Source organism: Methylobacterium sp. ARG-1 (assembly GCF_001262595.1).
Taxonomy (GTDB): domain Bacteria; phylum Pseudomonadota; class Alphaproteobacteria; order Rhizobiales; family Beijerinckiaceae; genus Methylobacterium; species Methylobacterium brachiatum.
The window spans coordinates 55,374-110,546 of sequence record NZ_LHCD01000005.1 but is presented as its reverse complement, the minus strand read 5'-3'; the positions used below and the strand labels follow the sequence as shown (position 1 = coordinate 110,546).

Sequence of the window (55,173 nt, the reverse complement as noted above, 5' to 3'; positions counted from 1 at the left end):
GCCTGAGTCGGACATTGTGTGGCGCTAGGCTGCTTCGCGGCGAACGGAGTCACAGCGGGACTTCGGCCGACGCGATGACTTCACGCCCGACGCTCGAGCGCGATCAGATCAACGTCGAGAGCATCGCCAGCAGGCCGAGAGTCGGCATCGCGCCGGCCACGAGGACCCAGTACCACGAGGGGATGCCGCCGGGACGGCGGTTATCGTTGCTGGCGCGCGGCGCCTTGGCACCGCGGCGAACATAACGTCGAAGCTCGATCCGGCTGCGCGGATGCGATGTCGACGATTCGGTATCGAGTTTACGGCATCCGGGCATGGCAGCGATGTAACGGCCGAGACCCGGCAACGTTCCCGGCCCGCTGAAGTCTATACAGACCGCAAATGACGAAATGGTCGAATTGTCTTTCGCGGCTCAAAGGGCCATGGCGGCGCGGTACAGGTCGGGCCTGAAGACGGCCGCCGCCTCCGCCTCCGGGCGACTGTCCTGCGGGATCTGTCGCGAGGCGCGCATCTGCGCCACGAGCCAGCGGACGGCCTCGGCGCGCGGCTCCTGAACCCGCGCGCTGACGTCGAGAGGTCGCGGCATCGGCCGCGTCGCGCCCGCCGCGTCCAGGACCGCGACGCTTCGGAACGCCCGGTCGATCAGGTCGACATCCAGGTTGAGATAGGTCCGGTGCGCGAGGCGGTGGACGAGGTCGGCGCGGTTATCCGGGTCGGCGCACCAGTGCCCCGCGCGCGCCACCGCTCGGACCAGGGGCAGCGTCGCGCCGTCGAGGCGGGCCGACACGGCCAGAACCTTCTCGGGGGCGTCCGGTGCGAGATCGCAGCCGAGCGCCGCGATCCGCCCGTGGCCCGCCGCCACGGCGACGGCGTTCCAAGGCGCGCCGGCGCAGTAGCCGTCGACCAAGCCGCGGGCCAAAGCCTCGACGCTGTGCTGGGGCGGAACCACGACGGTCCGGAAGGCTGCGGGATCGAGACCGCCGGCCTCCGCGAACAGCCGCAGCTGGTAGCTGTGGCAGGAGAAGGGATGCACGGTCCCGAGCGTCAGCGGCCGGCCCGCGTCCCGGCGCTCGGTCGCGACCCGGGCGAAGGCCCGGGCGACGTCGGCCAGGTCCTCGCTCGCCGGTGCCATGGCCGCCCAGAGGTCGCGCGAGACCGTGATGGCGTTGCCGTTGGCGCTGAGCTGCAGCGGCACGATGAGGTCGGAGGGCGGCCCGGACAGAGCCAGCCGGCTCGCCAGGGCGAGCGGCGCCAGCATGTGCGCGCCGTCGAGATGCCCGAGGGCAAGGCGGTCCCGCAGGGTCGCCCAGGACGGTTCGGCGGACAAGTCGAGCTCCAGCCCCTCGGACCGGGCGAAACCGAATTCGTGGGCCGCGATCAGCGGCGCGGCATCGCAGAGCGGGACGTAGCCGAGCTGGAGCCTCATCCGAGCAGATCCGCCGTGGTGACGATGGCCCGGGCGATGTCGGCGATCTTGCGCTTCTCATTCATGGCCTTGCGCCGGAGCTGCTTGTAGGCCTCATCCTCGGTGAGCCCCTTCAGGTTCATGAGGATGCCCTTGGCCCGCTCGATCAGCTTGCGGTCGGCGAGCTCGCCGCGCGCCTCCGACAGTTCCCGCTGCAGACGTGCGAAGGCGTTGAAGCGCAGGATCGCGATGTCGAGGATCGACTTGATCCGCTCGGCCCGCAGCCCGTCGACCACGTAGGCCGAGATCCCGGCATCGACCGCCGCCTGCATCATGGTCGTGTCCGACCGGTCGACGAACATCGCCACCGGCCTCTCGACCTGCCGGGAGACCCCCGACATCTGTTCCAGGATATCGCGGCTCGGGCTTTCCAGGTGGATCACCACCACGTCCGGCTTGAGGGCGGTGATCCGCTCCAGCAGGTCCGCCGTGTCGGGGATCACCACGATCCGGCCGATGCCGGCCGCGCGCAGGCCCTCCTCCAGGATCGCCGCGCGGGCGCGGCTCGGGTCGATCACGGCGACGGTGAGGTTGGATTCGGTCATCGTGGCCCGGTCGGGCGGGTCTTCTCGCGGGGCGGCCCGGCTCGGGCCTCGTCGGCCAAGCAAGGTGTATGCCCTGCAACCGGCCCCATCGTTACCGCCGCGCAAACAAACGGTCTAGCTTCCGCCGCAATGCTGGGGACATCCTGGCGCTCACGGAACGACGTTGGGGATCGGTGACACGGATGCGCAGGCCAGACCCGCTTGCCCTGACGGACGCTGTCGCCGGACGCGTGTCGATGCCGTTCCTGCCGACGCTGGTGGTCGTGGCGATTCTGGGTGTCGCCTCGATCTACTGCCCCTCGTCGCAGCCGGCGAACCCCGAGGCCCGCGCCGCCCTGAGCGCCCCCGCCGCCCCCTCGGCCACCGCCTTCGCCAAGGCCGCGCCCATCTCCGTACCGGTCCGCCGTCCGGCTTCCCTCGCCTTCGCCGAGGCCTATCCGCTGGCCGCGCCGTCGGCCGCCCACCCCGTCCCGTCAGCGGCCCGGCCGGCGCTCGCCGGGCGGCCGAATCCGCACGTCGCGGTCGCGGGGCGGCACCCCTGCCCTGGTCGCCGCTGCCCCGAGACGCCGCTGCGCGTGACCGATCCGCTCGCCGCCGGCCGTGCCGAGGCCGCCGAGTCGGACGAGGCCGGGCTGCTTCCGCCCTCCGCCTTGCCCTTCGCGGCGTCGGTGGTCGGACAGCTGATGCCCGCTGCCCGCGCGGTGGGCGATGCCGCCAGCCTGATGCGGGATGGCGCGGCGGCCATGCAGGGCTCCGTCGCCCTGGCGGTGGCCGAGTGCCTGCGCTGAGGCGCGACCGGCAATCCGAGGGCGCATAACGTCAGGCTTGGCCGTCCGCACGAAGCCTCTGGACCTCGCAACCGGGCGTCCTAGGTGCGTTGCAGCGGATGGCCGGGGCGCCTGGCTCCGCGCTGGAGCCGGGGCCGGATGGCTGCACGCATCGAGGATTACGCACTGGTCGGCGATGGCCGCAGCGCCGCGCTGATCAGCCGGCAGGGCAGCGTCGATTGGCTGTGCTGGCCGCGCTTCGATGCCGCCGCCCTGTTCACGAGCCTGCTCGGCACCGAGGCGCACGGCTTCTGGAAGATCTTCCCCGAGGCCGAGAATGTCGAGACCAGCTGGGCCTACCGGCCGGGGAGCCTTGTGCTGGAGACCCGGCACAAGACCCGGCTCGGCGAAGTCCTGGTCACCGATTTCATGCCGGTCGGCGACGGCGCCCACCTCGTGCGCCTGGTCGAGGGCGTGCACGGGCGCGTCGCCATGCGCATGGAGATGGCGGTGCGGTTCGATTACGGCTCCGCGGTGCCCTGGGTTTCGCGCTCGGAGCTGGGCGACCTGCGCGCGGTCTCGGGCCCGCACAAGGTCGTGCTGCGCACCGATGTCCACCTGAAGGGGTCGGACGCGCAGACCACCGTCTCCGAGTTCACCGTCCATGCCGGCGAGCGGCACCGCTTCGTCCTGAGCTACGGCGCCTCGCACGAGGACGACCCGCACCCGATCGAGCCGCGCAAGACGCTCGAGGCGACCGACCAGGCCTGGCGCGAATGGTCGGCGCGCTGCGCCGGCGGCACGGCCTGGGACCGGATGCTGCAGCGCTCGCTTCTCACCCTGAAGGCGCTGATCTACGAACCCACCGGCGGCATCGTCGCGGCGCCGACCGCGTCCCTGCCCGAGGGGCTCGGCGGCGAGCGCAACTGGGATTACCGGTTCTGCTGGCTGCGCGACTCGACCCTGACGCTGATCGCCCTGATGGACGGTGGCTACATCGACGAGGCGCGCGACTGGCTGGGCTGGCTGTTGCGGGCGGTGGCCGGCAACCCGGAACAGGCGCACATCCTCTACGGCATCGCCGGCGAGCGGCTGCTGCCGGAGATCGAGCTCGACTGGTTGCCCGGCTACGAGAACTCGCGGCCGGTCCGGATCGGCAACGCCGCCGCCTCGCAATTCCAGATCGACGTCTACGGTGAGCTGTTCGACGCGCTCTACCAAGCCCATGCCCGGGACCTTCCGATCAGCAAGGACGGGTTGCGGGTCGGTTTGGCGATCCTCGGCCATCTCGAGAAGGCCTGGCGGGATCCGGATGAAGGCATCTGGGAGGTCCGCGGCGGGCGGCGCCACTTCACCCATTCGAAGGTGATGGCCTGGGTCGCGTTCGACCGGGCGCTGCGCATGCACGAGATGCACGAATCCGGCGCCACCGAGGAACAGGCCGCGCACTGGCGCGCCGTCCGGGACGAGATCCACGCCGAGGTCTGCGCGAAGGGCTTCGATCCCGCGCTCAACAGCTTCGTCCAATCCTACGGGTCGAAGGCGCTGGACGCGAGCCTGCTGCTCATCGCCCATACCGGCTTCCTGCCGCAGGACGATCCCCGGGTGGTCGGCACCGTCGAGGCGATCGGCAAAGGCTTGATGCGCGACGGCTTCATCCTCCGCTACGAGACCGAGGGCCAGACCACCGACGGCCTGTCCGGCAACGAGGGGGCGTTCCTGCCCTGCACGTTCTGGTATGCGGACAACCTGATCGGCCTCGGCCGGCGGGACGAGGCGCGGGCGCTCATCGAGCGCTTGCTCGGCATTTGCACCGATCTCGGCCTGGTCAGCGAGGAATACGACGTGCAAGCCAAGCGCCTTGTGGGTAACTTCCCCCAGGCGTTCACCCATGTCGCGCTCGTCAACACGCTGCTCAGCTATACGCGCGGCGAAGGGCCGGCGGATCGGCAGGGTGGTAAGGCCAACGGAGCCCCTCCCGCCGTCCTTCGGCAGCGTGAAGCCGACAAGCGGCACGCAAGAGGCGAACTGGAAGACGCGACATCATGAGCGGCGCAGATACCCCCACCAAGGCGGATTTCGCTGAGATCGACACGCTCAGCATCAACACCATCCGGACGCTCGCGATCGACGCGGTGCAGAAGGCCAATTCCGGCCATGCCGGCGCGCCGATGGGCCTCGCCCCGGTCGCCTACACGTTGTGGAACCACTACCTCCGCTACGATCCGGCCCATCCGCACTGGCCGAACCGCGACCGCTTCGTGCTGTCCTGCGGCCACGCCTCGATGCTGCTCTACGCGCTCCTGCACCTCGCGAATGTAGCCGAGAGCGACGGCGGCAACGCGCCCGCGGTGACCCTGGAGGAGATCAAGAAGTTCCGGCAGCTCGACAGCCGGACCCCGGGCCATCCGGAATATCATTTCACCACCGGCGTCGAGACCACCACGGGCCCGCTGGGCCAGGGCGTGGCGAACTCGGTCGGCATGGCGATCGGCGGCCGCTTCCTCGGCTCGCGCCTCAACCGGCCCGAGCTGCCGCTGTTCGACTACAACGTCTACGCGATCTGCTCGGACGGCGACCTGATGGAAGGCGTGGCCTCCGAGGCCGCCTCGCTCGCCGGCCACCTGCGGCTCGCCAACCTCTGCTGGATCTACGACGACAACACCATCACGATCGAGGGGCATACCGAGTTGGCCTTCGGTGAGGAGGTCGCGACCCGGTTCCTGGCCTATGGCTGGCAGGTGCTGCGGGTGGCCGACGCCAACGACCTGCACGCGATCTCGGGCGCCCTCGAGACGTTCCTGGCCACCAACGACCGGCCGACCCTGATCGTCGTCAAGTCGGTGATCGGCTACGGCGCCCCGAAGAAGCAGGGGACCCCGAAGGCGCATTCGGACGCGCTGGGCGAGGACGAGGTCAAGGGCGCCAAGCGCGCCTATGGCTGGCCCGAGGACGCGCAGTTCCTGGTGCCGGACGGCGTGCACGAGAACTTCCGCGACGGGATCGGCAAGCGCGGTGCCGCCCTCTACGATGCCTGGCAGGATCTGCTCGCCAAGGCGCGGGCGGCCGATGCCGACCACGCCGAGGATCTCGCCGCCCTGCTGGAAGGCCGCCTGCCCGACGGCTGGGACAAGGACATCCCGTTCTTCGAGCCCGACGCCAAGGGCATGGCCACCCGGGAATCCTCCGGCAAGGTGCTTAACGCCATCGCGCAGCACGTGCCGTTCATGCTCGGCGGCTCGGCCGATCTGGCGCCGTCCAACAAGTCGAACCTCACCTTCGAGGGCGCCGGCTCGTTCGGGCCGTTCTCGCCGGGCGGGCGCAACCTGCATTTCGGCGTGCGCGAGCACGCGATGGGCTCGATCGTGAACGGGCTCGGCCTCTCCGGCCTGCGGGCCTACGGCGCCACCTTCCTGGTGTTTGCCGACTACATGCGACCGCCGATCCGGCTGGCCTCGCTGATGGAGCTGCCGATCTTCCACATCTTCACCCACGACTCGATCGGCGTGGGTGAGGATGGGCCGACCCACCAGCCGGTGGAGCAGCTCCTGTCGCTGCGTTGCATCCCGGGCCTGGTCACCCTGCGCCCGGCCGACGCCAACGAGGTCGCCGAGGCCTACCGGGTGATCTTCTCGCTGAAGAACCAGCCGGCGGTGCTGGCGCTGTCCCGCCAGCCGCTGCCGACGCTGGACCGCACCAAGTACGGCGCCGCCGCCGGCACCGCCAAGGGCGGGTACATCCTGGGCGATTGCGACGGCACCCCGGAGGTGATCCTGATCGGCACCGGCTCGGAGGTGCAGCTCTGCGTCAGCGCCTACGAGGCTCTGAAGGCCGAGGGCGTCAAGGCGCGCGTCGTCTCGATGCCGTCCTGGGACCTGTTCGAGCGTCAGGACGAGGCCTACCGGCATTCCGTCCTGCCCCCCGCCGTCAAGGCGCGGGTCACCGTCGAGCAGGGCAGCATGATCGGCTGGGACCGCTACGCCGGCACCGAGGGGACGGTCATCGGCATGAACACGTTCGGGGCCTCCGCGCCGATCAAGGACCTCCAGACCAAGTTCGGCTTTACCCCCGACAAGGTTCTGGAAGCCGCCCGGGCACAGCTGGCCAAGCATAAGGCATAACGGGCCGTGCGCGGCGCCATCTGCTTGCCCCGATCGGGGCTTGGACGGTGATCGTCGCACCAGGCGCGGGTCCCCTCTCCCGGACGGAGGGGGACAGGGTGAGGATGGGACTTCTGCGGAAAGGTCTCGACCCTCACCCAACCCTCTCCCACACGGGAGGGAGCATGTCGCGGCCGGTACTGCCGGCCGTGGCCCTGATCGGTAGGAACCAAGGCCTGCCTATCGGCGAAGCAGAGCGTTCCGGACGAGAGAACGCGGTACGGGACAACGAGGAACCGACATGGACGCGCTCAAGGCCCTGCACGACGAACAGGATCAGGCGGTTTGGCTGGACTTCGTGGCCCGGGGCTTCATCCAGAAGGGTGAGCTGAAGCGCCTCGTCGAGGAGGACGGCCTCCGCGGGGTGACGTCCAACCCGTCGATCTTCGAGAAGGCGATCGGCCACTCGGACGAGTACGATGCCAGCCTGAAGGCCGTGCAGGAGACCGGCGACAGCCGTGTCATCGACCTCTACGAAGGCCTGGCGATCGCCGACATCCAGGCCGCCGCCGACGTGCTCCGCCCGGTCTACGAGGCGAGCGACGGGGCGGACGGCTATGTCAGCCTCGAAGTGTCGCCCTACCTGGCGCTCGACACCGAGGCGACCCTCGTTGAGGCGCGGCGCCTGCACAAGGCGGTCGCCCGCGACAACCTGATGGTGAAGGTGCCCGCCACCCCCGAGGGCATCCCGGCGATCCGCCAGCTGACCAGCGAGGGCATCTCGATCAACGTGACGCTCCTGTTCTCGCAGGAGGCCTACGAGGCGGTCGCCCGCGCCTTCATCGACGGGCTCGACGAACGGGCGAAGGCCGGCCACGACGTATCGACGGTGGCGAGCGTCGCGAGCTTCTTCATCAGCCGGATCGACGTGCTGGTCGACAAGCTTCTCGACGAGAAGATCGCCCAGGCCAACGACCCCGATGAGAAGGCGGCGCTCGGCCAGCTCAAGGGCAAGGTGGCGATCGCCAACGCCAAGCTCGCCTACCAGCGCTACCGGAAGATTTTTTCCGAGGCGAAGTGGACGTCGCTATCGGAGAAGGGCGCCAAGGCGCAGCGGCTGCTCTGGGCCTCGACGGGCGTGAAGAACAAGGCCTATTCCGACGTGCTCTATGTCGAGGAGCTGATCGGGCCGAACACCGTCAACACCATGCCGCCCGCCACCATGGACGCGTTCCGCGACCACGGCACCGTGCGGGCGACGATCGAGGAGGACGTGCCGGGGGCAGAAGCCGTCATGGCCCGGCTGGCCCGCGCCGGCATCGACATTGAGGCAGTGGCCGAGCAGCTGGTGAAGGAGGGCGTGCAGCTCTTCATCGACGCCGCCGACAACCTGCTCGGTGCGGTTGCCGGCAAGCGCGCCGCGCTCCTCGGCCAGCGCCTCGACGGCCAGAGCCTGGTCATGGACGACACACTCGCGGCCGAGGCGAAGAAGACCGTCGAAGCCTGGCGGTCGAGCGGCGCGATCCGCCGGCTCTGGGCCGGCGATGCCACGGTCTGGTCCGGCCACGACGAGGCGAACTGGCTCGGCTGGCTGCACATCGTCGAAGACGAACTCAAGAAGGCCGCGGACTACGCCGCCTTCTCCGACTGGGTGAAGCAGGAAGGCTTCACCGATGCCGTCGTGCTGGGCATGGGCGGCTCCAGCCTCGGCCCCGAAGTGCTGAGCCTGACCTACGGCCAGCGCGAGGGCTTCCCGAAGCTCCAGATCCTGGACTCGACCCATCCGGATCAGGTGCGCGCCCTGGAGGCGAGCATCGATCTCGGCCGGACCTTGTTCATCGTCTCGTCCAAGTCCGGCTCGACGCTGGAGCCCAACGTGTTCCGCGACTACTTCCTGGGGCGCGTGAAGGACAAACTGGGCGATCGGGCGGGCGATCACTTCGTCGCCGTGACCGACCCGGGCTCCGACATGGAGCGCGCCGCGCAGAGCGATAAGTTCAAAAAGATCTTTTACGGCGTCAAGCAGATCGGCGGCCGCTACTCGGTGCTGTCGGCTTTCGGCCTGGTCCCGGCCGCGGCGCTCGGCCTCGACGTGAAGGCGTTCTTGGAGACGGCGCGCATCATGGTCCGCTCCTGCGGGCCGGTGGTGCCGCCGGCCCAGAACCCGGGCGTGCTGCTCGGCACCGCGATGGGCGCGGCCGGTCTCGCCGGCCGTGACAAGGTGACGGTCATCGCCTCGCCGGGCATCGACAGCTTCGGCGCCTGGGCGGAGCAGCTCATCGCCGAGTCGACCGGCAAGCAGGGCAAGGGCCTCGTGCCCGTGGATGGCGAGCCGGCGAGCGTCCCGGCGGTCTACGGCCGCGACCGGTTCTTCATCTATCTGCGCCTCGACGGCCAGGCGCAGGAGGCACAGGACGAGGCCCTGCGCGCCCTGGAGCGCGACGGCCATCCGATCGCCCGCATCACCCTCGACTCGATCGAGCAGCTGCCGCAGGAATTCTACCGCCTGGAAATGGCCACCGCGGTGGCCGGGGCGGTGCTCGGCATCAACCCGTTCGACCAGCCCGATGTCGAGGCCAGCAAGATCGAGACGAAGAAGCTGTTCTCGGAGGCCGAACGCAACGGCGCCCTCCCCGCCGAGACGCCGCTGTTCGAGGACGACGCCATCGCGCTGTTCGCCGACCCGAAGAACGCCGAGGCGATGCCTCAGGCTTCTGACGGCTTGGAAGCGGCGCTGAAGGCGCAGGTCGCCCGCCTGAAGGACGGCGACTATCTCGGGCTCCTCGCCTACGTCCCCCGCGACCCGAAGGCGGCCGGCATTCTCCAGGAGGCCCGGCTTGCGGTGCGCGATGCTCGCAAGGTCGCGACCTGCCTGGAATTCGGTCCGCGGTTCCTCCACTCGACCGGGCAGGCCTACAAGGGCGGCCCGAACACCGGCGTGTTCCTTCAGATCACCTCGGCGCCGTCCGAGGACCTGCCGATCCCCGGCCGGGCTCTGGGCTTCAGCACCGTGGTGGCCGCGCAGGCGCGGGGCGACTTCGCGGTGCTGGCCGAGCGCGGCCGCCGGGCGCTGCGGGTCCATATCAAGGGTGATCTCGACACCGGGCTGAAGCGCATCGCGGCGGCGCTCACGGCCGCAGTCGCCTAGGCGGCGGCAAGCGCCCCTCGCCGCGACGGCGAGGGGCAATCCTGAGGAGATCAAAGATGCAACTCGGCATGATCGGCCTCGGCCGGATGGGCGGCAATATCGTCCGGCGCCTCCTGCGCGACGGGCACACGGCCGTGGTGTTCGATCAGAACCCAGCGGCCGTGGCCGCACTGGTCGAGGCAGGGGCGGTCGGCGCGTCGAGCCTGGAGGATCTCGTCTCCAAGCTCGAAGCCCCCCGCACCGCCTGGGTGATGCTGCCGGCGGGCGCGATCACCGAGGAGGCGGTCACCACCCTGGGCGGCCTGATGCAGTCGGGCGATTGCATCATCGACGGCGGCAATTCCTTCTACGGCGACGACGTGCGCCGGGGGATCGCGCTGAAGGCCAAGGGCCTGCACTACGTCGATGTCGGCACCTCGGGCGGCGTCTGGGGGCTGGAGCGCGGCTATTGCATGATGATCGGCGGCGACACCGAGACCGTCGACCGCCTCGACCCGATCTTCAAGACCCTGGCGCCGGGCATCGGCGACATCCCGAAGACGCCGGGCCGCGAGGGCCGCGACCCACGGGCCGAGCAGGGCTACATCCATGCCGGGCCGACCGGGGCCGGCCACTTCGTCAAGATGGTCCATAACGGCATCGAGTACGGCCTGATGCAGGCCTATGCCGAGGGCTTCGACATCCTGAAGCACGCCAATTCGGAGGCGCTCCCGGCCGAGCGCCGGTTCGACCTGAACATGGGTGACATCGCGGAGGTCTGGCGGCGCGGCAGCGTCGTCTCCTCCTGGCTCCTCGACCTGACCGCCCAGTCCCTGGCCGGCGACGAGAGCCTCCACGATTTCTCCGGCTACGTGGAGGATTCCGGCGAGGGCCGCTGGACCATCAACGCCGCCATCGAGGAGAGCGTCCCGGCGACGGTGCTGTCCGCCGCCCTGTACCGGCGCTTCCGCTCCCGCGAGCAGGAGAGCTACGCCGACAAGTTGCTTTCAGCCATGCGCAAGGGCTTCGGCGGCCACCAGGAACCGAAGAAGTCGTGAGGCCGGGAAACGCAGAGATTCGCCGATGAGCCTTCCCACCGGAACCCATGTCCTGCCCGATCCGCAGGCGGTCGCCCGCGAGGCGGCCGAGCGGCTGATCGTGGCCTGCAGCGAGACCGAATCCGAGCGGATCGCGATCTGCCTGGCCGGCGGTTCGACCCCGAAGGTGCTCTACGGCCTGCTCGCCGGGCCGGACTACGCCGCCCGGGTGCCGTGGGAGCGGATCCACTGGTTCTTCGGCGACGACCGGGTGGTCCCCTGGGACGACGAGCGCAGCAATGTCCGGATGGTCCGCGAGGCGTTCGGCCACGGATCCCGGATCCCCGCCACCCACCTGCATTTCATCCCCTCCGACGCGGGCGCCGAAGCCGGGGCGCGGGCCTACGAGCGGATCCTGCTCGACTTCTACGGGGCCGACAGGCTCGATCCCGCCCGACCGCTGTTCGATCTCGTTCTGCTCGGCATCGGCGAGGACGGGCACACCGCGTCGCTGTTCCCGGGCAAGCCGGCGCTCGGCGAGACGGAACGCCTGGTCGCTCCGGTGCCCGAGGCCGGCCTGGAGCCATTCGTGCCGCGCATCACCCTGACCTTCCCGGCCCTGGCCTCCTCCCGGCACGTGCTGATCCTGGTGACCGGCGCAGGCAAGCGCCGCGCCTTAGCCCGGCTTGCCGCGGGCGAGGAATTGCCCGCCGGCCGGGTCACCAGCCAGGGCGACGTGGCCTGGCTGCTTGACGAGGCCGCCGCCGATTGAGCTCCCGACCGCACATTCCGGTCTGATCCGGCGACGCTGCCCCGGGGCGCGGCGACGGATCGATCGCGCTGCGCGCGCGGCGACGCTGCGACGGGCCGCAAACGGATCGGCCGGTCAAACCACCGAATCGTGGGCGGCGTTGTTGCGCCGGTAAGCCCCCTCGCGCCGGCGAACGGCGGGTTTTTCGACCATCGGGAAACGGCCTTCGGCCCTCCAGAGATTTGACGAAATGTCATTGCTCGCCCGACCGATCCGAGCCTGAACTTCGCAATCCGTCTCCGGCCCCGCCGCGTTAGGCTTCGCCCAGCCTGACGGAAGGCATTTGAGGAGGCCGCGCATGACCCCGCTGACCCAGCCGGCTGACGTCGAAGCCATGATGGCGGATCTCGCTCTCTCGGCTGAAAGCTCCGCGGACGCCTATCTGGCCTCGGCCCGGGCGACCCTGCTGAAGATCCTGGCGCGGCCCGATCTGCTGGACCGGACGCGACTGGTCGCGCCGCCGGAAGGGCTCGGCCGCAACCTGTTGTTCGGCACGCGGGCGATCAGCGTCTGGGCCATGGTGTGGAGCCCGGGAGCGGTCACGCCGGTCCACGACCACCATTGCTCCTGCTGCTTCGGCCTGCTCAGCGGCAGCCTGCGGGAAACGTGGTATCGCCCGATCAGCGACACCCACGCGGTCGCGACCCTGGATGTGGTCCGGGTCCCCGGCTACGTGGCCTGCATGATGCCCACCGGCCCGAACCTGCACCGGATCGCCAACGCGGGTCCGGACACGGCGATCTCGATCCACGTCTACGGCTACGACCACCGGGAGCAGGCCTCGTCGATCCACCGGACCTATGAGGTCGCGCCGGGGTGATGTGAGACCTGCGCCGTCATGGCCGGCGCAGCGCGCGGTTTCAGATCGCCGGGGTGCCTCGTCGCGCTTGCGATGGCGCCGATGCTCCAGGTCGAAACCGTCAATCCATGTAGATCGTCGGCACGGCGGTCGTGTACTTCATCTCCTCCATGGCGATGGACGAGGACAGGTTCGAGAATTCGAGCTTGGCGATGAGCCGCTGGTAGACGGCGTCGTAGGCCTCGATATCGGGCACGACGATGCGCAGCAGGTAGTCGATCTCGCCGGTCAGGCGCCAGGCCTCGACGATTTCCGGGAAGCCCGCGACGACCCGGCGGAACGCGTCGGACCAGTCGGCCGCGTGGCGCGGTGCCTTCACCGCCACGAACACTGTCGTCGGGACGTTGACCTTCCGGCGATCCACCAGCGCGACCCGGCTCCGGATCACCCCCGACGCCTCCAGCTTCTTGACCCGGCGCCAGCACGGGGCGGCGCTCACCCCGACCCGCTCGGCCAGCTCGGCGACCGGCAGCGTCGCGTCCTGCTGAAGGACGTCGAGAATTTTTCGGTCCACCGCGTCCATGCGAAAGCTGCTCCCGCGCGGGGTTCAAGCTGCCGGGGCTACAGGAAGAAGTGCTTCGAGAGCTTCAGCCCCTGGGCCTGGTAGTTCGAGCCGGCCCCGGCGCCGTAGAGCGTGCCGGGGATGGCCAGCATGCGCTCGTAGACGAGCCGGCCGACGATCTGGCCGTCTTCCAGCAGGAACGGCACGTCGCGCGATCGGACCTCGAGCACCGCGCGGGCGCCCGCGCCGCCAGCCCCGGCATGGCCGAAGCCGGGATCGAAGAAGCCGGCGTAATGGACCCGGAACTCGCCGACCAGGGGATCGAACGGCACCATCTCGGCAGCGTGGTCCGGGGGGACCTGCACCGATTCCTTCGAGGCCAGGATGTAGAACTGGCCGGGATCGAGGATCAGGGCGCCCGAGCCGTCGGCCGGCAGCGGCTCCCAGAAATCCACGGCCCGGTGGCGACCCGGGGCGTCGACATCGACCAGCCCGGTATGGCGCTTGGCCCGGTAGCCGATCAGGCCGTCGAACCCGGACAGGTCCACCGAGACCGCGACGCCGCCCTGGAAGGACGGGGCGTCGGCATCGACCAGCGGCGAGCGCAGATGCAGCTGGCCGAGTTCCGCCTCCGTGAGCCGCGGCGAACCCTGGCGGAACCGAATCTGCGACAGGCGCGAGCCGGTCCGGACCAGGACCGGGAAGGTGCGCGGCGAGATCTCGGCGTAGAGCGGCCCGGTATAGCCGGGCTCGACCTGATCGAACGCCTCGCCGCGGTCGGTGATCACCCGGGTGAACACGTCGATGCGTCCGGTGGAGCTCTTCGGGTTCGCGGCCGCGGCCAGGTCGCCCGGCAGCGCCAGGCCTTCCTGCAACTCGGCGATGTAGACGCAGCCCGTCTCCAGCACCGCGCCCGGCCGCAGGTCGATCCGGTGCAGCGACAGGCGCTCGACGCAGGCCTGGACCGTGCGGGCGGCGCCGGGAAGGAAGCTGGTCCGGACCCGGTAGGCCGTGGCGCCGAGGCGCAGGTCGAGACTGGCCGGCTGGATCTGGTCGCCCGCGAAGGGCTCGGCCACGCGGATGCCGCCCGTCCGGGCCAGGGCCGCGATCGCCTCGGCCGGCAGGATGCCGGAGCGGGTCTCTACGCCCGAATCGGCGGCCTGCGAATCGGCGGCATCCATGCCTGCGCCCGCGTTCATCGCGCCTCGACTCCTTCGCGCGCCTCCGGGTGGATCCGCGTCCCCGTACGTTCTCCGACGGGACTGGCTAATGCCGGCTTAATCCTATCGGCGCAGACCCGGGTCGGCGACCGCGATGCCCGTCCGGCGCGCCTGCGGCATCATCCGCGCGAGGTAGTCCGCCGCAATTGACGGCGATTTCACCGCCCACTACCACCGCCAGTGAAGCGTGTTCAATCCGTGTTCAGCGGATCGCACCGTTCGAAGAAGGGCCTTATAGGGCGATGTACAAGGCCGAGACGCGAGGAATTCGAGTGACCGTTCAGCCTCGCTTCGTCGAGGAGGAATCCTCGCCGAATGAGAGCCGGTATTTCTTTGCCTACACGGTCGAGATCGTGAACACCGGCAGCGAGCAGGTCCAGCTGCGCTCCCGCCATTGGCGCATCATCGACGGGCACGGAGCCTGCCAGGAAGTGCGCGGGACCGGCGTGGTCGGCAAGCAGCCCGTGCTGGAGCCAGGCGAGTCCTTCTGCTACACCAGCGGTTGCCCGCTCAACACGCCCGATGGCCTGATGGCCGGCAGCTACACCATGGCGACGGTGGCCGGCGAAAGCTTCGAGGCCGAGATTCCCGCCTTCTCCCTCGACAGTCCGCACGTCCGCCGCAGCCTGCACTGAGGTCCCGAGCCCGGGGCTTCGCTCCGGAGGGATTTATGTCTGGGATCGGCGAGCGGCTCAGCCCGCTCGACATGCTCGCCCGCCTCGTGTCGTTCGATACCGAGAGCGACAAGTCGAACCTCGCCCTGATCGATTCTGTCTGCGCCTATCTCGACGGCTGGGGTGTCCCGTATCTCCGCCTGCCGAACGCCGCCGGCGACAAGGCGGCCCTATTCGCCACGATCGGCCCGATGGTCGAGGGCGGCGTCGTCCTCTCCGGCCATACCGACGTGGTGCCGGTGGCGGGCCAGGCCTGGACCAGCGACCCCTTCACCCTGCGCGTCGCCGACGGCCGGGCCTATGGGCGCGGCGCCGTCGACATGAAGGCGTTCGACGCCCTGGCGCTGGCCCTGGTACCCGACATGCTGGCCGGCGATCTCAAGCGGCCGATCCACATCCTGCTCTCCTACGACGAGGAGACCACCTGCCTCGGCTCGATGGATGCGATCACGCGGTTCGGCGCCGACCTGCCGCGGCCTAACGCGGTGATCGTCGGCGAGCCGACGGGAATGGAGGTTGCCGACGCGCACAAGAGCATCGTCACCTGCCTGACCATCGTGCACGGCCACGAAGCCCATTCGGCCCGGCCAGCGCTCGGGGCGAACGCGGTGGCGGCGGCCTGCGAGCTGGTCGCCGGCCTCAGCCGGATCGCCGACCGGATGATCGAGCGCGGCGACGCTTCGGGGCGGTTCGATCCGGCCGCCACCACAATTCATGTCGGCACGATCCAGGGCGGCACGGCGCGCAACATCCTCGCCAAGGAGTGCCGCTTCCACTGGGAGTATCGCGGCCTGCCCGATCTCGACCCGGGTGAGATCCCGCGCCTGTTCGCCGAGGCGGTCGAACGGGTGACGCGGGAGCGCCTGAACCGGTACGGTGATTACGGGCGAATCGAGACGATCGAGGAGGTCGACATTCCCGGGCTCGCACCCGAACCCGGCTCCGAGGCCGAGCGGCTGTGCCTGCGGCTCGCGGGGCGCAACCGCACCATCGCGGTGCCCTACGCCACCGAGGCCGGGCGGTTCCAGCGGGCCGGGATCCCGACGGTCGTGTGCGGACCCGGCGACATCGCCCAGGCCCATCAACCCGACGAATTCATCACCCTCGACGCGCTCGGCAAAGGCGAGCGGTTCCTGAGGGCCCTGATCGAGGCTTCCGCGTCATGAACGCGCTTACCGGCATCACCATCAAGCTGCGACCGCTGGAACGTGAGGATCTGCGCTTCGTCCACCAGCTCAACAACAACGACAGCATCATGCGCTACTGGTTCGAGGAGGCCTACGAGTCCTTCGCAGAACTGCAGCAGCTCTACGAACGCAACATTCACAACCAGACCGAGCGCCGCTTCATCGTGGCCGATCCGACCGGCGAGCCCGCGGGGCTGATCGAGTTGGTCGAGATCAATCACCTGCACCGGCGCTGCGAGTTCCAGATCGCGATCCACCCGAGCTTCCAGGGTCGGGGCTACGCCTGGCAGGCGACTCGGATCGCCATGGATTACGCGTTCAGCGTACTCAACATCCACAAGCTGTACCTGCACGTCGACCGGGACAATGCCCGGGCGGTGCGCATCTACGAGCGCTGCGGCTTCCGGCCAGAGGGCGTCCTGAAGGACGAGTTCTTCGTGAACGGCCGCTATCGCGACGCCGTGCGGATGTGCCTGTTCCAGCCGGATTATCTCAAGGCCCGCGGCGGCGGCGATATCGCCGAGCCGGTGCTGAAGGTCTGACCCGCTGATGCGGGAGGGGCCACCGAGGCCCCTCCCCAATCGTGCTCAGTTGCGGCCGGTGCCGGACTCGCGGCCGGCCTTGCCGGCGCCCTGTGCGGCGCCGCCCTGACCAGGGGCGGCATTCATGCCGCCGCGCTCGGCGCCGCCCATCCGGCCGCTGTCGGTGCCGGCCGGCCGCGCGCCGCCCTGCGGGTCACCGCGCTCCGAAGCGTTGCGGATGCCGTCCTGCTGGCCGCCCCGCATGTCGCTGTTGCGGGTACCGTCGTTCCGACCCTCGCGATTGGCGGCCCGGTCCGTATCGCGCCCCTCATTGCGCACCGCGTTGCGGGTGCCGTCGCGCGCGTCGCGGCGGTCGCTGCGGACGCCGGCGCGGGTCTCGGTCCGGAAGCTGGCATTGACCGTGCCGCCGCCGCTGAGCCGGCGATACTCGTCGGAACCGTAGCGCACCCGCTGGCCGCGGATCGTTACGAACCGCTCCTCGCGCACCGATACCAGGCGGCGGTATTCGGGCGAGCCGTAGACGACGCGCTGGCCCCGAATGGTCACGAAGCGCTCGCGCGGTCGGCTCTCACGGGTGCTGACAAGGCGGCGGTACTCGGGCGAGCCATAGAGGACGCGCTGGCCGCGGATCACGACGTAGCGGACCCGGGGGCCGCGATTCTCGGTGACGACGAGGCGCCGGTACTCGGGCGAGCCGTACACGACCCGGCGACCGCCGATGAACACGAACCGGCCCTCGCGGCGGAGGCCGCCTTCGACCCGATCCGACCGGACATCGGTCCGGCGCTCCGTACGGCTCTCCGTCCGACCACGGATATCGGCGCGGTCGCTCCGTTCGGCGCGCGTGCCATCCCGGTCGCCGCGCGCATCCCGCTCGGCGCGGTCGCCGCCGCGCTCGCCGGCTTCCGGGCCGGCACGGCCGCGATCCTGGGCCATCCGGTCGCCGGAGTCCCGCCCGCCATCCCGGCCCTGCGCGGCACGTCCGGCTTCGGTGCCGGAGCGACCCGAGGCAGCCTGGTCGCCATTCTGCGATCCGCTCCGGTCGGCCCCGCTCCGCATGCTCGATTCAGGGCCGCCCGCCCCGGCCCGGCCGGCCATCCCGCCACCGCGATCGGCTCCCGCCGATTGCTGCGCATAGGCCGAGGTGCTGATCAGCAGCGCGGCCAACCCGATCGACAACGTTCGCATGGCGTCTCCTCCGATATTGAAGCAGCCACGCAACGTCGAAGGTCCGGAAACGGTTCGGTTCGCAATCCTCAAAAATTCACGCAACGAATACTGATGCATCCGCGTTTCGCGTGCAGAAGCTTGGCCGTTGTTAGCTGAGGAACCAGGCCGATCGCGTGCGCGGCCCGGGCCTCTACTGGTTCGGCTGCGCGCCGATTTCGGCCTCGACCTCCTGCGGATCCAGATCGTAGCGGCGGGAGCAGAATTCGCAGGTGATGACGATGCGCCCGTCATCCGCCACGATGTCGCGCCGCTCCTCAGGCGAGAACGAGCGGATCATGCCCATGACGCGCTCCCGCGAGCAGCGGCAGGCCTCCTGCACCGATTGGCGGTCGAACACCCGCACGCCGCGTTCGTGGAACAGCCGGTAGAGCAGGCGCTCGCTCGACACGCTCGGATCGACCAGTTCGTGATCCTCAACGGTGCCGACGAGCGAGCGCGCCTCGACCCAGGCATCGTCCTCGACCGCCTGCCCGGACAGGTGCGTGTGGCCCTCCGGGATGTCGCCCGGCGGCAGGTCGGCGAGGCGAGCCCGGTCGATCGACTGGGGCAGGAACTGCACGATCAAGCCGCCGGCGCGCCAATGCCCGGCGCCCTCCTCCACGGCCTCGGCGACCGCGAGGCGCACCTGCGTGGGGATCTGCTCCGACTGGCGGAAATACTGGTGCGCAGCCTCCTCCAGGCCCTGACCCTCCAGGGCGACGACGCCCTGGTAGCGGCTGGCGGCGGAGCCCTGGTCGATGGTCATGGCCAGATGGCCGGCACCGATCAGGTCGGCATCCTTCAGCGGACGCGCGCCCAGGGCGGCAACCTTTTCCGCGTCGAACCGCGCGGTGGCGCGCAGGCGGTCGGGCGCCTCGAAATCGACCACGATCATCGCCACCGGGCCGTCGGTCTTGGTCTGGAGCTGGAACCGGCCCTCGAACTTGAGCGACGAGCCGAGCAGCACCGTCAGAGCGGCGGCCTCGCCCAGGAGCCGGGCGACGGAATCCGGGTAACCGTGGCGGCGCAGGATCGTGTCCACCGAGGGCCCCAGCCGGACCAGGCGCCCGCGTACGTCGAGCGCCTCGACCGCGAAAGGCAGCACGGCGTCATCCGTACCGCCATGGCCGTTGCCGACAGGTTGCCCGGCCTGCATCTGAGATTGCGACTCTGGTCCTGAGGTCATGCCCGCTCCGATCGATACGCCCGGCTCCGGCGGCGGCCGCTCCGACGTGCCGGGGCGCAGATCCCGCTCCAGCGAGGAGCAGGATGGCGTGAGGAACAGGGCCCGTTCGGAACGATCTGATCCCTCACCCCGCCCGCGCCCGCACGGGAGAGGGGGCGCGTCGCGCCACATCCGTCGCCGGGATGCTGCCATCCGGCAGCCGTGATGGGGAGGCGGGCCGCGAGAGCCGCCCGCTCACCCCCATATGGGGCGCGGTCTCGAAAAGCACGAGCCCGGGATCAGGGCGTGCCCGCGCCCAGGCACCAAGCCAGGATCCCCTTCTGCGCGTGCAGGCGGTTCTCGGCCTCATCGAACACCACGGAGCGCGGCCCGTCCATGACGTCTGCCGTGACCTCCTCACCGCGATGGGCCGGCAGGCAGTGCATGAAGATCGCGTCCGGGTTGGCGGCTGCCATCAGCTTGGCGTTCACCTGGTAGGGGCTCAGCAGGTTGTGGCGGTGACCCTCGTCGTCGTCGCCCATCGAGACCCAGCAATCCGTCACCACGGCATCGGCGCCCTGGACGGCCGCGAAGGCGTCGGTGGTGACGTTGATCTTCGCGCCCTCGCGCTTGGCCCAGGCGACCAGCGCCGGCGGGGGCGCGAGTTCGGGCGGGCTGGCGATGTCGAGGCTGAAATCGAGCCGCGCGGCGGCGTGGACCCAACTCGCCAGGACATTGTTGGAATCGCCGGACCAGGCCACCTTGCGGCCCTTGATCGGCCCGCGATGCTCCTCGAAGGTCATCACGTCGGCCATGATCTGGCAGGGATGCGAGACCTTGGTCAGGGCGTTGATGACCGGCACGGTGGCGTACTCGGCCAGTTCCAGCATCTGACCGTGGTCGAGGATGCGGATCATGATCGCGTCGACGAAGCGCGACAGCACCTGGGCGGTGTCGCCGATGGTCTCGCCCCGGCCGAGCTGCATCTCGGATCCGGTGAGCATCAGGGTCTCACCGCCGAGTTCGCGCATCGCCACGTCGAACGAGACGCGGGTGCGGGTCGAAGGTCGGTCGAACACCATGGCGAGGGTCTTGCCCATGAGCGGGCGCTCGGCGGCGCGCTCGCCCTTGCGGCGGCGCGCCTTCATGGCGGCGCTCGCATCGAGCACCCCGCGCAGCTCCGCCCCGGAGAAGTCCTTGAGGTCGAGGAAGTGGCGGGGGGCGGCACCGTTCAGGTGCGGGACTGGGGCACGCGCCCGGCCGTCAATCTGGGCTTTCATCGCGTCACGTTCGCTAGAGCCTGCTCCACGATCACCTGATCATGAACGACACTCTATCTCCTGGTGAGGGGCATTCTCGTCACGCGCGGCGGGGATCGACCGCGCCCGAAAATGCTTCGCACCGCCCTGCGCCGGAACGCGGCGCAGGGCGGTGATTCTGAAACTGCGGGATCGACTTGCTATTCGGCGGCCCCGCGCAGGGCTTCGAAGGATGAGGCGGCCTCGTCGAGCCGCCGGACCGCCTCGTCGATCTCGCTGTCGCTGACGATCAGCGGCGGCAGCAGACGGACGATGTTGTCGCCGGCCGGGATGACGAGGAGATGGGCAGCCCGGGCGGCGGCGGCAAAATCGGTGTTCGGCACGCCGAGCTTGAGGCCGAGCATCAAGCCCTCGCCGCGGATCTCCTGGAAGACATGCGGGTGGCGGTCGCGCAAGGACGCGAGCTTCTGCTTAAGAAGGAGCCCGGCATGGGCGACGCGGTCGAGGAAGCCGTCCTCCAGCACCACGTCGAGCACGGCGTTGCCCACCGCCATGGCGAGCGGGTTGCCGCCGAAGGTGGTGCCGTGGCTGCCGGCGGTCATGCCGCGGGCCGCCTCGCGGGTGGCGAGGCAGGCGCCCATCGGGAAGCCGCCGCCGACGCCCTTGGCCACGCTCATGATGTCCGGGGTGATGCCGGACCATTCATGGGCGAACAGCTTGCCGGTGCGCCCGACGCCGGTCTGGACCTCGTCCATGATCAGCAGGAGGCCGTTCGCGTCACAGATCTCGCGAAGGCGGTGCAGATCCGCATGCGGGATCACCCGCACGCCGCCCTCGCCCTGGATCGGCTCGATCATCAGGGCAGCCGTTTCCGGCCCGATCGCAGCCTCCAGCGCGGCGTAGTCGCCGGCCGGCACCTGGTCGAATCCGTCGACCTTGGGGCCGAAGCCCTCGATGTATTTCTGCTGCCCGCCGGCTGCCAGCGTCGCCAGCGTCCGCCCGTGAAAGGCGCCCGCGAAGGTGACGATCCGGTAGCGCTCCGGATTGCCGCCGGCGGCGTGGTACTTCCGGGCGATCTTGATCGCCGCCTCGTTGGCCTCGGCCCCCGAGTTGCAGAAGAACACCACGTCCGCGAAGGTCGCGTCCACCAGGCGGCGGCCGAACCGCTCGCCGCCCGGGATCTCGAACAGGTTGGATGTGTGCCAGATCCGGCTGGCCTGCTCGGTGAGCGCGCCGACCAAGTGCGGATGCGCGTGGCCGAGCCCGTTGACCGCGATGCCGGCGCCGAAATCGAGGTATCGCTCCCCGGCTTCCGTCACGAGCCAGGCGCCCTCGCCGCGCTCGAAAGCGAGCGGCGCGCGGACGTAGGTCGGCAGAAGGGCTGACGTCACGGATCCCGTCTCCGTCTTTGTAAAGGCCCGGAGCAAGCGTTAGCCGGCTCCAAATGAAAGTGCCGCCTCGTCATGGGCGGCACGCGCGCGATTACTATGAATCAACCGCCTCCTGTCAACGTTGCAGGGACCATGCCGTTCGCCCGACCGCTCTGCGCGAGGCTTGCGCGGACCGGATTTCAGTGACGCCTTAACGGGCTAGTCCGCTTGGCCTATCCCCTTGCGCGGCGGGGGGCGGGCATGCTCCTGATCCCGCAGAATTCGAGTCAGCGCGGGAGAATCGCATGAGCACGATCAAGGACCGTCTCGAGAAGCTGGGCCTCACCCTGCCGAAGGCGGCGGCACCGGTGGCGAATTACGTGCCGTTCGTCCGCACCGGCAATCTCGTGGTCATTTCCGGCCAGGTCTGCTTCGGGCCGGACGGGACCATCGCCCCCGAGCACAAGGGCAAGGTCGGCGGCAACGTCTCGGCCGAGGCCGGCAAGGCGGCGGCCCGGCTCTGCGCCCTCAACGTGTTGGCCCAGCTCGAGGCCGCGGTGGGCGACCTCGACCGCGCCCTGGAGCAATGCGTCCGACTCGGCGGCTTCATCAATGCCGCGCCCGGCTTCTCCGCGGTGGCGGGCGTGATGAACGGCGCCTCCGACCTCATGGTCGAGCTGCTGGGCGATTGCGGCCGCCATGCCCGCTCGACGGTCGGCGTCGCCGAACTGCCCCTCGACGCGGCCGTCGAGGTCGAGGCGATGTTCGAGGTCCGCTAGACGTGCCCGCTCCCGACTGGCTCACCGCGCGGCCGATCGCTCATCGCGGGCTGCACGACCGCGCGGCGGGCCGGCCGGAGAACACCCTGGCCGCCGCCCGCGCCGCTGTGGCGGGCGGTTTCGCCATCGAGTGCGACGTCCAGCTGAGCGCCGACGGCGAAGCGATGGTGTTCCACGACGCCGCGCTCGGCCGGCTCACCGAGGCGAGCGCGGCGATCGGGGCCAAATCCGCAGCCGAGCTGGGCACGTTGTCCGTCGCCGGGACCTCCGAGACGATCCCGGCCCTAGCGGACTTCCTGGCGGCGGTCGCCGGGGCGGTGCCGGTCGTGATCGAGGTCAAATCCCGCTACGACGGCGATCTCCGGCTGGCGAGCCGTGCGGCCGAGCTGGCCGCCGCCTATGGCGGTCCCGTGGCGCTGAAATCCTTCGATCCGCAGGTGGTCGCGGCTCTGCGCGACCTGTGCCCGCCCACGATTCCCCGCGGGATCGTCGCCGAGACAACCCAGGACGACCCGGCCTATGCCGCCATGCCCTGGGCGACGCGCCGGGCCTTATCGAACCTGCTCCATTTCGCCGACAGCCGGCCGGATTTCCTGTCCTGGCGGGTCGATGATCTGCCCTGCGCGCCGACCTACCTGTGCCGGCTCCTCAGCCGCATCCCGGTGATGGCCTGGACTGTGCGGAGCGAGGATCAGCGCGCCTGCGCGGACGCACACGCCGATCAGATGGTGTTCGAGGGTTTCGTTCCATAACATCGAAATCGCGGTGCGCCGTCGGATCGTCGGGCGCGGGGCGGCGGCCGGCCTCGCCGCAATCCCGCTCGCGGCGCCCCCGCCCCGGCGGCCGACGCCGCGCTGAACGCGGTCTATGTCCAACCGATGAAGTAGGTCGGTCCGAAGACCGAGGACGCGCTGCGGGCTGCACAGAAGGCCTGGTTCTCGTATCGGGATGCGACCTGTGCCCTCGAAACCATGGGTCGGGAAGGCGGCTCCGCCTACCCAATGAAAGTGAGCGGCTGCCTCAAGGGGCTGACGGATGCGCGTACCAAGGTCCTGAAGACATATCTCGCCTGCAAGCCGGATGACGTGAGCTGTGTCGGCGCATTCCAGGAGTGGCCCGGGGTCGAACGCGAGGGGCTCGGTGCGCGGGCGCCTCCGCAGACCCGGTCCAGGCGCGCCCGGACGATCGCATCGTCGCGCCGGGTTCCGCCCGCCGCCCGTCGCCCCGCTGCGAGCCCGAGGGCGTGACGCCGTCGGCGATCTGACAAGGCCGCCGGGCAGCCGCGCGCATCCGCCCGCTTGCCCGGCTGTTGACCCCGATTAGATTGAGCCCATGAAGCAAGAACCCGGGCCGGCGCCGGAGACTCCCACACTCACCGTGCGGGCGATCCCCGGCTTGAAGGAGATCGGCGCGGCGGCCTGGGATGCCTGCGCGTTCTCCCGCGAGACCCTGGCGGCGGGCGACGAGACCCACAACCCGTTCGTCTCGCACGCCTTCCTGTCGGCGCTGGAGGAATCCGGCTGCGTCTCGCGCAAGACAGGCTGGCTGCCGCTTCACGTGTCGGTGGAGCGCGACGGCACGCTGCTCGGCCTGGCACCCTGCTATCTGAAGTCCCACAGTCAGGGCGAATACGTGTTCGATCACGGCTGGGCCGACGCCTACGAGCGGGTCGGCGGCTCCTATTACCCGAAGCTGCAGGTGAGCGTGCCGTTCACGCCCGTGACCGGTCCGCGCTTCCTGATCGCCCCGGGCGTGGATCCCGATGAGGCCACCGCCGGCCTCGTCGCGGGCCTGCGGGCGCTGCGGAGCGAGACCAAGGCGTCCTCGGTTCACGTCACCTTCATGCGCGAGGCCGAGTGGGATCGGGCCGGGGCGGCGGGTTTCCTCCAACGGACCGACCAGCAGTTCCACTGGCAGAATGACGGCTACGCGAGCTTCGACGATTTTCTCAACGCCCTCGCCTCGCGAAAGCGAAAGACCATCCGCAAGGAGCGGCGCGACGCGCTGGCGCCCGGGATCACCGTCGAGCACCTGACCGGCGCCGCCATCACCGAGGCCCATTGGGACGCGTTCTACGCCTTCTACATGGACACGGGCGCGCGCAAATGGGGGCGCCCCTACCTCAACCGCCGGTTCTTCTCGATCCTGTCGGAGCGCATGGCTGACCGGGTCCTGCTGATCATGGCCAAGCGGGACGGCGCGTACATCGCCGGTGCGATCAACCTGATCGGCGACACGGCGCTCTACGGGCGCAACTGGGGCTGCATCGAGGACCACCCGTTCCTGCATTTCGAGATCTGCTACTATCAGGCGATCGATTTCGCGATCGGCCGCGGCCTCAAGCGGGTCGAGGCCGGGGCGCAGGGGGAGCACAAGCTCGCCCGCGGCTACAAGCCGGTGCTGATGCACTCCGCCCACGACATCGCCGATCCGGCCTTCCGGCGGGCGGTGGCCGATTATTTGCAGCGGGAGCGCGCCCACGTCGCCGAGGCGGTGGACGTCCTCGACACGCTCACGCCGTTCCGGCGGACGGACGAGGTCCGCACGCCCGGAGCCTGCGACGCCGCGGCAGAACCCGCACGACACGCCCCCGAGAGCCCGAACACATGAGCCCGATCGACCACATCAAGACCTTTGCCGACGAGCTGACGGCCCTGCGCCGTGACCTGCACGCCCATCCGGAACTCGGCTTCGAGGAGGTCCGCACCTCCGGCATCGTCGCCGACCTTCTGGAGAAGTTCGGCTGCGAGGTGCATCGCGGGATCGGCGGCACCGGGGTGGTCGGGCTGCTCAAGGGCCGCTCCGACAACGGACGGCGGATCGGCCTGCGCGCCGACATGGATGCCCTGCCGATGGATGAGGAGACCAACCTCCCCTATCGCTCGACCTATCCCGGCAAGATGCACGCCTGCGGCCATGACGGCCACACGACCATGCTGGTCGGCGCCGCCCGTTACCTCGCCGAGACCCGCAACTTCGACGGCACCGCGGTCTTCGTGTTCCAGCCGGCCGAGGAGGGCCGCGGCGGCGCCCGGGCGATGCTGAAGGACGGGCTGTTCGAGAAATTCCCCTGCGACGAGATCTACGGTTTGCACAACCAGCCGGGTGGCCACGGGCGGATCAAGCTGCGCCCCGGCCCGGTCATGGCGGCGGCCGACTTCTTCGACATCCACATCCGCGGCACCGGTGCCCACGCGGCCCAGCCCCATGGCGGCAACGACCCGATCATCATCGCCACCGGCCTCGCCCAGGCGCTGCAGTCGATCGTGTCGCGCAACGCCGACCCGCTGAAGTCGATCGTGCTGTCGATCACCCGGATCGAGGCGGGCACCGCCTACAACGTCATCCCGGAGACGGCGCACCTGGCCGGCACGATCCGCACCTTCGACAAGGAGATCCGGGCGCTGGCAGGCACCCGCATGCGCGCGATCGCCGCCGGCTTCGCGGCCGCCTATGGGGCCGAGGTCAAGGTCGACATCCACGACATGTTCTCGGTCCTGGAGAACGCCCCCGAGCAGGCCGCCGCCGCCACCGCGGTCGCGACCGAGCTGCTCGGGGCTGCGAATGTCGAGCCGAACGCCGTCCCGAAAATGGGCAGCGAGGATTTCGCCGACATGGCCCAGGTGGTGCCGGCCGCCTATGTCTGGCTCGGCTCCAACCCGGGTCCGGGCCTGCACAACGCCAGCTACAATTTCGACGATTCGATCATCCCGATCGGCAGCGCTTTCCTGGCCCGGATGGTCGAGAGCCGCACCGCCGCCTGAGGCGGCCGCTCAACCCGCTGCGGTCGCAATCCGTGACCGCAGCGTCGCCAGGGCGCGCGCGAAGAGCGCGGGCTGATCGAGCGCCCGAGCCAGCACGATCGCTCCCTGGATCTGCGCGACGACCTCTTCCGCGCTCGCCGTGCTCGCCGCCTCGTCCTGCCCCGACCTCCGCAGGGCGTCGGCGAGGGCGGCGACCCAACGGGCGAAGTAGCTGCGCACCGCCTCGGCGAACAGGTCGCGGCTCGTGCCCAAGGCCAGCACGCCGACCAGGCAGACCCGTTGCCCGGACCGGAAATAGCTCGCGACGGAATCGAACATGTCCGAGATCGCCCGCTCCGGCGGATCCTGTTCGCGCAGCGGACGGTACAGGTTGGTCTCGAACCAGGCGTCGATCTCCTCGAGGACACAGGCTGCCATCTCGGCCTTGCCGCCTGGGAACAGGTGATACAGGCTGCCCTTCCCCAGGCCCGTCGCTTGGCTGATCAGCGCGAGGCTGGCGCCCGCATAGCCGTGCTCGCGGAACACCTCCGCGAGCGCCGGCAGGATCTCGGACCGCGCCGTCACCGCTTCTAAAGGTCGAGGTCGCTCAGGCCCGGGTGATCGTCCGGGCGCCGGCCCAGCGGCCAGTGGAATTTCCGGTCGGATTCCGCGATCGGCAGGTCGTTGATGCTGGCGATCCGACGCCGCATCAGCCCGTTCGCATCGAATTCCCAGTTCTCGTTGCCGTACGAGCGGAACCACTGTCCCGCCGCATCGCGCCACTCGTAGGTGAAGCGCACGGCGATCCGGTTGCCGCCGAAGGTCCAGAGCTCCTTGATCAGCCGGTAATCGAGCTCGTGCGCCCATTTCCGCTGAAGGAAGGCGACGATCGCCTCGCGTCCCGTCAGAAACTCACTGCGGTTTCGCCAGACGCTGTCCGGCGTGTAGGCCAGCGACACCCGCTCCGGGTCGCGCCCGTTCCAGGCATCCTCGGCCATGCGGGCCTTCTGGGCGGCGGTCTCTTCGGTGAAGGGCGGAAAGGGCGGGCGGTCCGACATCGCGCATGTCCTCGTGGGTTTGTACCGATTGGTACAAAGATGTGTGCCGTCTGCCCCGTCATGTCAATTGTTCGGTTTCTCCCTTCAGACCAGGCCATGCTGAGCAAGCGAACCCGAATTGATGGGCGATTCACGTTCGCCCGCGCCGCAAGAAGGGCCAGCACAATTGCGATTTTGGTCTCCTTCCCGCCGTCGACAGCCAAGTCGATCGGTGCGATTCTCGCTTGCAAAGACCGCGCGGAGCGGGAGCGGGTGGGACGATCGGGGAGGCCTATGACGCCGGATATTCGGGAATCGCGGGCGGCTTTGATCTTGCTCGCAGCGGTGGTCGGCGCGGTTCTGCTGTTCGGCGCGTTCACGTTGATCACGCAGATCGGTTGAAGCTCGTGCCGAAACGTACAACCCCCGCGCGTTCGCGCTGCCGTTAGAACGCCGCAAGCCGCGGGTCGCTCGCGCCAAATTGTCTCGCTGCGTCAGTAGAATGACCGGTAGGGAATCGAGGTTGCGCTGTTGAGTTAACCACCTCTTAATTCCATCAAGGGTTGTATGACTACAAGGGATGCGTGCGAGGGGCACGCCGGTTTCGGAGGTCGCCCATGGTTGTTGACGCGATCAAGCGCACGCGCGGCTTGCCGGTCGATCTGTCGGCAGCCCTGGACGCTTCCGGCGTCATCGGTGCGTGGTCGTGGTCGCCCCGTTCCGAGCGCTGCATCCTGGATGCCGGCGCCGCCGAGGTGCTGGCGGGCGATCCCGGCCTGGCCGGCCGACCGATCCCCCTGGAGATCGCCCGATCCTGCATCCATCCCGAGGACCGCCCGGCCCTGGTGCGCCATTTCCAGGCCGTGTGTGAGCGCGGCGGCCCGTTCGTGGCCGAGTACCGCACCCTGTCGCCGTCCGGTCAGGTCCGGTGGATCCTCGACCGCGGCCGCGTGCCCGCGAACGCCTCGAGCCGACGTGCCGGGCACGGCCTGATCATCGACGTGACCGATAGCCGGCGCGACACCGATCAGGATGTCGCCTCGCGCATCGAGCCGCTGGACGCGCTCTCGGTGGCGATCGACCGGGCTATCGAGTGCAGGGATGCGCTGGAAGGCGTGGCGGATTCGGAGCTACAATTGCTGATCGATATGCTTCTGCTGCGCCTCGGCCAGAGCATCGCCAAGGCGCCAGCCGGCAACGGGGGCCGGCGCGGCCATTGAGGGGCCGGGCGACGGCCTCACTGCACCAGCACGGCCTGGCTGCAGAGGGTGCCGTCCATCTCGATATCCGCGTAGCCGATCCGCAGGCCGAGGCTGCGCAATACCTGGTCGAGCACGAAGTCGAGGGGCCCGGCGGCGAGGCCGAGCGTCGTGGCGAGGGTGGATTGCAGCAGCGGGTTCAGCCCTAGGCCGTTCAGGTTGAGGCTGAGGTTACCGAGCAGGCTGCCGGTCAGGGATTGCAGGACGTTCCCCGACGATACCGTCCGCGCGGTGTGGTTGGCGATGTCCGCATCCGTGAAGGTCAACGTCTGCCTGCCCGCGCCGATATTCGTCACCGTCCGGCCGGAGACGTTCACCAGCGGAAGCCCGATCAGGACGGCGGGCTGCGACAGGTCCGGGCCCGTGCTGCCACCCTGGATCGAAGCCCGCGACACAGCTGCGATCGCCAGGGTCGCGAGCCCGGTCTGCGCCTCGATGGTGGCCTGGCGCCCACCGCTCGCACCGGAGCAGCTGAGCGTGCGCAGGGTCGCCTGGGCCGGGGCGACCTCGGCGTAGATCGGCAGGTACACGGTCCCGAGCCCGAGCGGGGCCGAGACCGTGGCCTCGATCAGCAGCCGGGTCTGCGCGGTCTTCACCGTGGCGTTGGGGCTGCCGGGGCGGACCCAGCCGGAGCTGCGGCGGCGTTCGCCGATCGCCAGGGTCAGCCGGGTCGAGAGCAGGCCCGGCACGGTGGCGCCGAGATCGATCGCCACCTGGTTCTGCCCGTTGGCCAGCGACGCCGTGGCGGCCACCAGGTCCATCAGGTTCAGCGAAGGGCCGGCCAGGCCGCGCCCGGGGGCGAGCGCCGCCACATCGCCCAAGGCGTCAACCTGTCCGACCGGCACGAGGTTGCCGGCATTCGGCAGGGCGTTGAGGATGCCGGAGAGGGCCGAGACGGCGGCGGAATTGCCCTGCGCGGCGACCCGCATCGCCATCAGCATCTGCCCGACGCTGGCATGGGCCTGGACGATCTCGGTGTAGTTGGCCGCCTGCAGGTTGAGGCTCGCCGCGAGCGCATCGAGCACGCGCAGGCCGTCGATCTTGGCGCTGGCCAGTGCGGCGTAGTCGCTCACGCCCAGCGACAGCTTGGCCCCGAGCAGGGCGCCGAGCACGGCATTGGGGATGCCGTCCTTCAGGCCGGCTGTGCCCGAGCCGATCGTGAACGCCGCGAATTGCGCGCTGGCGGCGGTTCCGGTGACCCGGATCGGCACGGTGCCGGGCAGCCCGATCGCCCGGCCGAAGGTCACCGGCACGGTGGTCGCCAGGCCGACCCGCACGGCGTTGGCCGGGCTCATCCCAGGGTTGAAACGACTCCCGGGGACGGCGTTGGGAGCGCTGGCATCGTAGCCGCCGGTCGCCACCGTCGCCTGCGTAGCGTCGTAGCCGTTGTCGCCGAGGGAGCGGCGCGCCACCGCGTCGGCCTTGGTCAGGTCGACGGCCGCCAGCATGGCGGCGATGTCGGCCGCGCCCTGCGCCTTGCGCCGGGCCTGGAACACCTGGCCGAGATCGATCCCGACCGCGCCGGCACCCATCAGCAGGGAACTGCCGAGCGCCACCAGGATCACCACGTTGCCGCCGCGGGCCCGGCCGAAGCTCCGCGCCCGAACGGCTGCCCGCCCTCCGGTCACAAGCCGCCCTTCCTAACGCTGATGGTGCTGCGCAGGACTGTCGGCAGCATCGGGATCAGCTTGGAAAAGGCGTTGATGCCCAGCGTGTTGGCGTCCAGGGTCACGGTGACCGTGTACATCGTGGCGTCTTTCGGATCGGGACCGACCAGGACCTTGACGCTCTCCGGACGGAACATCGCGCCGCTGCTGAGGCTGCGCAGCACCATGGTCTGGGCCAGGGTCTCCCGCTCCTTGTCGGTGACGCCCGCGATGGAAGCGCGGGCGGCTTCGGCCGCGATCTGACGAAGGTTGTGGGCGGCACCCAGGCAGATGCCGAAGGCGGTGATGCCCGCAAACAGCATCAGCAGGATCGGCGCGACGAGGGCGAACTCGACCGCGGAACCGCCGCGGCGGCAGGCCAATCCGGCGCGTCCGTTTCGCCCAAGCACGCGGAGCCAGCTCATCGAAACGCCCTTCGAAGCTCGTGCAGCCGCGACAGCTGCACAACCCATGGTGGCATCGATCTTCTAATCAAAGGTTGTGGTCATTGCCCGAATTCCAGTGCTTCGGCGCGAATACGGGAGGCTCAGATTTCCACGGCGGGTCGCAGCGTCCCGATTCCTGCCGGATCGAAAGCGGCGCTCTTGATCACGACATGGACCGGCCGTCCCGGCGCCAAGCCGAGTTCGCGGATCGCAGCCGCGGTGACGCGCGCGGCGATCAACGCGCCGTTGCAATCGATCTCCACCGAGACCTCGGCGCCGCTCGGGGTCAGCGTCGCGACCCGGCCGGGCAGGATGTTGCGCGCGCTCAAGCCCCGGGGACGCTCGGTCGCCACCAGCACGTCGCGGGCGGCGATTCGCACGCGCAGCCGCGTCCCGATCGCGCGGGCCGCCAGGCCCGGCACCAGCAGCGGCCCGGCTCGGCCGGTCAGCCGGGTGAGCCCGGTCTCGGGATCGGCTCCGGCGACGACCATGTCGAGAAGCGCCCCGGCTTCCGCCTCGTGGATCGGCACGAGATCGGCCCGGCGCAGGATCGCCTCGGCGGGGCCCGACGCGGCCACGCGCCCGGCTTCCAGCACGATCACCGTCGTCGCGAGCCGCGCCACTTCGGCGACCGCGTGGCTGACATAGACGATGGGCACGCCCGCCTCGTCGCGCAGGCGCTCAATATAGGGGAGGATCTCGGCCTTCCGGGCCTCGTCCAGGGCCGCCAGCGGCTCGTCCATCAGCAGCAGGCGCGGCTTGGCGAGCAGCGCCCGCCCGATCGCCACCCGCTGGCGCTCGCCCCCCGAGAGGCCCGCGGGCCTCCGGTCGAGGAGGTGGCCGATCCCCAGCATCTCGGTCACCGCGGTGAAGCCGGCCGGGTCGGCTTGCTGGCGTCCGAAGACGCGGCCGTAGCCGAGATTGGTCCGCACGCTGAGATGCGGGAACAGCCGCGCGTCCTGGAACACCACCCCGACCCGACGGCGATGCGGCGGAAGGAAGATCCCCGCTGCATTGTCGACCAGCGTCGCGCCCTCGACGACGATCCGGCCATGATCCGGCCGGGCCAGCCCGGCGATGAGGTCGATCAGCGTCGTCTTGCCGGAGCCCGAGCGGCCGAACAGGGCGGTCAGACCCGGCCCCGCCGCGAACGCCGCCTCCAGGGCGAAGGCGCCGCGCCGGAGATGGACATCGACCTGGATGCTCACGCCCTGCGTCCCTGGCGGCACGGGCGGCGGCGCGGCGCGTTGGACACCGCCACGGAGCGCCCACGATGATCACAGTCCACCATCTCGAGAATAGCCGCTCGCAGCGCGTGCTCTGGCTGCTCGAGGAACTCGGCCTGCCCTACATTGTGAAGCGCTACGCGCGGGATCCGCAGACCATGCGGGCGCCCCCGGACCTGACGGCGATCCACCCGCTCGGCAAGTCCCCGGTCATCACCGAGGACGGGATCGTGGTGGCCGAGACCGGCGCCATCGTTACCTCCCTGACCGACCGGGCCGGGGGTGCCCTGGTGCCCGCCCCGGGAACGCCCGAGCGGGCGCGCTACTCCTATTGGCTGCACTACGCCGAAGGCTCGGCCATGCCGCCGCTGCTGCTCAAGCTGGTCTTCTCGCGTCTCGCCCCGGGCAGCCCCTGGGCCCTGCGGCCCCTGGTTCGCCGGATCGCCGACACGGTGCTGCAGAGCTTCGTCGATCCGGACCTGCGCCGGCACGCGGCCTTCTGGGAAGGCGAGCTCGCCGACCGGCCGTATTTTTGCGGGGCCGACTTCACCGCGGCTGACATCATGATGAGCTTCCCGCTCGAAGCCTTCGCGGCGCGCGGCACCGGCGCCGGACCGCGCGTCACCGCTTGGCTCGCGCGCATTCACGCCCGCCCGGCCTACCGGCAGGCGCTGGAGCGGGGCGGACCTTACGCCTATGCCTGATCGCGGCCGGCCGGCCGGCATTCTGGCTCGTCCCGCCATTCAGCCGGCTCGCAGACGTCGCGCGGCGCGCGCGGCTAGGAATTCCGAGATCAGCAGGGCCGCCACCGACAGGGCGACCGAGATCAGGGTCAGGCGCAGAGCCGGCCCCTCCCCGCCGGGGACCTGAGTCAGCGTGTAGATCGCCGAGGGCAGGGTCTGGGTCTCCCCGGGGATGTTGGACACGAAGGTGATCGTGGCGCCGAACTCGCCCATCGCCTTGGCGAAGGCGAGCACGGCGCCCGCGATGCAGCCGGGCAGGCTGAGCGGCAGCGTCACGGTCAGGAAGACCGCGAGCGGGCTCGCCCCGAGGGTGCCGGCCGCCTGTTCGAGCCTGGGGTCGACCGCCTCGATCGACAGCCGCATCGCCCGGACCATGAGCGGGAATCCCATCACCGCGCAGGCCAGGGCCGCCCCGGTCCACCGGAAGGCGAAGACGATGCCGATCTCCGCGAGCGCCCCGCCCAGAACGCCGCGCCGCCCGAGCGCGAGCAGCAGCAGGTAGCCGGTCACCACCGGGGGCAGGATCAGCGGCAGGTGGACCAGTCCGTCGAGCAGCGCGCGGCCCGGGAAACGGCGTCGCGCCAGCAGCCACGCCACGGCGAGGCCCGGAAGCAGGCTCGCCAGCGTGGCGACGCTCGCCACCCGCAGGCTCAAGGCGACGGCGTTCCAGGCGTCGGGGGGCAGGCCGAACAACGTCGCGGGTCTAGTGGCCGGCGCCGGGCGTCCCGACCACTGTAAAGCCCTGGCGCTCGAAGGCGCCCCGAGCCGCCGGGCTGCGCAAATAGGTCAGCAGGGCGGCGGTGTCGGGATTGCGCGACTCCTTGATGAGGGCCGCCGGGTAGATGATCGGCGGGTGGCTGTCGGACGGAAAGGTCGCGACCACATGGACGTTCGGCTCGGCCGCCGCATCCGTGGCGTAGACGATGCCGAGCGGTGCCTCGCCTCGGGCCACCAGCAGCAGGGCGGCCCGCACGTTCTCGGCCTGGGCGACCTGGCCCTTTACCGAATCCCACGCGCCGAGCTTCTCCAGAGCGGCCTTGCCATATTTCCCGGCCGGGACGGCATCGATCGTGGCCATCGCCAGCTTGCCGCCCCCAAGCATCCGGGTGAGCGTCGAGCCGAGATCCGGTGCGAGCGCGACCTGCGGATCCGAGCCGACAGTCTTCGGGCCCGTCGCGATCAGCACCAGCGCGTTGCGCAGGAGGTCGATGCGGGAGCTCGGCGTCACGGCGCCGGCCTTCTCGGCATAGTCCATCCAGGCCTGATCGGCCGAGATGAACAGGTCAGCCGGCGCCCCGGCGTCGATCTGCTTGGCGAGCGCGTTCGAGCCCGCATACGAGATCCGGACCGTCTTGCCGGTGTCTTTGGTCCAGTTGGCCGTCGCGTCGTCCAGCGCGTTCTTCAGGCTGGCAGCCGCGAAGACGACGACGGGCTCGGCCGCGTGACTCGGGCCAGCCGGGACGAGCGCCAGCGCGGCGAGCAGGATCCAGATCCGTCGGGAGACGCACATCGGCTCGGGAATCCCCTCATCGCGACCCATCATCCGGCCGGGTGCCCGGGGACCATAAGACCGCCGCCTTCGCGGGCCAAGCGCGGCGCAGGAGCTGGCGCGGATTCTGACATGGTCAGGCGTGCGGCGGCTCCCGGCGCTCCTTCGGCGTGGCTTCCGCACGGTGGAGCCGGCTCAGCAAGACCAGGAGATGGCCCGGCAGCGGACCGTCCGGTGCAGGCCCGCCGAAGAGCCGCTCGCGGGGGGACGGAAGAACGGCACCGTCATTCACGACGACGGGCCCGCGCGGTCCGGAACGCTTGGACTTGATCACGCTGTACGCACCCTGCTCGATGATGCCTCTCGAGAAAGCCGGCAAAAACGCCGCCTCGCGCAGCCGGTTCCGTGGGCAATCGGTGGATTCTGTGGTTAACGCGCAGACACGCTGCCGCATTCCTGGGCGCCATCCGCTGCGAATCGCGGAAACCGTCGCCCGGTCACCAGGTCCGAATGTCGCGCTGGTCCTTCGCGTCGCTGTCCGGCGCCGGCGACATGCCGGTCGCGACCAGCGCGGCCCAGAGCGTGGCCGCCAGCGTGGTCGTGAGCGTGACGGCAAGGCTGACGAGAAGAGGCGAGTTCATGGCTGCGCTGTCATCAGATCAAAACGGGCGCGCCGGACCCCGAAGAGCGGCGCGCCAGAGTTGAGGGTCTGGCCTTGGGGAAGCCGAGACTGTTGTAATCTGCGATGTCGTGGGCGGAAACTGATTTAGTTGGTTTCTAACGCGTGTATTGTCAGATGTGTCTGAGCAGCAACAAAACACCGATGCCGATCGACAGGCCGGCTTCGATCCGCCCGGACGTGCCGGGTCGGCTCCCTCGGACGGGCCGGACTGCGTTTTTTTCGCCCCTGCCCCTGTGATGCGGCGCGCCCGGGCGCTACAGCCGGGCATCATGCTCGAAGGTCTGCCGCCCCACCGCCCGACTCACATCCTGCGCCTCACGACCGACGAGCGATCGGCCCGGGCGATGACGGATCTGCTGGGCGAGATGTTCGATCCTACCGAGACCGCCGTCGCGGCGTTCGAGGACGAGGATGGCCGCACCTGGCGGCTGGAGGCCTATTTCGCCGACGCGCCGGACGAGGACTACGTCCGCGACCTGATCCGCCCGGTGATCGGGGACGAGGCCGATATAGCCGAGTTCCGCACCATCGATCAGCAGGATTGGGTCCGCACCTCTTTGGAGGGGCTGAAGCCGGTCCGTGCCGGCCGCTTCCTCGTGCACGGCTCGCATGACCGCGACGCCGTGCGCGGCAATGACCTGCCGATCGAGATCGAGGCTGCCCTGGCCTTCGGCACCGGCCATCACGGCACGACCCTCGGTTGCCTGCGGGCGCTGGTCTCGGAGTTGAAGCGGCGGCGCCCGACGCATGTCCTGGACGTGGGCACCGGGACCGGGATCCTGGCCTTCGCGGCCGCCAAGGCGTTGCGGCAGCCGGTGGTGGCCGGCGACCTCGACGGCGAGGCGGTGCGCACCGCCCGGGAGAACGCCCGTCTCAACGGACTGGGGCCCTACCTCAAGCTCTACGAGGGGCCCGGGGTGCGCCACCGGCTCGCGGACCGGCCGCGGCACTTCGACCTCGTCTTCGCCAACATTCTGGCTCGTCCCCTGCGGCGGCTGGCCCCGACTCTGTCCCGCGTGGTCGCCCCTGCGGGCGTGCTGGTGCTCTCCGGGCTGATCGAACGCGACGTGCCCGGCGTGCTCTCGGCCTATCGCCACCAGGGTTTCCACCTCGTGCGCCACGGCTTGATCGAGGGCTGGGTCGCCCTGGTGCTGGCGCGGGGCGGTGCGGCGAAGCGGCCGCGCCGCTGAACCGGCGACCGGCCCGCGCATTGCCCGGGCATGAGCCAGACGCTGCACCACGATCCCCCTGCCGATCCCATCACCGAGGGCGCGTATGCACGCGCCCGGGGCCGGCCCAAGGATGCCTGTCCCTATCCGGCGAACTCGCCCGCCCGCATCGCTTGGCTCGAAGGCTATGACGGCGTCCCGAGCGGCCGTGCCCGGGACCTGCCGTCGGCGAACGCCTGACCGGCGGCCGCTCTATCGTGCGGTTCGGAGCGTCCCCGCTCGGGTCGCATCCTCCTGTGCCGTCTCGACGTCCGGGCTCGCCGCCGCGTCCGCTTGCGCGACCGGAGCGCCCAACGCGGCCATCAGCACGCGCAGGCCCTCCACCCATTCCTCGGCCTCGGCCAGCGAGCCGAAACCGTCGCGCCGGATCACCGTATCGGGCTCGATCGTGGTGATGGCGTCGAAGAGGCCGTCGGGTCTGTCGCTGATCCGGTAGAAGACGCGGCGTGGCATGAGCGGGAGATAGGGCAAAGAACTGGCGTGATAAGATTGCGCACGACACTAAACCATAGGTTACAGCGTCGGGCTGCGTTCAGCGAAGAGGTTCAGCGAAGGAATTGTCGGTGTCCGGGGGCCCTGGTGCCGAACTGAACAGCGCGCTCCCGGATCCCCCGCGGTTGCGACCAGGGACCACCCGGCGATAGGCTCCCCCGATGACAGAGCCATGTCCGCCCCGACCCCGTTTCCAGACCTTCGACGATCCGAGCCACCGCAAGGGGGCGGAGCGGATCGAGGCGCTGCGCGCGGCCCTGCGCGAGAGCGCGCTGGACGGCTTCGTCGTACCCCGGGCCGATGAGCACCAATCCGAATACGTGCCGGCCGACGCAGAGCGGCTCGCTTGGCTCACCGGCTTCACGGGCTCGGCCGGAACCGCGGTGGTGCTGATGGAGTCGACGGCGCTGATCGTCGACGGCCGCTACACCCTGCAGGCGCCCGAGCAGGTCGATACCGGCGTGATCACCGTGGTGCCGCTGGCCGAATCAACCGCGGAAGCCTGGATCGCCGACAACCTGAAGCGCGATCAGGTGCTCGGCTACGACCCCTGGCTGCACACCTCGGATGGGGTTGCACGCCTGGAACGGGCGGCGGTGAAGGCCGGCGGTTCGGTGCGGGCGGTGCCGAACCTGGTCGATGCCGTCTGGGCCGGGCGCCCGAAGCCGCCCGCCGGGCCGGTGGTCACCCATCCCGAGGCCTTCGCGGGCGAGAGCGTCGCCGGGAAACTCACGCGGGTGCGCGCGGCTCTGGCCGAGGGCGGCTGCGACGCCCTGGTGATCTCGGACCCGCACAATCTCGCATGGGCGTTCAACTTGCGCGGCTCCGATGTCGGCCACACGCCGCTGGCGCTCGGCTACGCGATCCTGCCGCGTGAGGGACGAGCGCGGCTGTTCCTGTCCTCACCCAAGGTCGATCCGGCGCTGCGGACGGCCCTGGCGCCGGTGGCCGAGATCCTGTCGCGCGCCGATCTCGATGACGGGCTCGGCTCGTTCAGCGGCGTGCGCGTCCGGGTCGATTCCGCCACGGGCGCCGTCGCCCTGAAGGAGAAGATCGAGGCCGCGGGTGGGACCGCCGATATCGGCAAGGACCCGATCACCGGCATGAAGGCGGTCAAGAACGCCGCCGAGATCGCCGGCACCCGGGCCGCCCATACCCGCGACGGCACGAGCGTCGTGCGCTTCCTGGCCTGGCTCGACGGCGCCGCCGAAGCCGGGGGAGTGAGCGAGATCGCCGCGGTGGAGGCCCTGGAGGATTTCCGCGCGGCCGGCGGCGACCTGCGCGACGTGTCGTTCCCGACGATCTCGGGTTCCGGCCCGAACGGGGCAATCGTCCATTATCGGGTGACCCGCGCCAGCGACCGGATCGTGCGGCTGGGCGAGCTGTTCCTGATCGATTCCGGGGCGCAATACCCGGACGGCACCACCGACATCACCCGCACGGTCGCGGTCGGCGAGCCCACCGAGGCGATGCGCGATCGGTTCACCCGGGTGCTGAAGGGCCACATCGCCATCGCCCGGGCGGTCTTCCCGAAAGGCACCACCGGCGCCCAGATCGACGCCTTCGCCCGCGCACCGCTCTGGCAGGCGGGGCTCGATTTCGACCATGGCACCGGCCACGGCGTCGGCTCGTTCCTGTCGGTGCACGAGGGCCCGCAGCGCATCGCCAAGACCGGGACCGTCGCCCTGGAACCCGGCATGATCCTGTCGAACGAGCCCGGCTACTACGCGCCCGGCGCCTACGGAATCCGGATCGAGAACCTCGTCCTGGTCGAGCCGCGCGCCATCCCGGGCGGCGAGCGCCCGATGCTCGGCTTCGAGACCCTGACGCTCGCCCCCTACGACCGGCGGCTGATCCGCCCGGACCTTCTCGCACCGGAGGAGCGGGCCTGGATCGACGCCTATCACGCCCGGGTGCGCGACACCCTCGCGCCGCTCCTCGACGCCGAAACCCGCGGCTGGCTGGACCGCGCCACCGCTCCGCTGGCGGCTTGAGGAGTGGGGAGTCGCTCCGGGCGCCCTCAGGTCGGCGAAGGGAGGCGGACAGAGTGAAAGGAGTTCCGAGTCGGCCTTTGTTCGTTCACTCCAATGGCTGATCGGCCAGGATTGCAGAAGGTGGCCGATATGCCCCGAAGGTCTTCCGATCTCGCCGAAATCGCCAAGATGGCCGCCAACGCGTCCTTCGGCAGCCCCCTGGTGCAAGCGGTCCGCCTCGGCGACATGGAAGGGGCCGATGGCGATGATGTCCGGCGCGTGCAGCTGATCGTCTCAGACGACGCTATTCAGCAGCTCGACGGTGACAAACTGCTCGATGCCGGATTGGCTATCCGCAAAGTCCTGCAGAAGGCCGGCGAGACGCTGCGCGTGGTCGACGAGTATGCCGAGCAGCGTGAGCTCGACGAACGTGGCGCTCATTAATCCGGAGCATCTGTTCAGCCGGGCGGATGCGCTTCTTCTCCAAACCGGCCGCGGCTCATTGCGGCAGGCTGACCTACGCCGCACCTTCTCCAACGCTTATCATAGCCTGTTTCACGCGATCCTGACGGCCGCGGCCGATGAGGCCGTTGGAAGGACGCAGCGGAACGATCCATTCTGGACGCTGACCTATCGTTCCATATCTCACCAACGATTGAAGACTGTGTGCAACGATCTTCAGGCGGCGACACGCAAGCCGAAGATCAGGCGCTATGAGCCGCCCGGCGGATCTGGTGGTCATATCGTCACGATTGCCGGTGCCGTTTCAGAATTGCAGGACCGGCGGCACGCCGCCGACTAAGATCCGTCCCTCTCCTTCCTGCCAACCGATGACCGATGCGCAGGCGGCGCTTCAGACGGCCCGGTCGGAGGTCAACCGACTGGCTCACCTGGAAGCGGATCAGCGACGAGCCTTCCTCTACCTCCTCCTGTTCGAGCCCCGCTGAGCGACCCCAGCGGTGTCATGGTGTCGGCGTCACGGCGCCGGGCTGGGGACAGGATCGTGACACCCGCGTTATAAGGGCCGGCGCCGGTCCCGCGGACCCCCGTGTGAAACCACGACCGCCCCGCGCGCGAAGGGACAATATGATCCGCCGCCTCGCCTTCCTGGTCCTGATGCTCGCCGCGAGCCTGTCGGCCCCGTCGGCCCAGGGTTTCCGCACGCCGCCCGATCTCGTGCGGGCGAGCCTGGTCGCCGAGCCCGTCGCGGTGGCGGGCGCGCAGCCGTTCACCCTGGCGGTGCGGATGCAGGTGAAGCCGGGCTGGCACGTCTACTGGCGCAATCCGGGCGATTCTGGTCTGCCGCCCGAGGTGACCTGGACCTTGCCGGCGGGCTTCAACGCCGGTGCGATCCGGTGGCCGGCGCCGGAGCGCATCGCGATCGCGACGCTGATGAATTACGGCTACGAGGGCGAGGTCACCTTACTCGTGCCGGTCACGCCGCCGCCGAGCCTCGACCCGGCGGATCCGGTGCGGATCCAGGCCAAGCTGACCTACCTGGTCTGCGAGACCGAATGCGTTCCGGGCTCCGCCGACCTCGCCCTGACCCTGCCGGTGGGCGAGCCTCGGCCCGATGCCGATCAGGCCGCCCTGTTCGCGCGGGCCCGGACCGCCCTGCCCGCTCCGGCGCTCTGGCCGCTGCGCTTGTCCAGCCAGGGCGACACCCTGCAGCTCGATTTCGCCGCGGCGGGTCTCAAGCCGGAGACCATCAAGAGCGCGTCCTTCTTCCCCTATTCCGAGACCGCGATCGACAATGCCGCCGCGCAGGTGATGACCGTCGACGAGGCCGGCCTGCATCTCACCCTGGCCCGGAGCAGCCCCGCCGAGCCGGCGCCCGCCGCCCTGCCCGGCGTGCTGACCGTCGAGGAGGCGACCGGTGCCGGCACGCACCGGCTTGCCTTCGCGTATGGCGACGAGCCGGTGCTGCCGGCCCCGACGGCGGCGCCAGAGACCCCGGCCGCGCCGCCCGCAGCCCCCGCCTTCGACGTGCCGACGCTGGTGAGCGCGGTCGGGCTCGCTTTCCTCGGCGGCCTGATCCTCAACCTGATGCCCTGCGTCTTCCCGGTCCTGTCCATCAAGGTGCTGGGCCTCGTGCGGCACGCCGGCGAGAGCGCCGCCCGCGTCCGGCTGCACGGCCTTGCCTACACGGCGGGTGTGCTCGTGAGCTTCCTCGGCTTGGCCGGCCTGTTGCTCGCCCTCAAGGGCGGCGGGGCGGCGATCGGCTGGGGTTTCCAGCTGCAATCGCCGGCGGTGGTCGCCGGCCTCGCCTATCTGCTGCTTGCGATGGGCCTAAGCCTGTCGGGGGTGGTCCATCTCGGCGGGCGGCTCGCCGGACTCGGCGACGGCCTCGCCCGGCGCTCGGGGCTCAGCGGCTCGTTCTTCACCGGCGTGCTGGCGACCCTGGTGGCGACCCCCTGCACGGCGCCGTTCATGGGCTCGGCGGTGGGCTTCGCGCTGACCCAGAGCGCGGGCGTCGCCCTCGCGGTGTTCGCGAGCCTCGGGCTCGGCCTCGCCCTGCCGTTCCTGCTGCTCACCCTGTGGCCGCCGGCCCTGCGGGGGTTGCCGCGTCCGGGCGCCTGGATGGAGACACTGAAGCAGGTTCTGGCCTTCCCGGTCTACGCCACGGTGGCGTGGCTGGTCTGGGTCCTGGCGCAGCAGGTCGGGCCGCAGGGGCTGCTCGCCGGGCTGATCGGCCTCGTGCTGGTGGGCTTCGCCGCCTGGGCCTGGGAGCACGGGCGCGCGGCGACGCCGCGATTCGGGCGGATCGCCCAGGGGCTCGCGGTGCTCACGATCCTGGCGGTCGCAGGCCTGACGCTCAGCCTCGACCGCGAGCGGGCGGCCCCCGCCGCCCAGGCTGCCGCCGACGGTGTCCAGCCGTTCACCCAGGCTCGTCTGGATTCCCTGGTGAACGAGCGCCGCCCGGTCTTCGTGAACATGACCGCCGCCTGGTGCATCACCTGCGCTGTCAACGAGACGACCTCGCTCTCGACCCAGGCGGTGCGGGCAGCGATGGCGGATCGGGGCGTCACCTACCTGAAGGGCGACTGGACCAACCAGAACCCGGAGATCACGCGCCTGCTGGAGAAGCACGGGCGCAGCGGCGTGCCGCTGTATCTGCTCTACACCGGGACGGGGGAACCCCAGGTGCTGCCGCAGATCCTCACCGAGGGGACGGTGCTGGCGGCGCTGGAAACGGTGCCGGCCTCAGCGAACAAGAGCGCGGCGCTGGCCCGCTGACCGGACAGGCGGTCTAGGCTTCCAGCGAGAACGTCTCGTCGAAGGCGTAGCCCGACCCCCGCACCGTGCGGATCGGATCGGCCTGCCGGGGCGCGTTGAGCGCCTTGCGCAGGCGCCCGACATGCACGTCGACGGTGCGCTCGTCGATATAGACGTCGTGGCCCCAGACCCCGTCGAGGAGCTGCTCGCGGGAGAAGACCCGGCCGGGGGCCAGCATCAGGAATTCGAGCAGGCGGAACTCGGTAGGGCCGAGATGGAGCTCCTCGCCGGCGCGGCGGACCCGATGACCGGTGCGGTCGAGCTCGATATCGCCAGCCGCCAGCCGGTCGGCGACATGGGCGGGCTTGGCCCGGCGCAACAGGGCCCGCACTCGGGCCAGCAGTTCCGGAACCGAGAACGGCTTGACGATGTAGTCGTCTGCGCCCGTGCCGAGGCCGCGAACCCGGTCGCCCTCCTCGCCGCGGGCGGTGAGCATGATCACCGGCAGCCGCTCGGTCTCGCGCCGGGCCCGGATGCGGCGGCACAGCTCGATCCCCGAGAGGCCCGGCAGCATCCAGTCGAGCAGCACCAGATCCGGGGTGCGCTCGGCCAGGAGCAGTTCTGCGTCGTCGCCACGCGTCGCCGAATCGACCAGGAAGCCCTCGGCTTCCAGGTTGTAGCGCAGCAGGGTGGTCAGGGCCTCCTCGTCCTCGACGATCAGGACTTGCATGCTCACGTTCGTTAACCTGTTCCGTACTCGGTACCGGCCGGCGCGCCCGCGCCGGGGGACCCGGACGCGCCGATGGTGCGGCAGAGGCCGCCATCCCTCAAGCCGCAGGCCGCCACAATCGGGCGTTGCCCCACAGGGCAGCGTGCGGATCGGGCCGGCCGCACCGCGACCCGCCTGTTACGGGGCCGTGGCGGCGGGGCCGACCGTTGCGTAGTTCGACGCGTCGTTCTTCGGCCGCTCGCCCGCCAGGGTCTCACCGGTGGCGAGGTAGTGGATCGTCTCGGCGATGTTGGTGGTGTGGTCGCCGATGCGCTCGACATTCTTGGCGCAGAACAGCAGGTGCGTGCAGAACGAGATGTTGCGCGGATCTTCCATCATGTAGGTCAGGAGTTCGCGAAACAGCGAATTGTACAGCGCATCGATCTCGCCGTCGCGCTCCCAGACGTCGTAGGCGGCCTTCACGTCGCGGCTCGCGTAGGCGTCGAGGATGTCCTTGAGCTGCGCCTCGGCGAGGTCGCTCATGTGCCGCACGCCGAGCACGATCTTCTGCGCCGGCGCCTGATCGGAAATCGCCACGACGCGCTTGGCGACGTTCTTGGCAAGGTCGCCGATCCGCTCCAGGTCGCCCGAGACGCGGATCGCCGAGATGGTCTCGCGCAGGTCGATCGCCAGGGGCTGCCGCCGGGCAATGAGCAGCACGGCCCGCTCCTCGATGTCGCGCTGGAGCGCGTCGAGACGCTTGTCGGCGACGATCACCGCCTGGGCGAGCGTATCGTCCCGGCGGACCAGGGCGTCGGTCGCCTCGGCGGCCATCTTCTCGGCCACGCCGCCCATCTCGGAGATGGAGCGACGCAGGTCATCGAGGTCGGTGTCGTAGGAGCTGACGATATGGCCGGGCATGGTGGATCCTTCGATGGCGTCCCGCAAACCTTGATCCGCGAGGTCTGGCGGAAACCCGCCGCTGCGGTCACGGGCGCCGGGGCGCGTGCCCCGGTGCCCAGTCCCTTGCATTGTCTAGAACAGGCTGCGGAGCGGTGAGGACCGGCATCCCGAGCCGAGCTCGGGACCAGAGCAACCGGACCGTGCCGATGCTCCCCGACCGAACAGCCTGTTCCGGAGTCGCGCCGGCGCTTGTTGCGCTTGGGCGCGGCCCCTAGTCTTTAGAGCGGTGCTCTTTTTTCGCCGAAGCCGTATTCGACTTTACGGAAAGCGGTGAATATCCCGTTTGGCGTCGTCGCATCCCGGAGGTGACCGTCCGCCCTCCGGGGTTTTGGTTCAGCCGAACCGGCCGGTGATGTAATCCTGCGTGCGCTGCTCGACCGGGTTCATGAACATGCGGTTCGTGGGTCCAAATTCGATCAGCTCGCCGAGATACATGAAAGCGGTGAACTGCGAGATGCGCGCCGCCTGCTGCATGTTGTGGGTGACGATCACGATGGTGAACTCGTCGCGCAACTGCTCGATCAGCTCCTCGATCCGGCCGGTGGAGATCGGGTCGAGGGCCGAGGTGGGCTCGTCGAACAGGATCACCTCCGGGCTCTGGGCCACGGTGCGGGCGATGCACAGGCGCTGCTGCTGCCCGCCCGACAGGCCGGTGCCGGCCTGGCGCAGCTTGTCCTTCACCTCGTCCCAGAGGGCGGCCTTGCGCAAAGCCTGCTCCACCCGCCCGTCGAGTTCGGATTTCGGCAGCTTCTCGTAGAGGCGCAGGCCGAAGGCGACGTTGTCGTAGATCGACATCGGGAAGGGCGTCGGCTTCTGGAACACCATGCCGATGCGCGAGCGCAGCTCGTTCAGATCGATCGAGGGATCGAGCACGTTCTGGCCCTCGAGCAGGATCTGCCCCTCCGCCCGCTGCTCCGGGTAGAGGCTGTAGATCCTGTTGAAGCAGCGCAGCAGGGTGGACTTGCCGCAGCCGGACGGGCCGATCAGCGCCGTGACCTGACGGTCATGGAAGTTGATGTCGACATTCTTCAGCCCGTGGAAGCTGCCGTAGTAGAAGTTCAGGCCCTTCACGGCGATGCGAACCGCCCCACCCTCGTTGGCGTGGTTGCGGGTGAGATCGACCGTGGGGATCGCGGAGGCGGCGTTCATCGTCGTGTCCTCGAGAAGGGTCTTAGCGCGACATCTGCGGCTTGATGACGAGACGGGCGATGATCGACAGCACCAGGATCGTCGCGGTGATCAGAAGCGCCCCGGCCCAGGCGAGGCTCTGCCAGTTCGGGTAAGGCGAGAGGGCGAACTGGTAGATCATGACCGGGAGGTTCGCGACACCGCCCATCAGGTCCGGCGAGAACCAGGAATTGTTGTTGAGCGCCGTGAACAGGAGCGGCGCGGTCTCGCCCGCGATGCGGGCCAGCGCCAGGATGATCCCGGTGACGATACCGGCCGAGGCCGCCCGCCAGGTGACGCTGATGATCACCGTCGAGGGCGGTGCGCCGAGCGCCGCGCCGGCCTCGCGCAGGGTGCCGGGCACCAGGCGCATCATGTCCTCGGTGGTGCGCACGATCACCGGCACGGCGATGATGGCCAGCGCCACGCCGCCGGCCCAGCCCGAATAGGTCCCCATCGGCCGCACCATCAGCGTGTAGACGAACAGGCCGATCAGGATCGACGGCGCCGAGAGCAGGATGTCGTTGAGGAAGCGGATCACCCCGGCGATCTTGGAGAAGCGGCCGTACTCGGCGAGGTAGGTCCCGGCCATGACACCGATCGGCGTCGCGATCGTGATGCCGATCCCGGTGAGCACGAGGCTGCCCAAGATCGCGTTGGCGATGCCGCCGCCCTCGGATCCGGGACCGGGGGTCGGGTGCGCGAACATGCCGGGCGTGAAGCCGCGCACACCCTGGACGATCAGCATCAGCAGGATCGAGCCGAGCACCACGGCGCCGACGATCGTGGCGATCAGGCAGGCGGTGCGCAGCACCCGGTCGGCGACCCGCCGGCTGGAGCGGACCCGCCCGGTGCGGCGCGGCGTGGCGTTGGCGGTGGTCATGGGGTTTGACGCGTCCATCGTGAGCCCTCCTCAGGCAGGCTTGACGCGGCGCGTCAGCAACCGGGCGATGATGAGCACCACGAAGGTGATGACGAAGAGGATGCAGCCCAGGGCCATCAGCGCGTTGAGCTGGAGGCCGTCCGCCTCGTTGAACTCGTTGGCGATGCGCGATGCGATCGTCGAGCTCGGGTCGAAGATCGAGGCCGAGAGGCGGTTGGCGTTGCCGATCACGAAGGTCACCGCCATCGTCTCGCCGAGGGCGCGGCCGAGGCCGAGCATGATCGCCCCAATGATCGAGACAGAGGCCTGCGGCACCAGAACGTGGCGCACCACCTCCCAGGTCGTGCAGCCGATGCCGTAGGCGCTCTCGCGCAGCACGGTGGGGATCTGGTCGAGCATGTCGCGGGCAATCGAGGCGATGAACGGCACGATCATGATCGCCAGGATGATGCCGGCGGTGAAGACGCCGACGCCCGAGGGCACCCGGGCGTAGAACAGCGTGCCGACGATCGGCATGCCCTCGACCAGGTTCGAGACCGGGATCTGGACGAAGCGCGCGAAGAGCGGTGCGAATACGAACAGGCCCCACATGCCGTAGATGATGCTCGGCACCGCGGCGAGCAGCTCGATGGTCATCGCCACCGGCTTGCGGGCCCAGCCCGGGCAGAGCTGCGTGAGGTAGACGGCGATCCCCAGGGAGACCGGAACGCCGATCAGCAGCGCGAGGGTTGCGGAGGCCACGGTGCCGATCACGGCCACCAGGGCGCCGTACTGCTCGGTCCCGACGTTCCAGGCGCTGGATGTGAGGAAGGCGAATCCGAATTCGCGGAAGGCGGGCCAGCCGCCGTAGAGGATCGACCCCAGGATTCCGGCGAGCACGACGAGCACGAACAGTGCCGCGCCGTAGGAGCAGGCCCGGAACAGGTTGTCGAGGCTCCGGCTCGGCCCTTTACGCGCGGCGACGGCGCGGGGTCGTGCGAGGGCAATCGTCTCGGTCAAAGCGGGCATCCGCGATTCTCTGCGAAGGGGGCGTGGTAGCGCGGTGCAGTCCGCGAAGCGAGGGGGGAGGCTGCAAGCCTCCCCCCTCCAAGTCACTCACATGTTGAAGACAGGCTTACCGTCCTTGCCCTTCACGTTTTTCCACTCTTCGTGGATCAGGGCGACGACGTTGTCCGGCAGCGGCACGTAGTCGAGGTCGGAGGCAAGCTTATCGCCGTTCTTGTAAGCCCAATCGAAGAACTTGAGCGTATCCGCGGCCTTGGCCGGGTCGGCCGGATCCTTGTGGACCAGGATGAAGGTCGCCGCCGTGATCGGCCAGGCCTCCTCGCCCTGCTGGTTGGTCAGCGAGATACCGAAGCCCGGGGCCGACTTCCAGTCGGCGCTGGCGGCAGCGGCCTGGAAGGCCTTGTCGTCCGGCTGCGGATACTTGCCGGCCTTGTTCTGAAGCAGGGCATAGGCGAGCTTGTTCTGCTTGGCGTAGGCGGATTCGACGTAGCCAATCGCGTTCGGCACCTGCTTCACGGTGGCGGTCACGCCCTCGTTGCCCTTGCCGCCCTGCCCGACCGGCCAGGAGATCGTGGTGGCCGCACCGTAATCCTTCTTCCAGGTCTCGGAGACCTGCGACAGGTAGGTGGTGAAGATGTTGGTCGTGCCCGAGGCGTCGGACCGGTAGACCGGGGTGATGGTCGCGTCGGGGAGCTTCACGCCCTCGTTGAGCTTGGCGATCCGCGGGTCCGACCACTTCGCGATCTTGCCGGCGTAGATGTCGGCCAGCACGTCGCCGGTCAGCTTCAGCTTGCCGGGCTCGAGGCCGGTGATGTTCACGACCGGCACGACGCCGCCCATCACGGTGGGGAACTGGACGAGACCGTCCTTGGCCAGCTGCTCGCCCTTCAGGGGGGCGTCGGTCGCGCCGAAATCCACGGTCTTGGCCTGGATCTGCTTGATGCCACCGCCGGAGCCGATGGACTGGTAGTTCAGTCCCGAGCCGGTCTCCTTCCGGTAGGCTTCGGCCCACTTGGAGTAGACCGGGAACGGGAACGTTGCGCCGGCACCCGTGATATCGGCAGCGAGTGCCGCGGACGCCAGCTGAACCGTCGCGAGGCCGACGGCGAGCGCGTAAGCGAAGGGTCTCAAGGGTATCTCCGTTGCCGTCGGGCGAGAGCCTGCGCCTCTCTGCCGGCAAGCCCATGCCCGCGGCAGAGCTGTGCGGCCGGTCTTCCAAGAGACCCGGCGCCGGCCGCCCGATGAGCCGGGCGTTACGACAGGGAGATGACATCGCCATGACAGCGCGCGGCGCGGGCGACGGCACGGTTTGCGGCGCTCGTGCGTTCATACCGGGTGGCGGCACCGGACGATCGGCCGGGGATCGGCGAGCGATGCCGCGCTGTGATCAGAAGGTGTTCGGATCGTGGATGACCAGGGGACCGAGGCAGGGGCAGGTCCCGACGCGGCCGGCCCGGATGCGGCTTGGCTCGCCCTGCATGCCGCCCGCGAGGCCGTGGAACGCGCCCTGACCCTGGCTCAGGCACGCCAGCGTTTCGGCAGCGACGCGGCGGCCGTCGCGCAGGCGCGGCGCGAGGAGGCGGAACTTCTCGTGGACCTCGACAGGATTCTCACGCAGATCCGGGCGGCGGAGTATCGCCGGCGGCCCGGCTCGCGGCGCTGGTAAGGCTCAGCAGCCTTCCGCCGGGAGGAACTCCACCCCGGAACGCGTGACGATTCGGTGCACGGGTGGCCCTAACCGACCCGGCGCAGTTCCCGCTCCTTCTGACGAAGGCGGAGGAGCAGTTCCACGTGGGTGTCCGTGATCGGCTGCGTGTCGACGCTGCCCTCGTAGACGGTGCGGAGCGTCAGCCCGAGCTGTTGCGTGTCGATCGCCTGCTTGAGGGACCGGCCCATATGCGGGCTTCCCTCGGACGTGACGATAGACGGCTTCATGTTTTCCTCCCGCCCTTCAACCGCGTACGCCAGAGCACGGCACCGGGATGGAAGCAGTCTCGCGAAGAATGGTTAATGAAAGGTTACGCGCAACCAACGGTTAAGGTTGATCGGCGTTCACGCATCCGCGCCTTGAAGCAGCCGAGCCGCCGCGGCCCGTGCCTCATCGGTTACCGTCGCGCCGGCCAGCATCCGGGCGATCTCCTCGCGGCGCTCCGCTACCGGCAGGCTCGCCACACGGGTCGCGACGCGTCCGGCGCCCTTGACCGGGGTCTTGGCGATCAGGAAATGCGTGCTCGCCCGAGCGGCCACCTGGGGCGCATGGGTCACCGCCACGACCTGCACGGTGCTGGCGAGGCGCGCTAGGCGTAGGCCGATCGCGTCCGCCACCGCGCCGCCGACGCCGGTGTCGATCTCGTCGAAGATCAGGGTCGGGGCCGAGCCCTTGTCGGCCAGCACCACCTTCAGTGCCAGCATGAAGCGCGACAACTCGCCGCCGGAGGCGACCTTCATCATGGGTCCGGGCTTCGTCCCGGGATTGGTCTGCGCCCAGAACTCGACGCGGTCGATGCCCGCGGGATCGCGCGCCTCCGGATCGGTGACGATCTCGGTGATGAACCGGGCACGCTCCAGCTTCAGCGGCGGCAACTCGGCCTTTACGGCCGCGTCGAGCTGCTTGGCCGCCCGGCGGCGACCGGCGCTGAGCTTTTCCGCCGCCTCGGCATACTGGGCCTCGGCCTTGGCGCGGGCCTGTTCCAGCCCCTCCAATGCCGCCTCGCCGGCATCGAGAGTCGCGACCTCTCCGGCGTAGCGCTCCGCCAGGGCGGCGAGGTCGTCGGCCGGGACGTCGTATTTGCGCGAGGCGGCGCGCAGCGCGAACAGCCGCTCCTCCGCCCGCTCCAGGTCGCGGGGGTCGAACTCGGTCTCGGCCACGGCCGCGTCCAGCACCGCCCGCGCCTCGTCGAGGGCGACCATGGCGGCGTCGAGGGCATTGACGCAGGGATCGATCAGCGCCGGGAGCTGGCCAGCGCGGCGCTCCAACTTGCGCAGGGCGGCTGAGATGTGCGCCACGCCGGAATGCGGCCCACCGACCGCGTCCAGCGCCTCGTTCAGCTCGCGGGCGACCTTCTCGGATTGCTGCATGATGCTGCGGCGCTCGGCGAGCTGTGCCTCCTCCCCGGGCTGGGGCGCTAGCGCCGCGAGTTCCTCGACCGCGTGGCGCAGGAAGTCGGCCTCCTTGCGCGCCGCCTCGATGCGGGCGCGATGCTCGGCGAGTTCGGCGCGCGCCGTGCGCACGGCCTTGGCTGCCGCCGCGACCTTCGCGAGCTGGCCCTGCAGGCCCCCGAAGGCGTCGAGGATCGCCCGGTGCGAGGCCGGATCGGACAGGGCCCGGTCGTCGTGCTGGCCGTGGATCTCCACCAGCGCCGCGCCGATCGCCCGCAGGACCTGCACGCCCACCGGTTGGTCGTTGACGAAGGCGCGGGTGCGCCCGTCCGCCATCTGGGTCCGGCGCAGGATCAGGTCACCCTCGGTGTCGATCTCCGCCTCGGCCGCGATCCGGCGCGCCGGGTGGTCCAAGGGCAGGTCGAACACCGCGGTGACGCCGCCCTGCGGCTCGCCGTGACGCACGAGGCGGCCATCGCCGCGGCCGCCCAGGGCCAGGGCAAAGGCGTCGAGCAGGATCGATTTGCCCGCACCGGTCTCCCCGGTCAGGACACTCAGCCCCGTCCGGAAATTCAGTTCGAGCCTGTCGATCAGAACGATGTCGCGGATCGCGAGCTGCGCCAGCATGCGGCGACGGGATTCCTGAGAATGGGACCGCAGACATAAGGCTGCTGCGGCGCGGATTCACCCCAAAAATGCACCGCGGCGCATCTGCAGTGCCGCGGGGCTGCGCGGACAAGAAAGGCCCGGAGCGGCGGCTCCGGGCCCTGGGGCGTTTCACGGCGAGCCGAAGGCCGCCTGCGGCAGGACGCGGCCCGCCGGGATCGTCACTCGGCCGAGGCGGTCTTGCCGGTTACGCTCCGGTAGATCTTGGAGAGGAACGAGCTTTTCTCCTCGCGGGGCTCGACGCCACCCTTGGCCAGGAGCGCGTGGGCGTCCTTGTACCAGGGGCTGTCGGGGAAGTTGTGGCCCAGCACGGCCGCGGAGTTCTGCGCCTCCTGAGTGATGCCGAGCGCCCAGTACGCCTCGGTCAGGCGCTCGAGCGCCTCTTCCGCGTGGCGGGTGGTCTGGTACTTGGCGACCACGTCGCGGAAGCGGTTGATCGCGGCCGGGAAGTTGCGCCGTTCGAGGTAGAAGCGGCCCACCTCCATCTCCTTGCCGGCGAGCTGATCCCGGGTGATCTGGATCTTGGACCGCGCGTCGGTGGCGTATTCGGAGGTCGGATACTTCTGGACCAGCTCCTGCAGGGCGACGAGCGCCTTCTCGGACCGGTCCTGATCGCGGGTCACGTCCGGAATCTGCTTATAGTTCGACATCGCCATCAGGTACTGCGCGTAGGCGGCGTCCTTGCTGGCTGGGTGGCGCTGCAGGTACCGCTTCGCGGCGCTGATCGCGTCGTCGTACTTCTGGCCCTCGTAATTCGCGTAGGCAGTCATCAGCAGTGCCTTCCGGGACCAATCGGAATACTGGTACTGCTTGTCGAGGTTGTCGAACTTCTTGATCGCCCCCTCGTAGTCGCTGTCCTCCAGCTTGGCCAAGCCCTCGCTGTAGAGTTTGTCCGCCGGGACATCCGGAACGACCTCGGGCTTGTACTTCTCGGCGAAGAGGTTGGTCGGGTCGAAGTCGCAGCCGCCGAGGCCCAGGCCGAGGACGGCCACGAAGGGCGCCGCGAAGGCTGCCGCCCGGCGATGACGAATGGTGACAGGCATCTGGCGCTCTTTCCCGGGACCGGCGCACGTCCCGCGCCGTCGTGCCATCGCGTGATTGGATCCGGCCCGACCGAGCCGGGCCCGTCGTTCACGGACCGTTAAACCCTGACGTTTGATTCGGGCATGAAAGCGGCAAGGCTGCGGCCGCCCGGATTGGTTGCCGGCTGTGTCCCGCGGGTCACAGGTCTGCGGTCAGAGCTCGCCCGCGAAGGCGGCGATGCCCAGACCGACGCCGAGCTCGGACAACACGGTCTCGCGGCGCGAGCCCTGCGCCTCGACGACGGCGTAGTTCGACCGGTCGGCGAACAGGGCGGAGAGCACGCCGACATTCATCCGGTGGCCGCCGCAATAGGAGCGGTAGGCGCCCTGGATCGGCAGGCCGGCCAGCGCGAGGTCGCCGACCGCGTCGAGGATCTTGTGGCGGACGAACTCGTCCGGGAAGCGCAGGCCCTCGGGGTTGACCACGGCGGTCTCGCCGACCGCGACAGTGTTCTCCAGCGAGGCGCCCAGCGCGAAGCCGGCCTTCCAGTAGCGCTCCACGTCCTTCATCATCCCGAAGGTGCGGGCGCCGGCGATCTCCCGGCGGTAGGTGGCAGGCGAGAGGTCCATCGCCTTGCGCGAGCGGCCGATCACCGGGCTGTCGAAATCGATCTCCACGTCGAGGCGGAAGCCCCGGTCGATCGGGCGCAGCTCCGCGAAGGCGCGGCCGGTCTCGATGCGGACGTGGCGCAGGACCTTGAGCCAGCGGCGCGGCGTGTTGCAGGTTGCGATCCCGACCGTGTCGATGGCCTGAACGAATTGGAGGGCTGACCCGTCGAGGATCGGCATCTCTGGCCCGTCGATCTCGACCAGGGCGTTGTCGATGCCCAGTCCGTAGAGGGCCGACATCAGATGCTCGATGGTGGCCACGGCACCGGTCTCGACGTCACCGATGACGGTGCAAAGTTCGGTGGCGGAGACGAGGGCGTGGTGGGCCTTGATCAGGCGGTCGTTGCCGTGAGTGGTGCTGGTGCGGAGAAACGCGATGCCGTGATTGGCCGGAGCGGGGCGGATCGTGATCTCGGCCGGGTTCCCGGAATGGACCCCTACGCCTGAGAGCGTCGCCGGACCCTTCAGGGTCGTCTGTTTATGCGTTCGCATTCATTAGCCCCCGGCCGCGATCAGGTCCCGCCATCCCGACCCGGGATGGTGAGGAAACTGTCCGATCCGTCCGCTGCTTGAAGCCCCTAACCGCGCTATCAGGTTGTGTCCTGCAACGCGTCTCATTGGTCTGCGAGTGTCTATAGCTGCACCGCACAGGGCAGCCAAATCACGGATTCTTACGCTCTGTTACAGACACGCTTGCCGTTTGGAGCCGCTAAAAAGCTGACGGCACAAAGGCTTAAAGCTTGGTTAATGCGTGGCTAACCGACGGCCATTCTGTGGCCCCGATGCATCACGCGCCTGGGGATAGCGTCACAAACCTTAACCCCGCTGTGACCGCAATCCTGTCGTTCCGCAACTAAGAGTTGCTTCGTTGCAGCGCAAAGAGCCGGCGGTTTCCCGCCGGCTCCCGCTTCTGGTCTTGGGTCTTTCGCCGTTCAGTTCGCCTGGCGGCGCAGGAAGGCCGGGATCTCGAGCTGATCGTCGTCCATCATCCGCGACTGCGGCGCGACGCGACCCTGGGCATCGAGGCTCCCCTGGGCCGGCCGGTATTGCGGCGCCGCCGGAAGTGGAGCGCGCGGGGCGGGCGGCACGTGGGGCTGAGCCAGGTGCGGCTGAGCCACGTTCGGCTGGGCGGCGTGCGGTTGCGGCGCGACCGGGGCCGCGGCCCGCGGGGCGGGCACACCCTCCATCTCGTCGCGCCGGCCGCCGAAGCCGACGGTGGCGAGGCGACGCAGCAGCGAGGTCCGCTTGGACTCAGGCGCAGCTTCCTCGGCGGCCCGGTTCGCCAGGATCTGATTCTGGGCGATCGGCGGCAGCTCGTGGATCTGCGGCATGCGCGGGGCGCGGGCGAGCGGCGCGGCCGCGGGAGCGGCCGGACGCGGCGGTACGAATGGGCCGGCCTGGAACTGCGGCGCCGGCTCCGCCTGCTGCGGGGCGGGGGCCGGGACGAACGGCGCGGCGGCGCGCGGCTGGGCCGGGGCGAGGACGACCTCGTCACGGGCGACCGGGGCGGGGGCGTCGAACCGGGTCTCGGTCCGCGCCTCGGGGGCCGGCTGCGGGGCGGCCGGCGCCGGGTTCTGCGCGGGGGCCTGGGCGATCGAGTCCGTGCGGATGCTCGGAACCGGCGAGGACGCGCGGGCCCGGGCCTCGGCCCGCAGGCGCTCGGCCACCTCGGCGATGCGCTGCTCGGTCTCGGCGATGGCCGGGTTGTTGGTCGAGTTGGCGGAGATCAGCAGCGGCTCGATGCCGGTGGCGACGACCGACACGCGGATGATGCCGTCGAGGCTCTCGTCGAAGGTGGCGCCCAGGATGATGTTGGCGTCCTGATCGACCTCCTCGCGGATGCGGGTGGCGGCCTCGTCGAGCTCATACAGGGTCAGGTCGGAGCCGCCAGTGATCGAGATCAGCAGGCCGCGGGCGCCCTTCATGGAGACGTCGTCGAGGAGCGGGTTGGCGATGGCCGCCTCGGCGGCGCGGTTGGCGCGCTTCTCGCCGGACGCCTCGCCGGTGCCCATCATGGCCTTGCCCATGCCGCGCATGATCGCCCGGACGTCGGCGAAGTCGAGGTTGATCAGGCCTTCCTTGACCATCAGGTCGGTGATGCAGGCGACGCCGGAATAGAGCACCTGGTCGGCCATCGCGAAGGCGTCGGCGAAGGTGGTCTTCTCGTTGGCGACCCGGAACAGGTTCTGGTTCGGGATCACGATCAGGGTGTCGACCGCGGCCTGCAGCTCCTGGATGCCGGACTCGGCCGTGCGCATGCGGCGCACGCCCTCGAACTGGAACGGCTTGGTCACGACGCCGACCGTGAGGATGCCCATGTCGCGGGCGGTGCGGGCGATGACCGGTGCGGCGCCGGTGCCGGTGCCGCCGCCCATGCCGGCGGTGATGAAGCACATGTGGGCGCCCGAGAGCTGGTCCCGGATCTCGTCGATCACCTCATCGGCGGCGGCGGAGCCGACCTCCGGGTGGGAGCCGGCGCCCAGGCCCTGGGTGACGCCCAGGCCCATCTGGATCACCCGCTCCGCCTTCGAGGAGGTGAGCGCCTGCGCATCGGTGTTGGCGACCACGAACTCGCAGCCGAGCAGGCCCGACTCGATCATGTTGTTGACTGCGTTGCCGCCTGCGCCGCCGACACCGAAGACGGTGATGCGGGGCTTGAGTTCCCGGATGTCCGGCGCCTGGAGGGTAATGGCCATGGTGTCGAGCCTCTCGCTTACTCTGCTTTCCGTGCGGCGCTGCGGCGCCGATATTTTTTCGATCCCCCGCCGAACAGGACGGGGGTGAAACCTAGAAGCTGTCCCGGATCCAGCGCCCGACCCGGCTGATGTACCGGTCCGATCCGGTGGCCGCGAAGGCGCCGTGGCCCCGCGGCTCGAAGTGCTCGGCATGCGCGACCTGCGGGTAGACCAGCAGGCCGACGGCGGCCGAGAAGGCCGGACCCTTGGCCGCCTCGGGCAGGCCGCGGATCCCGAGCGGCCGGCCGATCCGGACCTGGCCCTGGAGGACCCGCCGGGCGACTTCCGGCAGGCCGACGAGCTGGCTGGCGCCGCCTGTGAGCACCACCCGCCGCCCGGCCTGGGCGGCGAAGCCGGCGTCGCGCAGGCGGTCGCGCACCAGCTCTACCACCTCCTCGACCCGCGGCTTGATGATCCGTACCAGCTGCGAGCGCGGGATGTGGGCCGGGGCCTCGC

General features: G+C 69.7%; 56 protein-coding genes (1 of these 56 cut by a window edge). 25 read left to right on the top strand and 31 right to left on the bottom strand.

Translation table 11 applies throughout. The features are described 5' to 3' along the window. Positions 1 to 103: 103 nt before the first annotated feature. From AKJ13_RS07855 to AKJ13_RS07845, 3 genes are all read right to left on the bottom strand, one after another. Positions 104 to 346, bottom strand: coding sequence for a hypothetical protein (locus AKJ13_RS07855; protein WP_128754983.1), 243 nt, complete (start codon positions 344 to 346; stop codon positions 104 to 106). Positions 347 to 412: 66 nt separating this feature from the next. Continuing rightward, positions 413 to 1,426, bottom strand: coding sequence for a CmpA/NrtA family ABC transporter substrate-binding protein (locus AKJ13_RS07850; protein WP_050732858.1), 1,014 nt, complete (start codon positions 1,424 to 1,426; stop codon positions 413 to 415). Next, a complete protein-coding gene (locus tag AKJ13_RS07845) occupies positions 1,423 to 2,010 on the bottom strand; it encodes an ANTAR domain-containing protein (protein ID WP_007562443.1) in 588 nt (195 codons plus the stop codon). The genes AKJ13_RS07850 and AKJ13_RS07845 overlap by 4 nt, the downstream gene beginning before the upstream one ends. 236 nt (positions 2,011 to 2,246) lie before the next feature. Here AKJ13_RS07845 and AKJ13_RS07840 point away from each other — a divergent pair, with 236 nt between their 5' ends. From AKJ13_RS07840 to AKJ13_RS07810, 7 genes are all read left to right on the top strand, one after another. Further along, the gene (locus AKJ13_RS07840) at positions 2,247 to 2,798 is read left to right on the top strand and encodes a hypothetical protein (protein ID WP_082316891.1); all 552 of its coding nucleotides are present in this window, start codon (positions 2,247 to 2,249) and stop codon (positions 2,796 to 2,798) included. Positions 2,799 to 2,909: 111 nt separating this feature from the next. Beyond that, positions 2,910 to 4,826 carry a glycoside hydrolase family 15 protein gene (locus tag AKJ13_RS07835; protein ID WP_280137106.1) on the top strand — a complete coding sequence of 639 codons (1,917 nt, stop codon included), beginning with the start codon at positions 2,910 to 2,912 and terminating at the stop codon, positions 4,824 to 4,826. Further along, positions 4,823 to 6,898: a transketolase gene (gene tkt, locus AKJ13_RS07830; protein ID WP_050732855.1), complete on the top strand. Its 2,076-nt coding sequence runs from the start codon at positions 4,823 to 4,825 to the stop codon at positions 6,896 to 6,898. Before AKJ13_RS07835 ends, tkt begins: the two co-directional genes overlap by 4 nt. A 280-nt stretch (positions 6,899 to 7,178) precedes the next feature. Continuing rightward, entirely contained in the window at positions 7,179 to 10,025 is a 2,847-nt protein-coding gene (locus tag AKJ13_RS07825; protein ID WP_050732854.1) for a bifunctional transaldolase/phosoglucose isomerase, read from the top strand. 56 nt (positions 10,026 to 10,081) lie between these two features. Continuing rightward, positions 10,082 to 11,062, top strand: coding sequence for a phosphogluconate dehydrogenase (NAD(+)-dependent, decarboxylating) (gene gnd, locus AKJ13_RS07820; RefSeq protein ID WP_050732853.1), 981 nt, complete (start codon positions 10,082 to 10,084; stop codon positions 11,060 to 11,062). Positions 11,063 to 11,087: 25 nt separating this feature from the next. Next, complete coding sequence (gene pgl / locus AKJ13_RS07815) at positions 11,088 to 11,813, top strand: 6-phosphogluconolactonase (RefSeq protein WP_050732852.1); 726 nt, start codon at positions 11,088 to 11,090, stop codon at positions 11,811 to 11,813. A gap of 337 nt (positions 11,814 to 12,150) precedes the next feature. Then, positions 12,151 to 12,672, top strand: coding sequence for a cysteine dioxygenase family protein (locus tag AKJ13_RS07810; protein WP_050732851.1), 522 nt, complete (start codon positions 12,151 to 12,153; stop codon positions 12,670 to 12,672). A gap of 100 nt (positions 12,673 to 12,772) precedes the next feature. Here the strand turns inward: AKJ13_RS07810 and AKJ13_RS07805 are convergent, their stop codons facing one another. Both AKJ13_RS07805 and AKJ13_RS07800 read right to left on the bottom strand, forming a co-directional pair. After that, complete coding sequence (locus tag AKJ13_RS07805) at positions 12,773 to 13,234, bottom strand: Lrp/AsnC family transcriptional regulator (protein WP_050732850.1); 462 nt, start codon at positions 13,232 to 13,234, stop codon at positions 12,773 to 12,775. Between the two features lie 38 nt (positions 13,235 to 13,272). Next, the gene (locus AKJ13_RS07800) at positions 13,273 to 14,412 is read right to left on the bottom strand and encodes a 2'-deoxycytidine 5'-triphosphate deaminase (RefSeq protein WP_082316885.1); all 1,140 of its coding nucleotides are present in this window, start codon (positions 14,410 to 14,412) and stop codon (positions 13,273 to 13,275) included. A 263-nt stretch (positions 14,413 to 14,675) separates the two neighbouring features. Here AKJ13_RS07800 and apaG point away from each other — a divergent pair, with 263 nt between their 5' ends. The 3 genes from apaG to speG are packed head-to-tail and all read left to right on the top strand — an operon-like array spanning position 14,676 to position 16,836. Next, positions 14,676 to 15,068, top strand: coding sequence for a Co2+/Mg2+ efflux protein ApaG (apaG, locus tag AKJ13_RS07795; protein WP_007562424.1), 393 nt, complete (start codon positions 14,676 to 14,678; stop codon positions 15,066 to 15,068). A gap of 35 nt (positions 15,069 to 15,103) precedes the next feature. Further along, positions 15,104 to 16,273, top strand: coding sequence for an acetylornithine deacetylase (gene argE, locus AKJ13_RS07790; protein ID WP_050732849.1), 1,170 nt, complete (start codon positions 15,104 to 15,106; stop codon positions 16,271 to 16,273). Between the two features lie 14 nt (positions 16,274 to 16,287). Beyond that, on the top strand, positions 16,288 to 16,836 hold the full coding sequence (gene speG, locus AKJ13_RS07785) for a spermidine N1-acetyltransferase (RefSeq protein ID WP_280137105.1): 549 nt from the start codon (positions 16,288 to 16,290) through the stop codon (positions 16,834 to 16,836). A gap of 45 nt (positions 16,837 to 16,881) precedes the next feature. Here speG and AKJ13_RS07780 read toward each other — a convergent pair whose 3' ends face one another. From AKJ13_RS07780 to AKJ13_RS07765, 4 genes are all read right to left on the bottom strand, one after another. Further along, complete coding sequence (locus tag AKJ13_RS07780; protein WP_050732847.1) at positions 16,882 to 18,024, bottom strand: hypothetical protein; 1,143 nt, start codon at positions 18,022 to 18,024, stop codon at positions 16,882 to 16,884. Between the two features lie 172 nt (positions 18,025 to 18,196). Further along, positions 18,197 to 19,201, bottom strand: a complete 1,005-nt coding sequence (locus AKJ13_RS07775; RefSeq protein WP_050732846.1) for an Hsp33 family molecular chaperone — start codon at positions 19,199 to 19,201, stop codon at positions 18,197 to 18,199. A 308-nt stretch (positions 19,202 to 19,509) separates the two neighbouring features. Further along, positions 19,510 to 20,490, bottom strand: coding sequence for an ornithine carbamoyltransferase (gene argF / locus AKJ13_RS07770; protein ID WP_050732845.1), 981 nt, complete (start codon positions 20,488 to 20,490; stop codon positions 19,510 to 19,512). Between the two features lie 179 nt (positions 20,491 to 20,669). Then, on the bottom strand, positions 20,670 to 21,860 hold the full coding sequence (locus tag AKJ13_RS07765; protein WP_050732844.1) for an aspartate aminotransferase family protein: 1,191 nt from the start codon (positions 21,858 to 21,860) through the stop codon (positions 20,670 to 20,672). Positions 21,861 to 22,144: 284 nt separating this feature from the next. On the opposite strand from AKJ13_RS07765, the gene AKJ13_RS07760 reads away from it, so the two are divergent. The 5 genes from AKJ13_RS07760 (at position 22,145) to AKJ13_RS07745 (ending at position 26,382) form a co-directional block, all read left to right on the top strand. Beyond that, positions 22,145 to 22,618, top strand: a complete 474-nt coding sequence (locus tag AKJ13_RS07760) for a RidA family protein (RefSeq protein ID WP_007562410.1) — start codon at positions 22,145 to 22,147, stop codon at positions 22,616 to 22,618. A gap of 2 nt (positions 22,619 to 22,620) precedes the next feature. After that, a complete protein-coding gene (locus tag AKJ13_RS07755; protein ID WP_050732843.1) occupies positions 22,621 to 23,370 on the top strand; it encodes a glycerophosphodiester phosphodiesterase family protein in 750 nt (249 codons plus the stop codon). A 159-nt stretch (positions 23,371 to 23,529) separates the two neighbouring features. After that, positions 23,530 to 23,865, top strand: a complete 336-nt coding sequence (locus AKJ13_RS30290) for a lysozyme inhibitor LprI family protein (RefSeq protein WP_244471548.1) — start codon at positions 23,530 to 23,532, stop codon at positions 23,863 to 23,865. A gap of 85 nt (positions 23,866 to 23,950) precedes the next feature. Next, positions 23,951 to 25,228, top strand: a complete 1,278-nt coding sequence (locus tag AKJ13_RS07750) for a GNAT family N-acetyltransferase (protein WP_050732842.1) — start codon at positions 23,951 to 23,953, stop codon at positions 25,226 to 25,228. Beyond that, complete coding sequence (locus AKJ13_RS07745; RefSeq protein ID WP_050732841.1) at positions 25,225 to 26,382, top strand: M20 aminoacylase family protein; 1,158 nt, start codon at positions 25,225 to 25,227, stop codon at positions 26,380 to 26,382. Before AKJ13_RS07750 ends, AKJ13_RS07745 begins: the two co-directional genes overlap by 4 nt. A 9-nt stretch (positions 26,383 to 26,391) precedes the next feature. Here the strand turns inward: AKJ13_RS07745 and AKJ13_RS07740 are convergent, their stop codons facing one another. Together AKJ13_RS07740 and AKJ13_RS07735 are read right to left on the bottom strand one after the other, a co-directional pair. After that, on the bottom strand, positions 26,392 to 26,946 hold the full coding sequence (locus AKJ13_RS07740; protein ID WP_050732840.1) for a TetR/AcrR family transcriptional regulator: 555 nt from the start codon (positions 26,944 to 26,946) through the stop codon (positions 26,392 to 26,394). Between the two features lie 5 nt (positions 26,947 to 26,951). After that, entirely contained in the window at positions 26,952 to 27,419 is a 468-nt protein-coding gene (locus tag AKJ13_RS07735; protein WP_050732839.1) for a nuclear transport factor 2 family protein, read from the bottom strand. Positions 27,420 to 27,515: 96 nt separating this feature from the next. Between AKJ13_RS07735 and AKJ13_RS31315 the strand changes: the two genes are divergently transcribed. Then, positions 27,516 to 27,800 (top strand): hypothetical protein, encoded by a 285-nt coding sequence (locus AKJ13_RS31315; RefSeq protein ID WP_144426208.1) that lies wholly within the window; start codon positions 27,516 to 27,518, stop codon positions 27,798 to 27,800. Between the two features lie 215 nt (positions 27,801 to 28,015). Further along, a complete protein-coding gene (locus AKJ13_RS07730; RefSeq protein ID WP_050732838.1) occupies positions 28,016 to 28,618 on the top strand; it encodes a PAS domain-containing protein in 603 nt (200 codons plus the stop codon). A gap of 17 nt (positions 28,619 to 28,635) precedes the next feature. Here AKJ13_RS07730 and AKJ13_RS07725 read toward each other — a convergent pair whose 3' ends face one another. The 3 genes from AKJ13_RS07725 to modC form a co-directional block, all read right to left on the bottom strand. Further along, the gene (locus AKJ13_RS07725) at positions 28,636 to 30,285 is read right to left on the bottom strand and encodes a TadG family pilus assembly protein (protein ID WP_050732837.1); all 1,650 of its coding nucleotides are present in this window, start codon (positions 30,283 to 30,285) and stop codon (positions 28,636 to 28,638) included. Beyond that, complete coding sequence (locus AKJ13_RS07720) at positions 30,282 to 30,728, bottom strand: TadE/TadG family type IV pilus assembly protein (RefSeq protein ID WP_050732836.1); 447 nt, start codon at positions 30,726 to 30,728, stop codon at positions 30,282 to 30,284. Before AKJ13_RS07720 ends, AKJ13_RS07725 begins: the two co-directional genes overlap by 4 nt. A 122-nt stretch (positions 30,729 to 30,850) precedes the next feature. Beyond that, a complete protein-coding gene (gene modC, locus AKJ13_RS07715; protein WP_050732835.1) occupies positions 30,851 to 31,957 on the bottom strand; it encodes a molybdenum ABC transporter ATP-binding protein in 1,107 nt (368 codons plus the stop codon). A 65-nt stretch (positions 31,958 to 32,022) separates the two neighbouring features. Between modC and AKJ13_RS07710 the strand changes: the two genes are divergently transcribed. Continuing rightward, entirely contained in the window at positions 32,023 to 32,679 is a 657-nt protein-coding gene (locus AKJ13_RS07710; RefSeq protein ID WP_050732834.1) for a glutathione S-transferase, read from the top strand. A 39-nt stretch (positions 32,680 to 32,718) separates the two neighbouring features. Here AKJ13_RS07710 and modB read toward each other — a convergent pair whose 3' ends face one another. The 4 genes from modB to AKJ13_RS32215 all read right to left on the bottom strand — a co-directional run bounded on the left by modB (position 32,719) and on the right by AKJ13_RS32215 (position 34,848). After that, complete coding sequence (modB, locus tag AKJ13_RS07705) at positions 32,719 to 33,411, bottom strand: molybdate ABC transporter permease subunit (RefSeq protein ID WP_050732833.1); 693 nt, start codon at positions 33,409 to 33,411, stop codon at positions 32,719 to 32,721. A gap of 10 nt (positions 33,412 to 33,421) precedes the next feature. After that, a complete protein-coding gene (modA, locus tag AKJ13_RS07700; protein ID WP_050732832.1) occupies positions 33,422 to 34,228 on the bottom strand; it encodes a molybdate ABC transporter substrate-binding protein in 807 nt (268 codons plus the stop codon). 115 nt (positions 34,229 to 34,343) lie between these two features. Beyond that, positions 34,344 to 34,661, bottom strand: a complete 318-nt coding sequence (locus AKJ13_RS32575) for a hypothetical protein (protein ID WP_244471542.1) — start codon at positions 34,659 to 34,661, stop codon at positions 34,344 to 34,346. A gap of 43 nt (positions 34,662 to 34,704) precedes the next feature. Beyond that, complete coding sequence (locus AKJ13_RS32215; protein WP_200905603.1) at positions 34,705 to 34,848, bottom strand: hypothetical protein; 144 nt, start codon at positions 34,846 to 34,848, stop codon at positions 34,705 to 34,707. A 310-nt stretch (positions 34,849 to 35,158) separates the two neighbouring features. Here AKJ13_RS32215 and AKJ13_RS07690 point away from each other — a divergent pair, with 310 nt between their 5' ends. Further along, positions 35,159 to 36,079 carry a 50S ribosomal protein L11 methyltransferase gene (locus AKJ13_RS07690; protein ID WP_050732831.1) on the top strand — a complete coding sequence of 307 codons (921 nt, stop codon included), beginning with the start codon at positions 35,159 to 35,161 and terminating at the stop codon, positions 36,077 to 36,079. A 30-nt stretch (positions 36,080 to 36,109) separates the two neighbouring features. Further along, on the top strand, positions 36,110 to 36,298 hold the full coding sequence (locus AKJ13_RS07685; RefSeq protein ID WP_050732830.1) for an Rmf/CrpP family protein: 189 nt from the start codon (positions 36,110 to 36,112) through the stop codon (positions 36,296 to 36,298). Between the two features lie 12 nt (positions 36,299 to 36,310). Here AKJ13_RS07685 and AKJ13_RS07680 read toward each other — a convergent pair whose 3' ends face one another. Continuing rightward, complete coding sequence (locus AKJ13_RS07680; RefSeq protein WP_050732829.1) at positions 36,311 to 36,571, bottom strand: hypothetical protein; 261 nt, start codon at positions 36,569 to 36,571, stop codon at positions 36,311 to 36,313. Between the two features lie 200 nt (positions 36,572 to 36,771). On the opposite strand from AKJ13_RS07680, the gene AKJ13_RS07675 reads away from it, so the two are divergent. The 4 genes from AKJ13_RS07675 to AKJ13_RS07665 all read left to right on the top strand — a co-directional run bounded on the left by AKJ13_RS07675 (position 36,772) and on the right by AKJ13_RS07665 (position 41,820). Beyond that, the gene (locus tag AKJ13_RS07675; protein ID WP_050732828.1) at positions 36,772 to 38,604 is read left to right on the top strand and encodes an aminopeptidase P family protein; all 1,833 of its coding nucleotides are present in this window, start codon (positions 36,772 to 36,774) and stop codon (positions 38,602 to 38,604) included. Positions 38,605 to 38,724: 120 nt separating this feature from the next. After that, positions 38,725 to 39,027 (top strand): hypothetical protein, encoded by a 303-nt coding sequence (locus AKJ13_RS07670; RefSeq protein ID WP_144426207.1) that lies wholly within the window; start codon positions 38,725 to 38,727, stop codon positions 39,025 to 39,027. Further along, positions 38,999 to 39,385: a hypothetical protein gene (locus tag AKJ13_RS31310; protein ID WP_144426206.1), complete on the top strand. Its 387-nt coding sequence runs from the start codon at positions 38,999 to 39,001 to the stop codon at positions 39,383 to 39,385. The genes AKJ13_RS07670 and AKJ13_RS31310 overlap by 29 nt, the downstream gene beginning before the upstream one ends. Before the next feature lie 284 nt (positions 39,386 to 39,669). Continuing rightward, positions 39,670 to 41,820 carry a protein-disulfide reductase DsbD domain-containing protein gene (locus tag AKJ13_RS07665; protein WP_144426205.1) on the top strand — a complete coding sequence of 717 codons (2,151 nt, stop codon included), beginning with the start codon at positions 39,670 to 39,672 and terminating at the stop codon, positions 41,818 to 41,820. 13 nt (positions 41,821 to 41,833) lie between these two features. On the opposite strand, the gene phoB is transcribed toward AKJ13_RS07665, so the two are convergent. The 6 genes from phoB to pstS form a co-directional block, all read right to left on the bottom strand. Continuing rightward, on the bottom strand, positions 41,834 to 42,529 hold the full coding sequence (gene phoB / locus AKJ13_RS07660) for a phosphate regulon transcriptional regulator PhoB (RefSeq protein WP_007562354.1): 696 nt from the start codon (positions 42,527 to 42,529) through the stop codon (positions 41,834 to 41,836). Positions 42,530 to 42,706: 177 nt separating this feature from the next. Beyond that, positions 42,707 to 43,429, bottom strand: a complete 723-nt coding sequence (gene phoU, locus AKJ13_RS07655; protein ID WP_007562352.1) for a phosphate signaling complex protein PhoU — start codon at positions 43,427 to 43,429, stop codon at positions 42,707 to 42,709. Positions 43,430 to 43,804: 375 nt separating this feature from the next. Further along, positions 43,805 to 44,620: a phosphate ABC transporter ATP-binding protein PstB gene (pstB, locus tag AKJ13_RS07650; protein ID WP_050732826.1), complete on the bottom strand. Its 816-nt coding sequence runs from the start codon at positions 44,618 to 44,620 to the stop codon at positions 43,805 to 43,807. A gap of 22 nt (positions 44,621 to 44,642) precedes the next feature. After that, a complete protein-coding gene (gene pstA / locus AKJ13_RS07645; RefSeq protein ID WP_007562348.1) occupies positions 44,643 to 45,539 on the bottom strand; it encodes a phosphate ABC transporter permease PstA in 897 nt (298 codons plus the stop codon). 12 nt (positions 45,540 to 45,551) lie between these two features. Next, the gene (pstC, locus tag AKJ13_RS07640; protein ID WP_007562346.1) at positions 45,552 to 46,529 is read right to left on the bottom strand and encodes a phosphate ABC transporter permease subunit PstC; all 978 of its coding nucleotides are present in this window, start codon (positions 46,527 to 46,529) and stop codon (positions 45,552 to 45,554) included. Positions 46,530 to 46,616: 87 nt separating this feature from the next. Next, a complete protein-coding gene (gene pstS / locus AKJ13_RS07635) occupies positions 46,617 to 47,657 on the bottom strand; it encodes a phosphate ABC transporter substrate-binding protein PstS (RefSeq protein ID WP_050732825.1) in 1,041 nt (346 codons plus the stop codon). Between the two features lie 274 nt (positions 47,658 to 47,931). On the opposite strand from pstS, the gene AKJ13_RS07630 reads away from it, so the two are divergent. Next, a complete protein-coding gene (locus AKJ13_RS07630) occupies positions 47,932 to 48,192 on the top strand; it encodes a hypothetical protein (RefSeq protein WP_050732824.1) in 261 nt (86 codons plus the stop codon). A 68-nt stretch (positions 48,193 to 48,260) separates the two neighbouring features. Here AKJ13_RS07630 and AKJ13_RS07625 read toward each other — a convergent pair whose 3' ends face one another. The 6 genes from AKJ13_RS07625 to ftsA all read right to left on the bottom strand — a co-directional run. Beyond that, positions 48,261 to 48,461 carry a hypothetical protein gene (locus tag AKJ13_RS07625; RefSeq protein ID WP_050732823.1) on the bottom strand — a complete coding sequence of 67 codons (201 nt, stop codon included), beginning with the start codon at positions 48,459 to 48,461 and terminating at the stop codon, positions 48,261 to 48,263. Positions 48,462 to 48,578: 117 nt separating this feature from the next. Further along, the gene (gene recN / locus AKJ13_RS07620; protein ID WP_050732822.1) at positions 48,579 to 50,252 is read right to left on the bottom strand and encodes a DNA repair protein RecN; all 1,674 of its coding nucleotides are present in this window, start codon (positions 50,250 to 50,252) and stop codon (positions 48,579 to 48,581) included. Between the two features lie 200 nt (positions 50,253 to 50,452). Then, on the bottom strand, positions 50,453 to 51,334 hold the full coding sequence (locus AKJ13_RS07615) for an outer membrane protein assembly factor BamD (protein ID WP_050732821.1): 882 nt from the start codon (positions 51,332 to 51,334) through the stop codon (positions 50,453 to 50,455). A 192-nt stretch (positions 51,335 to 51,526) separates the two neighbouring features. Further along, the gene (gene lpxC, locus AKJ13_RS07610) at positions 51,527 to 52,474 is read right to left on the bottom strand and encodes a UDP-3-O-acyl-N-acetylglucosamine deacetylase (RefSeq protein WP_050732820.1); all 948 of its coding nucleotides are present in this window, start codon (positions 52,472 to 52,474) and stop codon (positions 51,527 to 51,529) included. Between the two features lie 440 nt (positions 52,475 to 52,914). Then, positions 52,915 to 54,678, bottom strand: coding sequence for a cell division protein FtsZ (ftsZ, locus tag AKJ13_RS07605; protein WP_050732819.1), 1,764 nt, complete (start codon positions 54,676 to 54,678; stop codon positions 52,915 to 52,917). Between the two features lie 91 nt (positions 54,679 to 54,769). Further along, on the bottom strand, positions 54,770 to 55,173 hold the final stretch of the coding sequence (gene ftsA, locus AKJ13_RS07600) for a cell division protein FtsA (protein WP_007562333.1). The gene runs 919 nt beyond the window's last position; only the last 404 of its 1,323 coding nucleotides appear in the window; its start codon lies beyond the right edge, outside the window; it ends in the stop codon at positions 54,770 to 54,772.

What these genes read in the sequence shown, in the direction of transcription:
- AKJ13_RS07750 (WP_050732842.1), top strand. Translation starts at nt 23,951, where the DNA reads ATGAAGCAAGAACCCGGGCCGGCGCCGGAGACTCCCACACTCACCGTG.
- AKJ13_RS07675 (WP_050732828.1), top strand. Translation starts at nt 36,772, where the DNA reads ATGACAGAGCCATGTCCGCCCCGACCCCGTTTCCAGACCTTCGACGAT.
- argE (WP_050732849.1), top strand. Translation starts at nt 15,104, where the DNA reads ATGTCTGGGATCGGCGAGCGGCTCAGCCCGCTCGACATGCTCGCCCGC.
- pstB (WP_050732826.1), bottom strand. Translation starts at nt 44,620, where the DNA reads ATGAACGCCGCCTCCGCGATCCCCACGGTCGATCTCACCCGCAACCAC.
- ftsZ (WP_050732819.1), bottom strand. Translation starts at nt 54,678, where the DNA reads ATGGCCATTACCCTCCAGGCGCCGGACATCCGGGAACTCAAGCCCCGC.
- AKJ13_RS07680 (WP_050732829.1), bottom strand. Translation starts at nt 36,571, where the DNA reads ATGCCACGCCGCGTCTTCTACCGGATCAGCGACAGACCCGACGGCCTC.
- pstC (WP_007562346.1), bottom strand. Translation starts at nt 46,529, where the DNA reads ATGCCCGCTTTGACCGAGACGATTGCCCTCGCACGACCCCGCGCCGTC.
- gnd (WP_050732853.1), top strand. Translation starts at nt 10,082, where the DNA reads ATGCAACTCGGCATGATCGGCCTCGGCCGGATGGGCGGCAATATCGTC.
- AKJ13_RS32575 (WP_244471542.1), bottom strand. Translation starts at nt 34,661, where the DNA reads ATGCGGCAGCGTGTCTGCGCGTTAACCACAGAATCCACCGATTGCCCA.
- phoU (WP_007562352.1), bottom strand. Translation starts at nt 43,429, where the DNA reads ATGCCCGGCCATATCGTCAGCTCCTACGACACCGACCTCGATGACCTG.
- AKJ13_RS32215 (WP_200905603.1), bottom strand. Translation starts at nt 34,848, where the DNA reads ATGAACTCGCCTCTTCTCGTCAGCCTTGCCGTCACGCTCACGACCACG.
- AKJ13_RS31315 (WP_144426208.1), top strand. Translation starts at nt 27,516, where the DNA reads ATGCTGAGCAAGCGAACCCGAATTGATGGGCGATTCACGTTCGCCCGC.
- argF (WP_050732845.1), bottom strand. Translation starts at nt 20,490, where the DNA reads ATGAAAGCCCAGATTGACGGCCGGGCGCGTGCCCCAGTCCCGCACCTG.
- AKJ13_RS07760 (WP_007562410.1), top strand. Translation starts at nt 22,145, where the DNA reads ATGAGCACGATCAAGGACCGTCTCGAGAAGCTGGGCCTCACCCTGCCG.
- AKJ13_RS07735 (WP_050732839.1), bottom strand. Translation starts at nt 27,419, where the DNA reads ATGTCGGACCGCCCGCCCTTTCCGCCCTTCACCGAAGAGACCGCCGCC.
- pgl (WP_050732852.1), top strand. Translation starts at nt 11,088, where the DNA reads ATGAGCCTTCCCACCGGAACCCATGTCCTGCCCGATCCGCAGGCGGTC.
- AKJ13_RS07615 (WP_050732821.1), bottom strand. Translation starts at nt 51,334, where the DNA reads ATGCCTGTCACCATTCGTCATCGCCGGGCGGCAGCCTTCGCGGCGCCC.
- tkt (WP_050732855.1), top strand. Translation starts at nt 4,823, where the DNA reads ATGAGCGGCGCAGATACCCCCACCAAGGCGGATTTCGCTGAGATCGAC.
- AKJ13_RS07805 (WP_050732850.1), bottom strand. Translation starts at nt 13,234, where the DNA reads ATGGACGCGGTGGACCGAAAAATTCTCGACGTCCTTCAGCAGGACGCG.
- pstA (WP_007562348.1), bottom strand. Translation starts at nt 45,539, where the DNA reads ATGGACGCGTCAAACCCCATGACCACCGCCAACGCCACGCCGCGCCGC.
- recN (WP_050732822.1), bottom strand. Translation starts at nt 50,252, where the DNA reads ATGCTGGCGCAGCTCGCGATCCGCGACATCGTTCTGATCGACAGGCTC.
- AKJ13_RS07745 (WP_050732841.1), top strand. Translation starts at nt 25,225, where the DNA reads ATGAGCCCGATCGACCACATCAAGACCTTTGCCGACGAGCTGACGGCC.
- AKJ13_RS07625 (WP_050732823.1), bottom strand. Translation starts at nt 48,461, where the DNA reads ATGAAGCCGTCTATCGTCACGTCCGAGGGAAGCCCGCATATGGGCCGG.
- modA (WP_050732832.1), bottom strand. Translation starts at nt 34,228, where the DNA reads ATGTGCGTCTCCCGACGGATCTGGATCCTGCTCGCCGCGCTGGCGCTC.
- AKJ13_RS07780 (WP_050732847.1), bottom strand. Translation starts at nt 18,024, where the DNA reads ATGCGAACGTTGTCGATCGGGTTGGCCGCGCTGCTGATCAGCACCTCG.
- AKJ13_RS07825 (WP_050732854.1), top strand. Translation starts at nt 7,179, where the DNA reads ATGGACGCGCTCAAGGCCCTGCACGACGAACAGGATCAGGCGGTTTGG.
- AKJ13_RS07840 (WP_082316891.1), top strand. Translation starts at nt 2,247, where the DNA reads ATGCCGTTCCTGCCGACGCTGGTGGTCGTGGCGATTCTGGGTGTCGCC.
- lpxC (WP_050732820.1), bottom strand. Translation starts at nt 52,474, where the DNA reads ATGCGAACGCATAAACAGACGACCCTGAAGGGTCCGGCGACGCTCTCA.
- AKJ13_RS07775 (WP_050732846.1), bottom strand. Translation starts at nt 19,201, where the DNA reads ATGCAGGCCGGGCAACCTGTCGGCAACGGCCATGGCGGTACGGATGAC.
- AKJ13_RS07800 (WP_082316885.1), bottom strand. Translation starts at nt 14,412, where the DNA reads ATGAACGCGGGCGCAGGCATGGATGCCGCCGATTCGCAGGCCGCCGAT.
- AKJ13_RS07810 (WP_050732851.1), top strand. Translation starts at nt 12,151, where the DNA reads ATGACCCCGCTGACCCAGCCGGCTGACGTCGAAGCCATGATGGCGGAT.
- phoB (WP_007562354.1), bottom strand. Translation starts at nt 42,529, where the DNA reads ATGCAAGTCCTGATCGTCGAGGACGAGGAGGCCCTGACCACCCTGCTG.
- apaG (WP_007562424.1), top strand. Translation starts at nt 14,676, where the DNA reads ATGTACAAGGCCGAGACGCGAGGAATTCGAGTGACCGTTCAGCCTCGC.
- AKJ13_RS07685 (WP_050732830.1), top strand. Translation starts at nt 36,110, where the DNA reads ATGAGCCAGACGCTGCACCACGATCCCCCTGCCGATCCCATCACCGAG.
- AKJ13_RS07720 (WP_050732836.1), bottom strand. Translation starts at nt 30,728, where the DNA reads ATGAGCTGGCTCCGCGTGCTTGGGCGAAACGGACGCGCCGGATTGGCC.
- AKJ13_RS07730 (WP_050732838.1), top strand. Translation starts at nt 28,016, where the DNA reads ATGGTTGTTGACGCGATCAAGCGCACGCGCGGCTTGCCGGTCGATCTG.
- AKJ13_RS07710 (WP_050732834.1), top strand. Translation starts at nt 32,023, where the DNA reads ATGATCACAGTCCACCATCTCGAGAATAGCCGCTCGCAGCGCGTGCTC.
- AKJ13_RS07845 (WP_007562443.1), bottom strand. Translation starts at nt 2,010, where the DNA reads ATGACCGAATCCAACCTCACCGTCGCCGTGATCGACCCGAGCCGCGCC.
- AKJ13_RS07850 (WP_050732858.1), bottom strand. Translation starts at nt 1,426, where the DNA reads ATGAGGCTCCAGCTCGGCTACGTCCCGCTCTGCGATGCCGCGCCGCTG.
- AKJ13_RS07690 (WP_050732831.1), top strand. Translation starts at nt 35,159, where the DNA reads ATGCTCGAAGGTCTGCCGCCCCACCGCCCGACTCACATCCTGCGCCTC.
- AKJ13_RS07665 (WP_144426205.1), top strand. Translation starts at nt 39,670, where the DNA reads ATGATCCGCCGCCTCGCCTTCCTGGTCCTGATGCTCGCCGCGAGCCTG.